Here is a 57,671-nt window from a genome sequence, read left to right on the forward strand (position 1 = left end):
CCGATGGTTGGCAGTTCATGTGGATCATCTTGGTCGTCTTCCTGATCGGCCTTGGCTTCTCCATCGAACGCGTTGTCTACATCATTGTTAAGAGCGGCAAGGGTCGTGCAAAGTTCCTCGCTGACTTCGGTAAGCTCATCTCTTCTCAGCAGTATGACCAGGCTCTGAGCCTCGCCAACGCTACCAAGCTCCCGGTTGCTCGCGTTCTCGCTGCAATCGTTGCTGCTAAGAACGGTGGTCGTGAAACCATGTCTGCTGCTTGCGACGCAGTGTTCCTGACCGAAGCTCCCCGTCTGACTCGTTACATTTCTATCATCCAGGTTATGGCTTCCATCTCTACCTTGCTCGGTCTGATGGGTACTATTTACGGTCTGATCTTCACCTTCGACGCTGTTGCTAACAAGCCGGCTGCTGAACGTGCTAAGGCTCTTTCCGATGGTATTGCTATCGCTATGGGTACTACCCTCCTCGGCCTTCTCTCTGCAGTGCCTCTTCTGGTCATCGTTGGCCTCCTCAACATGAACTCCGAACGCCTGATCCAGGAAATGGAAGAAAAGGGCCTCAAGATCATCAACTCCTTGGCATAATTGTTTAGGTAATTACAATTAAACTGGAGTTATAAAACATGTCAAGACAACTTAAGAAACCAGCAAAGCCTGAAGAACCGGATCTGTTGCCGGCAATGGGCTTGTTTACCATCCTGATTCCTATGCTGTTGTCTATGGCTGCCTTCTCTAAGCTCGCTATCGTAGAAGTCAACCTGCCTGAACGCAGTATGATGAATATGGATAACGATACTCCTCCGGAACCGGACCAGCAGGCTCTGAACTTGTCTCTGGCTATCACTGGCGATTACCTGGTTATTGGTGCTCGTGGTGGTTTCCAGCCTAACGTCTACTTCAAGGAAATGTGGACGTTCCGTTGCAAGTCTGATGCTCAGTTGGTGACCCATGCTCCGGAAGATGTGAAGTCTGCTGTAGAAAGTGGTCATGGTCCGAAGTGCAAAGATGGCAGCGAAATGGATAAAGAGAAGTATCTTTACGAAATCGAATCCATCGAACTTTGGGCAATTAACAAGGAATCTGAAGAAGATCCGGGCCGCATCCTGTGGGCCGTCTACTCTTCTCAGGCAGAAAACGTACCGGATAGCGCATTCGTTGACGGTAACAACAGCTTCTTGATGGCTCCGGGTGAAGGCGCACTTGGCCTGACTCCGCCGCCGGCTTTGAAGAAGCCTAGCGCAGGTGCTGTTCTCGCAACTCTCACTCCGAACTCCGCTCGTACGCTGAAGCCGGAAAATGCTGCAAAGAACATTATTTACCCGCTGTCTGCCTATGACCTGATTGCTAAGGATCTTATCCAGATCCACACTCAGTTCATTGACCTTGATGACGTTGACAATATCATCATCGTTGCAAACGATGATACTCAGTTCGACAAGATCATTCAACTTATGGACCGCGCAAAAGAAGCCGGTTTCAGCAAGATCAACCTTGCTAAGCTGGGAGGTTAATCATGGCTAGAAAAAGTCGTAAATACGGTGAAGACGTCCCGTTCTCGATTACGTCCATGATGGACATGATGACCATTATTCTGGTGTTCATGATTAAGAACATGGACGCAGAAGGTCAGCTTTTGACTCAGGCTGAAAACTTGATCCTGCCGGTGTCCACTTCTCGTGTACAGCCGAAGGAAGTTTCCCTGGTCGTGGTCGTTGATAATGGTTACGTCGTGGTTGACAACGCTAAGATCGTTCCGACTGAAGATGTTTTGAAGCAGGAAGACCTCCTTGTTGCTAAGGTTGACTCTGTGCTGAAGGAACGTCGCGCTGTTGAACAGGAACACGCCCTCAAGGCTGGTCTTCCTGCCGACGAAGCCGGTCATATCGTTGTCCAAATCGACAAAAACATCCCTTACGATGCAATGTATAAGGTAATGGCTACTTGTGGCTTTGCCGGTTACACCAATATTGCATTCGCCGTAATGGAAAAGAACGGCGGGGAGGACTAATATATGGCAAAGACTAAAAAGCAAGCTCCTGCTATTGATCCGTTAGTAGCGTCCCTTATGCCGGAATCCGACAAGAAGATGGGTGCTATTGCCGGTATCTCTCTTGTGGTTGCTTTGGCAATCTGCCTTTGGGCTTCCATGTACGAACAGGTTGTGGATGAAGTCGTGTTCGATGACTCCGCAGCTGCTGATCTGACTACTTCTATGTCCATCGAAGAAAAGAAGGAAGAGAAGAAGGAAGAAAAGAAGAAGGAAGAACCCAAGAAGCCTCGTAAGAAGGCTGGTGGCGGTGGTAAGCCCCGTGGTAAGGGTCAGCCCAACGCTCCCCAGACTCGCGGTGTGCTTAAGCTCTTGACCGCTCAGACCAAGAACGCCAGTGCCGGTGCATATGACCTTATGAAGAACCAGAAGTTCTCTAAGGACATCGACAAGGTGCTGAAGGACGTGGCTGGCCTCCAGACTACAGGTAAGACTGTTCTCGGTGGTCGTCGCGGTAAGGCTGACGGTGGCTTTAACGAAGGTTACGCAGAAGGCGGTTCCGGTGGTATCGGTGACGGTCTGGCTGGCCTCCTTGGCGGTGGTGGCGGTGGTATCGCTACTAAGGCTAAGGGTTCCATCAAGACTCCGTCTGAACGCGATATCGACATGGGTGCAGGTGGCGGCTCTCGTTCCGCTGCAGACATCATGAAGGTTGTGCGTCAGCGTACTCCGGGTCTGCGTCACATCTATAACAAGTTCCTGAAGAAGAAACCGGGATTCCAGGGTAAGGTTACCTTGAAGTTCACGATCGCTCCGGGTGGCGAAGTTATCAGCATTAGCATTGCTTCCTCTACCACTGGTTACGGCGAATTTGACGGTGAAGTCAAGACCGCTGTTAGCCGCTGGAAGTTCAGCAAGGTTAAGTCCGGTAACACTACTGTGACCATTCCGTTCACCTTCTCTGAATAATTTTTCGGAAAAAGTGTAAAAAAGACCTGACTGCGAAGTCGGGTCTTTTTTTTGTATCAAAAAACGGCGAAAAGTTTAAATTTTTATTGCGTTTTTCCTTTAATAAAGCTAACTTTAAAGCAGAATTTTCAAGAGGAGTTTTAAAATGAATTTAAGAACTGCTGCTGCAGTCGGTGCCGCCTTCGGTATTCTTGGTGTCGGTTCCGCATTTGCAACTTTTGCACGTGTTGAATCCATGGGTAAGAACACTACCTATATCATGGATGACGTGAGCATTTTCGACAACCCGGCAAACGCAAGCCTCTATTCCAACTACTTGATCGGTGGTTTCGGTGCCTATACCGATAACGATCTCCAGGCTGGTGGCAACCGTGATCCGCAGCACCCGACTTTCGGTGGTATCTTCTCTCTTGGCTTCGGTGACGAAAACAATCCGGATCCCAAGTTTACCATCGGTGGTTTGTTCGGCCGTATCAACGACGACTTGGCTATGTACCTTCCCCAGAAGGTTCAGACTGGCTCTAGCACCTACGCAAACGTTCCTGAAACCGTGACCAACTTCGACGGTTTCCTGGGCGGTACTTTCTCCAGCGGTGACGCATGGGGCTTGCACATTTACATCGCTCACCAGGATGGTGGCGATCTCGATGAAAGCGGTACTTACCAGGTCGATGACGACGCCTACGCTTCTATCGTGCAGGCAGACGGTGGTCTTAACTTCCAGGTTGGTAGCGGTACCTCTTACGAACTGTCCTTGGGCCTTGCCCGTATCCAGTATGGTCCGGACCACCACAGCTTCTTCGACGATGGTGACTTTACCTACTTGGCAAAGGCTCGCGCCTTCTTCACTCTCGACGCTATCGACGGTGAATTGGTTCCGGCAGCATCTATGAAGCTCGCTCAGGCTCCTGGCATCAACGACAAGCACGCTCAGGCTGGTGTTGGTATCAACGTGGCTATGGACCGTGGCTTCTTCTGGATGGGTCTCGACTTCATTTGGAATCAGATGAAGGCTCACGATTGGTTCTATGACAAGAACGTCGATGGCGGTGCATGGGTATATGACTCTCGCAACGACGACGAAGACCGTAACTGGGATAAGCGTTCCGACATCGGTGGCAAGATCAGCTTCGGTATCGAACGTAACATCTGGTGGGACTGGTTTGTTGTCCGCGTTGGTGGTCAGAAGTCCATTCTCTACACCAGCTGCGATGTGAACTCCAAGAACAGCTACAACAGCTCTCGCTACGGCATCTGCAAGGATGACGGCAACTTCTTTACCACCAATCCTCTTGCTAACGGCACCAACGACGACCACGTAGGCTTCGGCTTTGGCGTGAACATCGAAGAAAAGCTGAAGATCGATGTGACCGTTGCTGAAGACCTTCTGTTCCGCAACCCGTTCCAGGGTGAAGGCCGTATCTTCTCTCGCTTGGATGCAACCTATTCGTTCTAATTGAGAAGCTACAGGACAACGAAAAAGGACTCGCCTAAGGGCAGTCCTTTTTTTTATTTTATGATCTATGAAAAGAATGATGTCCCTTATCTTTAATGGCCGGTCCAGTGTCTGTGGTTCAATAGCTGTTGCTGCTATCGCTTTGTTACTTTGTCTGCAAGGCTGTTCCGAATCTACGGATCGTATTGAGGCTAAGCTTTCTCCATACCTTCAGGAGGATTTGAAGTTCATGGTGGCGGAGACTATGCGCGCTTCCCACGATAGGTCTGCCTTGCTTGACACACCCTACTATCGCGTGAAAGATTTCCGACTTTTTGATGGTGCGGAAGCTCGCATTTATGCTGCCTATGCAGAAGTGGATTTCTTCATTTACAAGGATATTGCCATGCACGAGAAAAGGAAATATCGTTACGATGTAAATGCAAGACAATGGGATCGATATTTGAAAGCCTTTAAATTCGGCCGTGATACAATCCAGTAGTCCCTAGGAATTTTTCTTTTTGTCTATATTTGGGTTGGTTAGTTTCATTTTTTAAAAAAGGACACCTCTTTTGTTTGGTCTTTTTTCTTGCGATATTGGTATTGATCTGGGCACGGCTAATACTTTGGTCCATGTCGCTGGTCAGGGCATTGTAATTAACGAACCGACTGTGATTGCTGTCGATAGCAAGAACAATCGCGTTTCTGCAATCGGTTTCGAAGCTAAGAAGATGCTTGGTAGAACTCCTGGCGAAAGCCGTGCAGTTCGCCCCATGCGTGACGGTGTGATTGCCGATTTTGAACTGGTTGAAAATCTCCTCCAGACCTTTATTAAGCGTGTTCAGAAGTATCCTCTTTGGATGGTTAAGCCCCGCGTTGTCGTGGGTGTTCCTTCTGGAATTACTGAAGTGGAAAAGCGCGCTGTGATTGACGCTGCTAAGCAGGCTGGTGCAAAGGAAGTCCATCTGGTCCATGAACCTATGGCTGCCGCCGTGGGTATGGGTATCCCTGTTGAAGATCCTGTAGGTAACATGATCGTGGATATCGGTGGTGGTACTTCTGATATTGCCGTAATTGCCTTGAATGGTACCGTATGTAACGCCTCTGTACGTGTGGGCGGCGACGAAATGGACGAAGCCATTGTTCGCTACCTCCGCACCATGTACAACCTCTGCGTTGGTGAAAGCACTGCAGAACAGATTAAGATGCAGATTGGTTCCGCTAGCCCCCTGGAAGAAGAACTGACCATGGAAGTGAAGGGTCACGACTTTATCGCAGGCATGCCTCGCACCATGACCATCAATAGCGCTGAAATTCGCGAAGCTTTGAATGAACCTGTGACAGCAATCGTAGAAGCTGTAAAGCAGGCTTTGAGCATTACTCCGCCGGAACTTTCCGCAGATATCTATGACAAGGGCATCATCATGACTGGTGGTGGTTCTCAGCTCCGTGGGTTTGACGAACGTATCCGCCAGGAAACCGGTCTTTCCGTGAACGTGATTGACGAAGCTCTTATTTGCGTATGTAAGGGCGCTGCACGTATCCTGGAAGACTTGGACAAGTATCGTCCTGTGTTGATCGCATCTTCTAACTAATTACAGATTTCAAATCGATGTTTAGGGCATTTCGCTTTATTGTCGAGTTGTTTTCCCAAAGGCATGGCATTGTTGCTTTTGCCTTTTTTCTGCTTTTGGGATTGCTGATGCGACAAGCTCCGAACACCGTTCGCGAGAGTGTTGTTTCTTCTGCTCTTGGTACTGTGTTCTATCCTGTGCAATTGATTGTCTCCTCAGTGAATGCGTACCGGGCTGTTGCTGATGAAAATGAACAGCTGAAGGAAGAAAACGCAAGACTGCGTCAGGAAACGTATCATGCCAGGGAAGGATTACAGGAACTGGCCCGACTTCACACCTTGGTTCGGTTTGATGACAAGTGGGATTTCCCTATTGTCACATCTCGAGTCGTAGGACATAATCCTGGACGATTCCTTACAACGTTGGTTGTCAATCGCGGTACCCATCACGGAGTCAAGGAAGACATGCCTGTATTTTCCATGAATGGGCTTGTTGGAAAGATTTCGAAGGCAACGCTTTCGCATTCCAGAGTTCAGCTTTTGGTGGATCCTAACCTTAAGTTGTCTGTAATGGAACGCCGTACTCGTGTGGTTGGGTTCCTGGAATCCATGGACGGCAGAACTTTGTCGGCAATGGTGCCGACGCATGCTGGCGTTCGTGTGGGAGACACTCTTGTGACTTCCGGCCTTGGGGGCATTTTCCCGAAGGGCATTCCTGTTGGAACCGTTAAGGATGTGCGAAAGGCCGACCTAGATGTAATGCGTTTGATGGACGTGGAACCCTTCCAGGATTTCGCCATGTTGGAGGAAGTCTTTGTGATGGAGAAGGAGCCGGACTGGATTGTAAAGGAGTTGCTGAATGAATAATTTTGGTTGGCTCAAGGTTTTGATCCTTTTTGTGATTTCCTTTGCCTTGCAGGTGACTGTGGCTGACTGGTTGCAGATCTTTGGTATTGGTCCTGACATTGTCGTTATTTTTATTGTAGCCGTAGCAATTAAGTACGGTCCTGCAGCAGGTTGCCTTTGGGGCTTTGTTGCTGGATTCTCCCAGGATGTGTACGCTCCTGTAGAGTGGCTTGGCGCAAATACCATTGCCATGACGGTACTTGGCTTTGCTGTTGGACAACTTGAAGAAAGATTCCTTACCTTGAATATGCCTGCAAAGGTTGGGGTGCTGGGGCTTGGCTTCTTTGTCTGCGATATGGTTTATTTTGGCGTTACAGGACTTTCCAAGGAAATTGTCACGAATCTGTTCCTGACCAAGAGTGTTCCCGAATGCATTTACACCATGTTTATTGGTGCCATCGTTTTTTATCTGGACTCGGGATCCGTAAAAAAGAAGAAGCATGTCTAAGGGATCTGTAGATAGCGAAATTTTGCAGAATCGAAATTGGAACATCCTCATCTACATGATGGGGGTTGTTGTCTTGTTCGGCATCCTTTTGTTTAGACTCTTTTCGCTGCAGTACACTCACTACGACGAAAACTTGCAACGTTCCGATAACAACCGTATCCGCAAGGTGGAACTGGTTGCGGAACGAGGCTACATCTATGATCGCAATGGTGAAGTCCTTGTTCGCAATAGGCCTTCTTACCAGATTGCAATCCGTTCTACCAGCTTGCCTCGAAAAAAGGAGCTGAGGGATTCCGTTTTCAATAGGCTTCTCGGCATCCGCAACAAGTCCGGTGAGCGAATGTTTGACTCGCTTTCGTTGGATACGGCCTTCCAGCGTTCCCGTTGGATCAAGACTCGTCCTATCCGATTGATGGAAGATGCTTCTGCAGAGCAGGTTGCCATTATTGAGGAACATTCGTCCGAACTCCCTGGTGTTGAGACCTTGATTGAATCTCGACGTGAATATCCCTATGGAACACTGGCGTCTCACGTTCTGGGCTACACCAGTGAAATTTCTGAAGAGCAATTGAAGTTGCCGGAATACGAAGGCTATTCCCAGGGCGACCGCATTGGTCAAAAGGGCTTGGAGCAAGGCTACGACAAGGAGTTCCGTGGTGTTAACGGAATGAAGCTTGTGGAAGTGAACGCCTCCGGCCGTGAAATGGGGCAGGTGGCTGGAGTGGAGGGTACGCCTCCGGTTCCGGGTCTTCATCTGGTTTCTACACTTGATCTTCGCCTGCAGAAAGTTGCTGAAGAGGCTATCCCTGATAGTGCCAAGGGCGCCCTCGTAGCTTTGGATCCTCGTACAGGTGAAATCCTGGCGATGGTAAGTTCTCCTAGACTGGACCCGAACATCTTCTCGCTGAAGCGTCGTGAACGAAATAAGGGCTGGGCGCATGTGGCCCTGGATTCCATGCGTCCTCTTACTAACCGCGCCATTTCTGGAACCTATCCGCCGGCATCCGTGTTCAAGCTGGTTACAGCAGGCGCAGGTTTGGAAAATGGAGTCCTGTCTGAAAGCAAGTACTATCCGAAGTCTTGTACAGGCGGCTACCAGTATGGTGCGCGCTATCAGAAATGCTGGGGTACCCATGGAAATTTGAATGTGGTTCATGCGATTCGACTTTCCTGCGATGTGTTTTTCTATCAGGCCGGTCTTGATATTGACATGGCTCGTATCAACGAATTTGGCCGTCGTTTTGGTCTTGGTGAGAAGCCTCTTGGTGTTGACATTCCTGGTGAAAAGGCCGGGTGGCTTCCCGATTCTGTTTCGTTCAATGAAAAGAATAAGCGCCTTGGCTGGCGCTGGGCTCGCGGTTTGATTCTGAACCTTTCCATTGGTCAGGGGCAGATTGTAACGCCTTTGCAGCAGGCGGTTCTGGTTGGCTCGCTGGCGACGAACGAAGGCGTGTATAGGCCCCACTTCATGAAGGAACTTCGCGATGACAGCGGTAAGGTTGTTCGCCGTTATGAACCGGAGATTGTCCGCTCTGGAAAGATGAAGCCTTACACCCACCGCATTATCTTGAGTGCAATGGATTCCGTGGTGAACCATCCGGGTGGAACCGGTAAGCGCGGGGCTCTTCCGAATATTCGTGTTGGTGCGAAGACAGGTTCCGGCGAATGGAAGAAGGGAGAGAAAACCCATGCATGGTATGCAGCTGTGGCTCCTCTGTATGACCCGCAGATTGCGGTGGCTGTGATTATGGAAGCCGCCGGTGGTGGCGGTGCTGTATCAGGACCTATCGCCAAGAAGGTGATGACTGCCTTCTTCGAGAACAAGGCCGCAGACGAGGAACGCATGAACGCCTCCAAGGAGGAAGAACGATGAATTCCGGGAAACTCCTGAATAATCCGTTGAAGTTTGACTGGTTCTTTATTGTGCTGGTACTCGCCTTGATGTCTTGTGGTATTGCCTTGGTATATTCTGCCACGGTGGCCGAGGATGTTGCCTTGACGGATAAGTTCTGGTTCAAGCAGATTTCCTATTTCCTGTTTGGATCGTTGCTTGCTGCAGCGCTTGTGTTTGTTCGAATTGATTGGTTGAAACGTATTGCGGTGCCGTTTTACGGATTGGCCTTGGTTCTTCTTTTCATTGTGCTGTTCCTGGCAGGAGATGTTGTAAAGGGCGCAGGAAGATGGATTGACCTTGGTGTTTTCAAGTTACAGCCGTCGGAGTTTGCGAAGATTGCGTACCTGCTTATTATTTCCTACTGGCTTTCGAAACATCCCGTGAGTCTTCATAAGGTCAAGACGTTCGTTGTACCGTTCTTGCTGTTCATTGTTCCCTTTGGCCTTGTTTTGAAACAGCCCGACTTGAGTACGGCTCTTGTGTTCATCGCTGTGACCATGGTAGGATTCTTTTTTGCTGGACTAACCTTGATGGACATGTTCCTGATTGTGAGTCCGGTTCTTTCGGTATTGCTGTCCCACTCCCAGGAAGTTGTATTCGAGGCGTTGTGGGGGCTCTTGATTTGTGCAGTTGTTTTTGTACTGATTCGTAGAAAATTACCGAAGATTCTTTCTGGAATTTTCCTCTTTGCCAACATCCTGGCTGGGTATGCTAGTTCCATGGTCTGGAATATGCTGGAACCTCACCAGCAGAAACGTGTGAATACGTTCCTCGATCCCATGAGCGATCCTCTTGGGGATGGATATCAGGTGCTGCAGTCCATGACGGCCATCGGCAGTGGCGGTCTTACAGGGAAGGGCTTTGGTAACGGTACTCAGACGAACCTGGCTTTCTTGCCTGAAGAACATACGGACTTTATTTTTAGTGTGCTGGGAGAACAGTTTGGCTTTGCCGGTTGTGCGGTGGTACTTGTTCTTTATGCCTTGTTCCTTTGGCGCGCGACTTCAATTTGCAAGCAGACTTCCGATCCCTTTGTGACAATCATGGTCATGGGGGCATCGACAATCTTCCTTTTCCATATATTGGTGAATGTGGCGATGACCATTGGGCTTATGCCTGTGACTGGCTTGCCTCTTCCGTTCCTTTCCTATGGTGGTTCCTTTGCACTAACTTGCATGGTGCTTGTTGGTTTGCTGCTTAGCCTTCGATTCCAGGCGAGCCGTCGATAGACGGTTCGCGGACGGTAAACGAAATATTTCAGAAAAAGTAACGACGTTTGTCATGAAAAAAACGTGTCTATAAGTAGGCGCGTTTTTTTTGTTGGAGAATTCTATGGAACGTCGAGAAGTTTATCGTGGGTTCACGAAGATGGTTGGACATGTTGGCGGCTTTGTGTTTGGATCTGAATGTCTTGGGTGCGGTGGTGCATCCGAGGTCCTGGATCCCTGGCTTTGCCCATCATGCGAAAAGGAATTGGGAAATTTGGCAAAGGCCTGTGTTTTTCCTAAGGATGACGTGATGAGCCTCTTTCCTATGCGCCCGTTGACACGGAGAATGATACATGCCCTTAAGTACGGGCGTATTCCCGGTATGGCGACCTATCTTGTAAAGCATTCCTCGGCGGGACCTCTAGGGATGGTTGGACGGGAATTGCAAATGCTGCCCGCGCCTCTCTTTTTTGTTCCTGTTCCTATTCACCGAGCCAGGTTTAGAGAACGAGGCTATAACCAAGCCGAGAAAATTGCCGCTGCGCTGGCGCTGGTATCTGGTGGGAAGGTGTGCCGATGGCTTAAGAGGAAAAAATTTGTTGTTTCTCAGACAAAATTGTCCAAGGAGGCCAGAGAGAGCAATGTGGCGGGAGCGTTTGAGGCTAGTCTTCCGAGAACGATGCCCAGTCGAGGAACGGTCATTGTGGTAGATGATGTCTACACCACCGGTGCGACCACGTCTGCTTGCCTTGGCGCCTTTGGCCGGGATTTTCCATTGGCTGTGAAGGTGTGCACCTTGCTTTATGATGAACCTGCTACCGCGGCCGCTGATTTTGCCGCAGATTTACAGGCGGACTGGGATTCCATAAGGTAGGTGAAATAAAAAAACTGCAGCCGGTGGGCTGCAGCCTTGCAAGCGGAGGAAGAGGGACTCGAACCCCCAAGCCTTACGGCGGCGGTTTTCAAGACCGCTGACTTACCAATTAGCCTATTCCTCCGGGAGGTTCAACAAGGATAGAAAAATTTGCCCTTTTTCGTCAACTTGAAGAACTGCGGGGATGTCTTTTAACTATAATTTTCAATGTATGATGGATAATAACACAACCACACAGTCTGAATCCCAAAGAATTCTCGAGCTTCTTTTCACGAAGATGCCGGAAATTGCAGCTGAACGTAATATGGACAGCTTGCTTATACTAATGGCAGACTTGGGACGCTCCATTGTGTCTGCTGACCGTTGCTCCCTTTGGCTATTGGATGAAGATGGCGGCGAACTTTGGACAAAAGTTGCCCATGGAGTCAAGGAACTCCGTGTTCCCTCCAATGCCGGGTTCGTCGGTTATTCTGCCAAGACCGGCGAGGATCTTCTGATTGAGGATGCGTACTTGGATGCTAGGTTTGACCGCCGAAGCGACGAGAAGACCAAGTATAGGACGGCCTCTGTAATGACAGTGCCTCTGATGAATTCCCAGGGCAAGGTGATGGGTGTGTACCAGGCAATCAACAAGGTCGGTGAAGAAAAGGTGTTCTCCAAGGTTGACTTGGAACGTCTGCACCTGACTGCAGTCTATTCTGCGAAGACGGTTGAGTCTGCCATGCTTACCTCTGAACTGGAGAAAACCCAGAAGGAAATTATTCACATTCTGGGTGAAGCTTCTGAATGCCGTAGTCCTGAGACTGGCGGACACATTCAGCGTGTGGCGGAGATTTCTGCGAAGCTGGCCGAGTTCCTTGGTCTTTCTCCTGAGGAAGTGGACAAGATTCGTCTTGCTGCTCCTATGCATGACCTGGGCAAGGTTGGTATTCCTGATTCTGTGTTGAACAAGCCGGGTAAGCTGACTGATGCGGAATATGCCCACATGAAGACCCATTCTGAACTTGGCTACAACATGCTGTGCAAGTCTAAGCGCGAACTTCTTCGTTTCGCTGCTAACGTGGCTCGATCCCACCATGAACGTTGGGATGGTCGTGGATATCCTCTAGGCTTGAAGGGCGCAGAGATTCCCTTGGCAGGCCGTATCTGCGCTGTGGCGGATGTGCTTGACGCTTTGTCCAGCCCTCGTTGCTATAAGGCTCCCTGGCCCGAGGAGAAGGTTCAGGAAGAGTTTAGGAAAGTTAGAGGAACCCAGTTCGATCCGACCATCGTGGATGTTCTGATTGAACATTGGGACGACATCTATGCCTGCTACAGGAATTCGCCTCACGAAGGTGACGATTCCACAGGCGAAAGCAGGCGATAGTTTGCCGATAGAATTGTTAGGAAGAGCGGGGTTCGAGCCTCGCTCTTTTTTTTGCTCAAAGTAAGTTGCCTTGTGAGTTTGTTCCAAACGTGTCGGATGAATTGCAAAACAAAAAACCTCCGATTTTACTCGGAGGTTTTTTCGTGGCACCGGTCAGAGTTGAACTGACGACACGCGGATTTTCAGTCCGCTGCTCTACCAACTGAGCTACAGCGCCGAAATGGTAGACCAAATATAGTATGCTATGTGAGGTTTGTCAAGGGTAAATAGAATATTACTGATGTTTTTTCCTTTTTCCCGAATAATCTTCTAAATTTAGGAGTAGGGTGATGAAATCGAATGCCGGAAGTGGGATGCTTTTGGCTTAATTGCATTTAGGAAAAAACATGGATTTTTCTAGGAATTGTGGTAAAATTGTAGCCCTTGGCTGTTTTGGTGTGGCTTTGGCCGGGCTTGTTGCATGTTCTGATGAGAGCACATCCTCTAACGAAAGTCGAGAACCGATTATAGTTATTGACCCTGAGACGGGTGATACCAGCACCGTGATTATCAATCCTGAGACTGGTGATTCCATGAAGGTTGAAAGCGCTGATACCATTCGCGTTATCGATCCTATTACTGGTGATACCATCCGCACAATTGATACCGTCTTCGTTCCGGCTGATACGACTATCCATTGGGTTGGTAATTCCTCCTTGATTATTACTGAAATCTCCCCGGTGAATTTGAACTGGATGGATGATCAGGGCAGCGACCCGGGTTGGGTTGAAATTTACAATGCTGGTAACGAATCAGCCAACCTTAACGGCTATGCCCTTGTTGAAAACTTGAATAGCGCCCGTAAGTGGGTCTTTGGAGATGTTCCTCTGCCGCCGAAGACTTTCACTACCGTATTCTGCGATAAGAAGAATTTGGTCAAGGCTCCTGCTGATACGGAACTTGGCAAGGGTCGTCCTCATACCAACTGGAAGTTGGAAAAGGATGGTGGTTCCGTTTATCTCGTGGACAAGTACTATGCCATCCGCGACTCGGTGCATTACCCGGAACTTTCCTCTGGCATGAGCTGGGGTATTCTTGACGGTGGCGTGTGGAAGTATTTTGATACACCTACTCCGGAAAAGCCCAATACTGATCAGCCGGCATACGATGGCCTGGTTCCTGAATTCAGTTTCAATGGTGCACAGGGCGGTTTCTATAACAGTGATGTAACCTTGAATCCTCCTCAACTGTCTGACGGTATGAAGATCCGTTGTACCCAGAATGGCTCTGCCCCTACCAAGGATTCTCAGGAATTCAACCAGCCTATCGTTATCAGCAACAATACTGTTCTTCGCTGCGCAGCCTACAAGGATGGACTGCTGACAAAGAAAGTCGTGACCAATACCTATTTCATTGGCGAACAGGTCAACATGCCTGTCGTAGCCGTGTCTGTTGACTCTGCTTTCTTCAAGAACAACTACTTGACTCACCTGAGCTGCCAGGATCCCAAGACCTGCCCGTCTGGCTTGATGGCCGATGTGGAATATCCTGTTCATGTGGAATACTTCGCTGAAGGTAGCAAGAGCAAGGAAAAAACTTGGGAAATCGATGCAGGTATTTCCTTGATGGGTAACTGGAGCCGTGTTCAGGATAAGAAGACTGTCGCTATCGTTATGCGCGAGGAATACGAAGATGGTTGGCTCCATTATTCCCTCTTCGAAACCCGCAAGAGTGAAAAGGACAAGTACAAGGCTTTCAACCTCCGCAACAATGGTAACCGCTTTGTGAGCGACTACATTGAAGATGCTGTGGGTGGCGCTATCCTTGAAGGCAGTGGCGTTGACTATCAGCGTAGCCGTCAGGTTGTGGTGTTCTATAACGGAAAGTACTACGGCATTCACGATATGCGTGAACGTTACAACAAGAGCTACGTGGAATCCAATTACGGTATTGACGCAAGCACTGTGAACTTCATCAAGCATCTTGGCCGCGAAGTGTCTGCAAGCAACGGTACCGTGGACAACTACCTGGGCACCTTGGAATTTATCAGCGGTGGCGACATGACCAATCCTGATAACTACGCCATGGCCAAGACTCTTATCGACATGGGCAATTATGCTGACTACATGGCTACAGAAATCTTTAGCCACAATGGTGACTGGCCTGCTAATAACGTCCGTGCCTGGAGAACTCCGGAACAGCCGTGGAAGTTCATGGTCTACGACCTTGACCATGGTTATGGCTGGCAGTGGGGCACCGAAGGCTTTAGCGACCATACCAACATGTTTACCTGGATTAAGCAGGGTGGTACAAGCACCGCAAAGTGCCACAACAACAAGGATGTTCTTTGCTTCCACAACCTGTACGTAAGTTTGAGCAAGAACAAGGACTTCCAGCGTCTCTTTGTGAACCGTTCTGCAGTGATGCTTCAGAACTACCTGAATGGTTCCATGGTAGAAAAGGTTGTTGACGCCATGGTTGCCACCATGGATCCTGCGGAAATGGAACGAGATACTGAAAAGTTCCATCAGCCGGATAAGTACTATCCGGATGGCTTCAGCAAGACCGGTTCTGTGATCAAGGCTTGGGCTAAGGATCGTGATGCTGTGGTGAAGAGCGAATATATCAAGGAATTCGGCCTTTCTGGCGAAATCACCGTTTCTATCGGATCCTCTGGTAAAGGCGCTGTCTTGATGGAAGGTATGAAGCTTCCTGGCAATCCGTACCAGGGTAAGTTCTTCGGCGGTGTTCAGATGGAATTGACTGCTGTTCCTGATGCAGGGTCTGTATTTGCCGGTTGGTCTGACGGCGCTACCGAAAATCCCCATATCATTACTCCTGCGGATGGCATGACCATTACCGCAAGCTTCAAGTAATAGAGCTTGAATGTGTTTTAAGAAGCGCGGGCGTAAATGCCCGCGCTTTTTTCTTTGATGGTGGGACTTGCGTGGGCTTAATTTCTAACTTTGATGGTATGGTAAGTTCTCGAAAGAATCCCGAAGATAAAAGCTATGTCCGAGCCATGTTCGATGAAATTTCCGGCCGGTACGACTTTTTGAATCACACCCTCAGCTGTTTTCAGGATATTCGCTGGAGACGGGCCTGCTGCCGCGAGCTGAAGCGCTTGAAACCGGGAAGGCGACTGCTGGACCTGTGTGGCGGTACGGGAGATTTTGCTGTAACTTACGAGAAGTTTAATGGCGTCCAGGATGTAGCCGTACTGGGAGATTTTTCCTTCGGTATGCTGAAAGGTGCCGAGGGAAAGAAAACTTCTGCGGTTCCCGTTCAGTTGGATGCTATGAAGATGCCCTTTGGCGATGCCGCCTTTGACGTGGTGCTGAATGGCTTTGGCATGAGGAACTTGCCCAACGTCGAAGCTGGCCTTAAGGAATCTGCCAGGGTGTTGAGTAACGGTGGCTACCTGCAGGTGCTGGAATTTTTCTCCCCGAGAAACGTCTTCAATAAATTTTTCTACAAGGTGTTGGCTCCGATGTTTATTCCTGTAATGGGAGCCTTGTTCAGCAAGCATGATGCCTACGAATACCTTGTGAATTCCGTACTGCATTTCTTGCCTGTAGACGAATTTGTGAAGCTTGCCGAGAAGAATGGCTTTGAACTGGTGCATGTAAAGCCTTGCTTTTGGGGCGTAGCTTATCGTGTGCTTTTAAGGAAGGTGGGCTAGTGGGTCGCTATATCCTGGGAGTGACGGGTGCCAGTGGGGCAGTGTACGCCACACGCACGGCAATGTACCTGAAGCGCATGGGACATGGTGTTACCGCTGTTGTTTCTGGGCCCGGTCGCGAGGTTGTCGCCTACGAAGGTCAGGAATCCTTTTACGATTATTGCGATGACCTTCCTAACGTAGAAGACTTCTTTGCTGAATGTGCTAGCGGAAGTGCCGACTATGCGGGGATGGCCGTAGTGCCCTGTTCCATGGGAACTCTTGGCAGAATGGCTGCCGGCACGGCGGACAATCTGTTGATTCGTTCTGCTGATGTGTGTCTTAAGGAACGCCGCCCCCTGGTAATTGTTCCTAGGGAGATGCCATACAATTTGATTCATCTTGAAAACATGGAACGTTTGACCCGGGCTGGAGCCGTGGTGATTCCTGCGTCGCCTCAGTTCTACAGCAAGCCGGCAACTATCGAAGCGCTTGTGGATACCGTAGTGGTAAAAGTCCTGAAGCACTTGGGAGTGCCTGCTGAAAAGTTGAGTGATATAATTAAACCTTGGGGCAAGTGAACAATTAACAGTTAACAATGAAGAATGAAGAATGAAGAATGAAGAATGAAGAATGTTCGTATTTCATCTTTCATCTTTCATCTTTCATCTTTCATCTTTCATATTCCATTTTACAAGTTATGCTTAAGAAGATTTTAGAATTTGGTCACTTGGTGCGATTGAGTCATTCTCTATTCGCCATGCCTTTTGCTTTGGGTTCCATGTGGGTGGCCGCCAACGGATTCCGTGATATGAGCTGGCAGGAAACGGCCCGCATTGTGGTGCTGATTGTCCTTTGCATGGTGACTGCCCGCAATAGCGCGATGAGCTTTAACCGCATTGCTGACGCGGACATTGACGCCAAGAACCCTCGTACCGCGAAAAGGCATTTGCCTGATGGTCGCCTTGACAAGAAATCAGTTGTTGCTTTTCTTGCTGTTAACGGAATTCTCTTTGTCTTGTTTGCGGCGTTGCTTCAGCCGTTGGCAGGTTTGCTCGCCTTACCTGTGTGGCTTTTGCTTCTGTCTTATTCCTACTGGAAACGCTTTAGCTGGCTTTGCCACTGGTTCCTGGGTTTTGCCATCGGGATGAGCCCTCTTGGCGCTTGGATTGCCATTCGCGGGGAATTCGCCTTGTTCCCGATTTTCCTGTTGGTGATTCTGATGCTCTGGATGGGTGGCTTTGACATTATCTACGCTACCCAGGATGAAGAAATTGACCGCCAGCTAGGGCTCTATTCAGTTCCTGCCCGCTTTGGTCGTAAGCGTTCTCTGCAGATCGCCTTCTGGAGTCATGTGGCAATGATTGCCTTGTGTGTTGCCTTTGGCCTTGTGTGGTCCATGGGCGTTGCCTGGTGGGCTGTTACCGCCTTGATGACGGCGGCAATCAGCTATATACACTTGTTTAGAAAGTCCGATGATCTAGATGCCATGAACAGGGATTTCTTCTTGGCCAATGTGGCTATCAGTGTCCTTGTCATGGTTGGACTTGTGGTTTGGATTCTCATGGGAGGTGATGTCAATGTCCTCTACTAACGGCCCTAAGAAATTTGATAACGAAGATAAGATCAAGATGTTTGAACGTCTTGGATCCATAGGCGCCATCTTTGCCCTGATTATCATCATGATGATTGAAAGTGGAAAGTTCCCTGCCTACCAGAGCCTGCTTGACATGGGACTTACCGCCATGATTGTTGTGCTGGCTGTAGCTCTTACAGGAAGTGTATTCTTCAAGACAAAGAGGAAGTAGGATTTTTTAGTTGCAGTTGATACTGCGCGAAATCTAGATTTCAAGGTCGGCGGAGTAGACGGTTTGAACGTCGCCGTCGTCGGTCTCGAAAAGAAGGCTTCCGTCGGGTTGCATGTCTAGGATGCGGCCCGATTTTTTTTGCACTCCTTCTCCGCCGTCGCGGTTCTGGTCGGTGCATTTTTTGCTGACGATGATGGTGCCGCGGGCGCCGATGAACTGATCCATCTTGCGCCAGGCCTGGACCCAGGGGGAGATGCCGAAAGCCTTGAACTGCCCGAGGGCTCGTTCTAGATTTCCGACGATGGCCTGCATCAGTCTTTCGCGATTGATTGGCTTGCCCGCGATGGCCTTCAGGGTAGTGACGGCGCGCCCGATGGAACTGTAGTCCGACGGGTCGCTGTTGACGTTGATTCCTATGCCGAGATTGAGTGCTGGCCTTGCGCCCGGCATGTACACGATTTCGGCCAATATGCCGCAGAACTTGCTTTTCCCGCAGAGGATGTCGTTGGGCCACTTGACGGTAACGCGGTCCTGCTGTGGAGTTGTATCGCCCTGCAGGTCCTTGAAGGTTTCGGCAAGAGTTAGGGCAACAACTTGGGTAATCTGGGGGGTGGTTGCCAGAGGGATACCTTCAAGCGGAACCAGGATGTTGAAGTAGAGGTTCCTGCCGGCAGGGGATGTCCAGGTTCGTTCATGACGGCCACGTCCGGCAAGCTGCTTGTCTGCAATGAAGAGGGCGCCCGGGGCGATTTCGCCTGCGGCTGCCATAAGTTTCATTTGGGTGTGGGTGCTTTCTATGGTCTCGAACAAGTGGGCGGGAGTGCCATTGAAATCCAGGATGTTCCACTGGCTGAAATTCTTTTCGGCGGAAAACATCATTCGTCTTTCTTCTGGTCTTCAATCATCTTCAGGGCTTCTTCCGGGAAGATGTTGAAGTATTCACGCTTGCGGTCTTCGAATAGCTGCAGAAGACGTTCCTGTTCGAACTGTTCGCGGTCGATGTTTTGCATGAAGAACTCGTCGCGGGCAAAGTCGCGGGTGGTCATGAGCTTCTTCATTTCTTCGGAAAGATCGACCTGGTCCCATAGAATGTAATAGGAGCCCACTATACCGTCGGCAAAGATGTCCACGTTCAAGGTGACTGCGTTGCTCTTGGAAGAGTCTGCCAGTTCCACTTTTGTTTCGCGCTTCTCAGGGCGGAATACGTCCACGTCGTTGACGGGCTTCGTCAAGTCCTGAGCCGTGGCGCTTATCGCAAGGGCGAAAATAGCGGATGTTAAACAGATTCTAGTCACCATAGGGATAATATAGTTTCAAATGGGAGCAAAAACAAATAGACGCAAAACTAAGTGAAAAATCCTACTACAAATTGCAATAGCCTGGGTTAGACATCCAGGGGCATCCAGGGCTTGACTACTTCAACAGAGGTAAGCTTGTTCTGCCTTGCCCTGCGGATGGCCGCTGCAGCAATCATGGCGCCGTTGTCGGTACTAAGACTGCGTTCTGGAATGCAGAATCGAATGCCGTGTTTACCGCAGTAGTCTTGCAGACGGGTGCGGAGCCAAGCGTTGGCGCTGACGCCACCACCGACCACCAGGGTTTTCATCTTTGTTTTTTTCAGGGCGTTGATTGTCTTTGTGACTAGACTGTCTACAATGGCGTCTTCAAGGGACGCACAGATGTCGCCCAGATTCTTTTGGATAAATTCAGGATCGTGGGTTTCCGTGTAGCGGAGTACAGCGGTCTTTAAGCCGCTGAAGGAAAACTCGCAATTGTCGTGGGAACGAAGCGCTCTGGGAAATTCTACGAATTTACGGTTGCCGTTGGCGCCAAGCTTGCTGATGGTTGCGCCTGCGGGGTATTTGAGCCCCAGAAGTTTACCACACTTGTCGAAGGCTTCGCCTGCGGCGTCGTCGCGGGTGCGTCCGATGCTTGTGTACTTGAAGCCGGGTTCTTCCAGAACCAGTTCCGTGTGGCCGCCGGAGACGGTAAGGGTCAGGAACGGCGGTTCGATGTCGGGATTGCTGAGCCAGGCCGCAGCAAGGTGCCCTTCCAGATGGTTCATTCCGTAGGCGGGAATTTGCAGATCTCGGGCCAGCCCCTTTGCAAAGCTTGCGCCAACAAGGAGCGGCCCCATTAGGCCAGGGCCTGTTGTATAGGCGATGGCGTCGATGTCTTCCATCTTGATGCCCGCTTCCTTGACGGCAGCCTCGGCGATGGGTGCGATTTTCTGCAGGTGCGCACGGGCGGCGATTTCAGGAACTACGCCGCCATAGAGGGCGTGTTCATCAATCTGACTATACAGCGGATTGGATAAAACCTTGAGAGGGTCGTCCTGCAGTACGGCGCAGGCGGTTTCGTCGCAGCTGGATTCAATGCCGAGCCAAATCATTCTTCTGTTTCCTCATTAGGAGCTTCGGGTTTTGTGACCTTCTGCTGCAATCTTACCTTTTCGGGCTTGACCTGGATTGCCTTGATTGCTTTCTCGCGGTTGATGCTTGCCGGTAGGCTCAGTTTCACTGTGGGCGGGAGGCTGTCTACGTCTTCGATGGCGAATCGGTTGTACTCAAGGACAAGATCGAGATCTGTTCTTTCTATGGAATCCAAGGTGGTTTCACCGCCGGTAATTTCGACAGAAACTGTGTTGGGAACAAGCGAGTATTTTTCCTTGTCGAACATGCCGATGAGGCTAACAGGAATGTTCTTGAATTCCTTGGTGCTCATCTTCTGGATGTTAACAGAAATCTTGATGGTGGAATCGCTTGGGGTTACGAAGGGCGGAAGAGTTGAGAAGTCCAGGGGGACATTGAATTCTTCGCTCTTGTAAAGAGAGTCAAAATATACAGAGTCTGTATGGATGTCGATGATTCTTGCCAATGCGTTTCGGGCTCCGGATACATTTAGTTCCTCCGGAGAAATCCTGGGCTCATCTGCAAGGAGGTATCCCTGGACTGCGTTAAACTGGGCGTTGGACTTTAAGGGAATGTTTCTGGTGATTCGAGTGTCAACGTCAATGTCAACAAAGAGCAACTGGTTTTCGGGCTCTACAAAGTTAATGTCGGGAAAACCTTGGGCAACAAAGTTCTTGCTGTCAAGATGGATTCTGGAAGAACCGAGCTCGATTTTTTGCAGATCGACAATCATGGAAATGATTCCAGGATTTTTATTGATCTGCTGCTGCATACGGATCAAGTCCCAGGAATGTCCTTCGACGGTAACCTGTATGGAGTGAGGAGGCTTGTTGGCGATGGCCATGTTTTCGGGTAGCTTGACATAGCTCAGGGGAACTTCCATTGTCAATTGGAAGTCTTTTTGTGAAATGACAAGAAACCAAAGGGCTATGCCAAAGATCAGTGCTGTTATCTTTAATAAGATGTTTCCCATAGTCGTCCCTTAAAGAACACTCTATAATTTAGTTATATTCTGCTTGTGTTCGGACAACTAGGCTATTTAATATCAGAATCTTTTAGAGGAATGAAGCAGCACCGTACGGTGATTCTGCCATCCCTTGTGACTATTTTCCTTTGTTCCCTTTTGCTGTCGGCATCTGTTTCCATTTTTGGAGGCGTGACCAAGGTACTTTCCGCAGAGAAGAACCTTTATGTGGTCGAAGCCTTTTTGCCGGAGACGGTAAGCTCAGACTCCCTTTCGGTAATCCACAAGCGCCTGGTTCATTTTAAGCACATCGAGTCGGTTTCCTTTGTTAGTGCGGATTCTGCCTTGGCAGACTTCAGGAACCATTTTTCTGGGGAAATGCTGGATCTTGTAGAGGGAAACCCTATTCCCCCGTTTTTTAGACTGACCCTGGATGAAACGAGCAGGAACCCGGCAGACCTGGTTGATGTAAAGAACGCCCTTGCCCGGGAACCTTTTTTTGAAGAAGTTCAGGCGCCGGTGGAATGGGTTGAAAAGATTGCCGCCTGGAAGTTCAAGATGCTTTTCTGGCCGATTTGTGTCAGCGTACTTTTGCTTGTGACCTTGTCACTGATTATCTGCAATTCTGTCAGGCTTTCTCTGATGTCTCGAAAGCTTCTGGTGGAGAACATGAAGTATGCCGGCGGAAGCCACTTCTTTATCCAGTTCCCCTTTGTGATGCAGGGCGTTATCCAGGGCCTTGTCGGCAGTGGTCTTGCTGTGGTTCTCATGTTCACCATTGTAAGGTCTGTGGCGGAGATGTTCCCTATTGTGGACGCCAATCTTGCTGGATTGGGGCTGATTCTTTTGTCCGTGGTCCTTCTGGTTACGGCTTTGTCTGCTTACTTTAGTTTCCGTACCGTTCGTGGATTCTTGACCATTAAGCGTAATGAGCAGGATTAGTTGATGCGCCTGTTTGTCTTGATTGTCTGCCTATTGGTTGGTATTGGTTTTGCTGCTCCCGCAAAAAACCAGGGGAAGGCTGCGGCAAAGCCCGTGGCTAAGGCAAGTACATCCAAGGCTAGTACAAACAAGTCGGCTACCAAGAAGACCGACGCACAGATTAACGAACAGAAAAACGCGCTTAAGAAACTGGAGTCAGATCTTGCGAAGAAAAGGCAAGAACTGGCCTTGCTGGAAAGCGAAGAAAAGGGCGTGCTGAACACATTGTCCCTTTTGGATCAGAATCTGAACCAGACTCGCACTTACATTCATGAGTTGGCCAAAAGTGAAGCGATGCTTGAAAGGGTCATAAATCAGTTGACCATGGATATAGACTCTTTGGACAATAAGATTGAACTCCGCAAGGAGGCCATGAAAAAGCGAATTAGAACTTTGTATGTAAATGGCCGTGCCAGTGAAGCCAAGGTTCTTTACAGCTTGCTAACCCAGAAGGGAAATCCGGAACGTCAGGTATACTGGGTTCATCACATCTTGTACAAGGATCAGGAAGAAATCGAAACCTTGCAGGCCTTGATCCAGGAACGTGACGAAAAGAAGCTGCAGGAAGAATCCCATCTTGAAGACTTGAAGGGCATGCGCTCGAAGAAGGCTGCCGAAGAGAAGGGACTGGTCTCCCAGATGTCGGGCCAGGAAAAGATGCTTAAGTCCCTGAAGAACGACCAGAACATGCAGCGTAGGGCTTTGCAGGAGTTTGAACAAAACCAGAAGACCATGCTTGCCTTGATCAAGAAGCTGGAAGAACGTCGCAAGAAAGAAATCGAGGCCGCCAAGAAGGCTGAAGCCGAACGCAAGGCTCGCGAAAAGGCGCAAAAGAGTAAGAAGGATTCCAAGAAGGAACCGCCGGCAAAGACAGTAACCAAGCCGAAGATTACCGTGGCAGAGTCGGTAAAGGGCCCCAAGTGTACTCCGCTCAAAGGTGAAATCATCAGTCAGTACGGTTTGCAGGAACATCCTGTGCTGCATATCATGACACGAAACTTGGGTGTGGAAATTAGAGGAAAACGTGGAGAAAAGATTCTTGCCGCTTCCGCAGGAACTGTGGTGATGGTATCCGAAATTGACGGCCGTGGCCCATCGGTGATTATCGAACATGCCGGTGGAACCTACTCCGTATATGGCCATATGAAGTCAATTAAGGTCCAGGAAGGCAATGAAGTGCGAAATTGCGAAGAAATTGGTGAGGTGGGTGACGTAGGCTCCTTAAATGGAATTAAATTGTATTTCCAAGTGAGTGAAGGAACACAGACCGTGGATCCTTTACAGTGGTTAAAGCAAAAATGATCGAATATACTTTAAATGGCCCAGTCTCCCAGGAACGTGCCCGCATCCGTTTGATGTCGGCGCTCCGCGAGAATCGATTCCCTCAGTCTATTTTGATTGACGGGCCTGCAGGTATTGGCAAGAAGGCTTTGGCCATGGAAATTTCCAAGGCGTTGCAGTGCACCAATCCCAATATGCGCCCCTGCGGTCATTGCTTTGGCTGCAAGATGGCTATGGATTCCGGTTCGACGACCGACTGGGTGATTCCTCTGGAAGCCAAGGAGGCCGATGCCAAGAGCGCCGACGAGGTGGCCGCCGGAAGTACAGCCAAGACCGTTGAAGACATCAAGCAGGAATACATCAAGAAGATCCAGGCGAATCCTTACAGCGTCGATCTTTTCAGCGTAGGATCCTTTATCTCTGTCGATTTGATCCGTAGCATGACAAATGGATTTGTCATGAAGGGCGACCGCGTTCGCGTTGTAATTATCGCCGAGGCGGACCGGATGAACGAAGCCGCCTCCAACGCCTTTCTCAAGACTCTTGAGGATGTTCCGCCCGATACCTACTTCATCTTGACCACCTCTTCCCGCGAAAAGATGTTGCAGACCATTCGCTCCCGCTGTTTGGCTTTGCACCTGCTGCCCCTGACAGACAAGGAAGTTCGTTCCGAGTGCCTTAGGGTGGGTGGCGAAGACTTTGATGAAAACTCCCTGACAGACGATGTGATTGGTCTTGCGGTAGGTTCTCCTGGTAAGGCCCTGTATTATGCCGATCATAGTGCGGAATGGACCCGTCTTGCTGTGGAGTTTGTGCGTCTTTCTCTGTTGCAGAACTACACCGAGTTGTTCTTCAAGTTAGACGAGGCTGCCCTGGACAAGGCATACGAAGCCAACCGATTCCTGGAAGTACTGTCCTACCTGATTGCGGACCTGCTTCGCCTGTATGGTGGTGCACCTCTGCGTCTTCCGGAATCCACTGCCAACGTTGGCATTGAGAATTTCCCCCGCGTAAATGCAACTGCGCTGGAACTGGCGCTTGTTACTGTTGAGGAGACGATAACCCGCATTGAAAGTCGTCGAATCGGCGCGATTATGGGTCTCCAGTCTCTGTCGCTTAAACTCTTTGACGGATTCAAGTAATGGTATTAAGCGAGCTGGATGAACGATTGGCAACCGCCATAGCGCAGAACCTCAAGGTCCCGCACCTTGTGGCCAGGTTCCTTGTATCCCGAGGAATCCGTACGGTTGCTGACGCCAGTCGCCTGCTTTGCTGTTCCAAGGAAGATATCCTGGATCCGTTCCTGATTATGGGCATGGAAGATGCCGTCAAGTGGATTCTCGATGTTCGTGAGAAGGGCGAGAAGGTCTTTATCTTTGGAGACTACGACCTTGACGGCATGACCGCCGTAACCCTTTTGACCAAGGCCTTCGAGGAAATTGGAATTCCCTCTGACTGGCGCCTGCCGAACCGATTTGGTGACGGGTACGGTCTGTCTATGTCCGCTGTTGATGAAATGTACGAAGCGGGTGCGCGCTACGTAGTTACGGTGGATACAGGCATTACCGCCAATGAAGAAATTGCACATGCCAAGGAACTGGGCATGGCTGTAATGGTGATTGACCATCATCAGCCTTCGGGTGTTGGACTGCCTGTGTGCGATGTCCTGCTTGACCCGCACCAGGAAGGGGATACCTATCCGAATCCGGAATTGTGCGGCTGTGGTGTCTCCTACAAGTTCCTGTGTGCACTGTATTCCCGCCTTGGACTTCCCGTGCCCGAGAAGTTCCTGGACCTTGTGGCCCTTGGTACCTTGGCTGATCTAGTGCAGATGACTCCGGAGAACCGAGTGTTTACCCGCACCGGATTGAAACTGCTTGAAAATAGTTGCTGGCCGGGCCTGCAGGAAATGTACTCCTCTTTGATGAAACCCCACAGTAGTGTTGGTGGCATTGATGTGATGTACAAGATTGCGCCGCTGCTGAACGCACCAGGAAGAATGGAACGTCCTGACCCGGCGTTAAAGGTTTTGCTTTGCCAGAACAAGGCGGAGGCGACTGCGCTTCTTTCTGAACTTAAGGACTGGAATACCCGCCGTAAGGAGAAGGAAGCTGAGATTACCAAGATGGCCATGGAACAGGTTGACATTGTCTATGGCGACAAGCTACCCAAGGTGATTGTGGTGGCTGGTGACGGTTGGCATGTAGGCGTTATCGGCATTGTCGCGGCAAAGCTTGCCCAGGAATTCCATCGCCCCTCGGCTGTACTTTCTGTCTGTGATGGTGTGGCCCACGCTAGCGCCCGTGCAGTGCCTGGCTTTAACTGGCACAAGGCCTTGTTTGAATCTCGCGATCTGTTTGACCGCTGGGGTGGACACGCCAATGCGGCGGGCTTCTCCCTGTTGGCCGACAAGGTTGACTTGTTGCGTGAACGCCTTGAAGCTTCCGCGGTAGAACAGAATTATACCGGCGAGGAAGAACTTGTCTCGGAAGCGTATCCCTACGATATCCAGGTTGCTCTCCATGAACTTGTTGTGGAGGCAAATCAGTATATGCCTGCCACTTCGCACCCGGAGGGTGCAAACGTTCCGCAGTTTGCGGCAGTGCTAGATTATCTGGATTTGCTGGAACCCTTTGGCGGAAACTTCCCCTACCCGGTATTCCGTGCAGATAACATCCGAGTTCATCGCTTGAGAGAACTGAAGGGCGGACATCTGCAGATGGATATTTCCCAGGCGGGAAGCCGTATCTTCCCTGCAATCGCGTTCGGCCTCCGAAAGAGCAAGGCTCTACTGGGAAAGTCCAAGCCTATATCGGTCGTATTTGAACCGACCTGGAATTATTTCAATGATCGCAAGTCGCTGCAACTTTGCATCAAGGCTATTGAGTAGTTGTCGTTTCCATGCTTAAGCGTAATTTCCTGCTGATCCTTTTGGTGGGTTCTTTTGTTGCCCTGCTGGCGATTCCCTTTTCCGTCAAGACCTCGAAGGTGCTTCCGCCTTCCATAGAGCCTGTGTCCGAGGAAAACGTCCAGTCTTTTACGGGGCGAATGGTGATGCCTTCGCTAGATGATTTTTACGTGTTGGAAAACTCCGCAGGCCGCGATCTTGCTCAGCTTGAAAAATATCTCCAGGGTCGTGCGGCCGGTCTCCACTGGCTTGCCTCGGAACATTTCAAGAAACAGAAAAAGAGCAAGAACAAGTCTGACGTGTATATGGGCTTGAAACTCACCCTGGACTCTCTGGGTCGTTTCGTCAATCCGGAGGTCTTGTTCAGCAATTCCGATAGCCAGGAACTAAAAAGCCTGGTGTGCGAACACATCCAGGCTTATTGGCGTTACCCCCGCAGTGCAAAGGGTAAGCTCGAAGTTTTTGTTCCGATTATTTGGACTTCAAAATATTAAGGAGCATTTCGGAGCGCTTCTCGATAAGGATGAAGGCTTCGAACATGCGGGCTTCGCGCCACTTGATTAGGTACTTGGCGCGCCATTCGTCTGCAACTTCCTCAGCCTCTTCGTGCTTCTCTTCGTTGCGGTACCATTCTTCCTTTTTGATTTCCTTGATCATGTCGCCCATTTCAGCGGCAGGCTGCAAGGAACCCTTGCAAAGGAGCAGGGCGCGGAGATTGTCAAGCAAAATTTCGTCTGTGGGGTTTTCTGCGTCGTCGCGTGCACAGTCCCAGATTTCGCCACGGTGGCGTTCGGTCCAGCCAATGAGGTGCTTTTCCGTTTTCTGCAGCTCGCCCTTGGCCAGCTTGTCTTCGACGGCTTCACGAGGGTAGTAAATGCTGTTCGGATAGAATTCGATCATAGGATACCTGACTTTTGCCTGAGTAGCCGTTAGTGCCCGGGGCGGGACTTGAACCCGCACGAAGTTGCCTTCAAGGGATTTTAAGTCCCCAGTGTCTACCATTCCACCACCCGGGCATCGGGCGTGGCCATAATATACAAAAAACCATAGGTTGTTTAAATCCATTTACCCTTTATTTTTATATATTCTTCACGTATTTTAAGGAACATTAATACACGGGGTTTTACCCCATAGGATGACACATGAAAAAGATCAAATTCCAGGATACCTCCTTCCGTGATGGTTTCCAGTCTATTTTCGGTGCCCGCGTGTTCGCTAAGGACTTTATGCCGGCTGTTGAAGCAGCTTGCCACGCAGGTATCACCCACTTTGAAGCAGGTGGCGGCGCCCGTTTCCAGGCCCTCTACCAGAACTGCGGCGAAGACGCATTCGACATGATGGACGAATTCCGCCGCGTTGTTGGCCCCAAGGCTCGTCTGCAGACCCTGGCCCGCGGTATTAACGTGGTGGCTCTGGCTCCCCAGCCCCGCGACATGATCAAGCTCCACGCTGACATGTTCAAGAAGCACGGCATGACCCGTATCCGTAACTTCGACGCTCTGAACGACGTGAACAACCTGATCTACTCCGGTAAGTGCATTACCGACGCCGGTCTGGAACACGAAGTCGTCGTTACCATGATGGAACTTCCTCCGGGATGCTCTGGTGCACACGACCCCGAATTCTACGAACGCATCCTCAAGAACATTCTTGACGCAGGTGTTCCCTTCGCATCCGTTTGCTTCAAGGACGCATCCGGTACCGCAAATCCCCGCAAGGTTTTCGAAACCTTCAAGCGCGCTCGTAAGCTTCTCGGCGACGACGTTGAACTGCGCATCCACAGCCATGATACCTGCGGTACTGGTGTGGCTCAGTACACCGCCGCTATCGAAGGTGGCGCTGATGGCGTTGACCTGGCTCGCAAGCCCCTTTCTGGTGGTACTTCCCAGCCGGACCTCTTCTCCATGTTCCACGCTCTCAAGGGCACCGACTACAAGCTGGCTCTCGGCGAAGACGGTATCGTAGACGATCACATCAAGGAATTGATGGACGCCAACAACGTTGCAGTTGAATGCCTCAAGGACTACAACTTCCCGCCCGAAGCTCGTCAGATCTCTCCGGACGTGATCTTCAGCCCCATGCCGGGTGGCGCACTTACCGCCAACACCCTCATGATGCGCGAAACCAAGACCTTCCACCTGTACGACAAGGTGATCAAGAACATGAGCGAATGCGTGGCTCGCGGTGGCTTTGCCTCTTCCGTGACCCCGGTTTCCCAGTTCTACTTCCAGCAGGCCTACATGAACACCATCAACGAAAACGCTGGTCGTGATCGTTGGTTCAAGATGACCGAAGGCTACGGCAAGATGCTCCTGGGCTACCAGGGCAAGACCCCGTGCGAACCGGATCCTGAACTGGTGAAGATCGCAGCAGACCAGTTCAAGATGGAACCGTTCTCTGTGGCTCATCCGGGCGTTCAGTGCGCAGAAGAAATTCTGGAACCGGGTATTCCGGCTGCAAAGAAGCAGCTTGAAGAAAACGGTCTTCCGGTTAACGATGAAAACATCTTCATCGTCGGCTGCTTGCAGACCAAGGCTGGCAACAAGGGTATCGAATTCCTCAAGGGTAACCGTCACATTGGCGTTCCCAAGAAGGACCCGAATGCAGCTCCTGCAGTAGACACCAAGAACATGAAGGCTGGTCAGGCTTCTACTTACCGTATCGCCCTCGGCAACCAGAGCTGGGACGTTCAGGTAAGCACCCTGAAGTAATGTCATCCTGGAGTGCCGTAGGCACGATAGGAACCATGAACAAAGAAACCCTGTGGATCAAACCGCAGGGTTTCTTTTTTGTAGAAAAAGGAAGTGCCACGGATTAACCGCGGCACTGTTTAAATTAATGAGGGAATGTCCGCAGACTAGAATACGAACTGTTTTCCGACAAAAGCCGTGAAGGACATTAGGTTGCCTTCAGATACACCGCCAAAGAACCCAGTAGGATGCGTGTAGGTGTATTTCATGGAGTGTGTCCAGTCATCGGCGGCGCCCTTGAATAACAGGCTGTATTCCACAACAAACTGGCCGTATTCACCGTGGCGACCGAAATGGCTGCCGATCCATGCGGATGCGGTAGGCGCGTATCCGCTGGACCCGTCGACGTCATTCACGATGTTCTGCTGATCCAGTTCGTCGCGCATGTCGTCGTAATCACCGCCGCCCTGGTAAAGCTGGATGCCACCGGCGGCGCCGACAATCAAGAAGGGGCCGGCATTGAAATCCAGTCCTGCCAGAATGCGTTCCTGCAGATTCCAGAATCCGTAATCGTCCTTGCCTTCCTCGGTCTTGAGCCAATTGGAGTAATCGGATTTTTCACGGGAAGATTCGCAATTGCTGTCGGTGCAAGCAAAGTTTAGCTTGCCGCCAAATGCACCTGCGGATCCGTTGATAAACAGGGGCGAGGCAAAGCCACCTAGACGATAGGTGACAGATAAGTTTCCGCCCCCTGCGTCTACGGATTTTACGTTGTCGGATTTTTGGGTATGCCCCCAGAAACCGCTTGCTGCAAGGTCGATTTGCTGATCGTTATTGCTGGCGTCAGCTCGGTGCTGCAAAGGAGCAGGCATTAGAGTTGCTCCCATGGAATGGGCGGTTGGCTGCAAACAGCCGGTAAGCGCTGCAGATATTCCCAGGAGAGGAATCACGTATTTGATTTTCTTGGACATTCCTTGTCCTCCTAATATGCAGCAGAAAACTCCCATAATCTTGACTGCATACTAAAGTTAAATTATCCTGATATTTTTTACAATGTCTATTCAAGCATTATGTCATGAATAATGCACCGTTCATCGGGTTTTTGACCTTGTATGGATAAACGGCTTGTAAGCATTGCATTTCCTTGAATGAAGTTGGGGCTGACAATGTCGGCAATAGGAATCGTCTTGCTAAGGAAGTTTCCCTTTGCGGTTCCGTTTCTCAACAGGGCGATTCCTCTGCTATAGCTGCCAAAATAGATGCCCGTGTTTTCACAGGTGCCTGGCCAGAAGGTTACCTTGAGATTCTTGTAGGAACCTGCGTTTGCGAATTCACCAAAGTCTATGAAACCACCGGCTCCGTAGTTGGCAAACTTGATGCTTAAACCTCTTCCCAATGCGTCCGAGTAATTGCTGAAAATCGCAGACTGTGTCCAGGTGACAAAATCGTAGCGGCTGCTTGGATATAGATTGCTTTCCACTTTATTGTACTGTTCTTTAGCGAAAGCCTTCTTGACAAGTCGCGGCTTGGACAAGGTTACGTTGGCTCCGTCGGAATTCATTACAAGTCGGAACCATCGGTAGAATCGCAGCATGTCATCTGTGCTAGGCATGCTCCATTGGATGGTGTGCTTCTTTCCGTCAACAGGTACGTCAATTTCCTTCATCTGGAATTGGCCGGATTCGGACTTTGATTTAAAGAGGAGTAATTCTGCCTTGAACCAGCTGCCCTTGGAATTATTGACGGTAATGTCTATTTCAAAGTCGCTGTTTGCAGGGATTTGCGTTCCGTTATCATAGGTGGCAACCTTGTGCCATCCCGCGGGAACATCAAAAGTGACACTGCTTGTTTTTTCTGTTGCCTTCTTGTTGTAATCGTAGCGGGCATAGGCCAGGTTCCTTGTATTTTTCAGCCCGCTATTTTTGATGACGTCTGGCATGCTGCCTATATCCATGCAGTTCACATTGGGTGCAAAGACTCCGTTAAGGTACTCGTTGCGGAAAGCCTTCGCAGAAGCGTTGTAATCGTAGTGCGAGACTTCGCAAAGAACTCTCCACATGTCTACCTGCATTCCTCGAAGAACAGTTGTGTCTATATGTCCCTTTTCGTCGACAGGCATTTCGATGTGACGGCCACTGATGGACTCGCTATAGCGGGGATGCGTCGGGTCCACGGCGTAAACGGCGTTGGCGGAACTACGTGTTCCCGGGCTGGCGAATGGAAACCCTGAGGCGGATTGAGTAAATGCACAATTATCCTTGATGGAAAGGGCTCCATTGCATTTAAGATCCATGGCGCTAGTGGTGGGAATAAAGGTACTGCTCTTCTGGTATAGGGAATCCTTATCCCAGCTGGTTGAGATGGAAATGTCCGCTGTCATGCCCAGTGCGGAGAAGAGTTCAATCTTCATGTTGTTGGGCATTTCTTCGTAGAAGCCTTCCTTGAGACTTTCGTACAAAGTCTGCGCGAAGGGATAGGTGCTACCTTGTACGAAATCAAAAGGTGTAGAGTTGCTGAGCTGCTCACGAACATCGTCTTTGATTTTCTGGTACATTCTATTGTAGACGAATTCATCCTTGTCGCTATTGGAATTGCTGAGGTAGCTTTCGGCTCGACCCATCACCATGCCAAACTTTGTTGCCTTGCGGTTTAGCTCAAAGTACTTGCGTGAATGGGAGGGCGACTTGCCCTTGAATTGTCCCTGGGAAATCAGGACGGAGGGAAATCCCTTGTACTCGGCAGCTTTTCGATACTCCCCGAACAGGAACCTGCTTTCATCTGTATTAATCACGTACTTGTGAGCGCAACGGGACTGACCGCAGCTGGGATTCACATTGTGCAAAAGAAGACCGCTGGCGCCTGGGGCGTGGATCATGTCTCGGAATGCCTCTGCCGCAGCGGATCCACCTGCAGTTGCCCAAAAGTTGATTGTGTAAAGAAGGCTTTGGGGCATAACGGCTCCCTGGTGTGGGGAATCCATTGAGGCGTAGAGTCGAACCGGCGCATCGGAGGAATTTCTGCTGGTGTCATAAAGATAGGCTCCGTAACGTCCAAGAATTCCTCCTTGACTGATGCCAAGGATGATCATGCCGTCTTCAGATTTGTCCTTGAATTCAAAGAACTTGTTCTTGTTGAAGAATTTTAGCAGCTGCGCAAAGTAGCTTGCGTTCACGTCGAGGGATTGCCTTACGGTGGCATCGAACTGGACCAGAATGGGCGTGTATCCAAGTTCCAGAAGGACGTCTGAAATACCGAATTGAATGACTTCAGACTCGAATTCGTTTAGCGTCCTTACTCCATCGGTGCTTAGGTAAATTCCATCCAGTATAAAGAACGGTCTCTTAACGTCGAATCCCCAAGGTGAGCGGGAACTTTTGGGCGGATCGATGAGACGGGTCCTAATGTGGTTGGTTAACATGGACGGACATCGGAATCCGTTTGCGTCGGTCTTGCCCCTTACCAAGTTCTGACTGGCGCAAAGATATTCGCCGATCTTTGTAAAGTATACGTCGTAGTTGTTTGCAAAAGCCGCTGTCGCCAAAGAAATAAGGCACAGTAATTTTTTTAGCAATTTCATTACTTAACCTCCACAAAAAGATTTTGGTTGACTGTTAATCCGCCTTCTGTTAATCGTATCTGTAATTTTTGAATGCCTGCAGATTCAAACTCGATATCGAGTTTTGTGTTAGGCTCGAGAACCTTCCAGGTTCGGTCTGTAAATATTTCCACAACGGGAAGATTTTTTCTGTTGGTAGAAACAAAATAAGGGTCGTAATGGATTGTGATGATGGAGCCGCTTACAGATGCGGTCGGAAGACTCGCCTGCAGCAGCCTGGAATTCTGAATGCTCGTACTGGAACAGGAACTGTCCCTGCATGCTCTGTAACCATAGTCAACGTTTCCGATAAGAATCGGCATGGCCTGGTTTCCTGTTGCTGCCGCATATGTTTCGGCCTCATAGAAAAGCCCCTTGGGATTTGCGATAACGCTGTCGCGGAGGCGGTTTCGATCCATGAAGTACATGTTTCTAAACCATCTGTCTCTAGACTGTTTGGGCGTTACAGATGTTGCCTTGGCATGACGGATGATCTGCTGATGTTCCTGTTCGCTGACAACGATTTGCTGACTAGTGGAATCTGCGATTCTTCTTCGTTCCTCCTGTGTATAGGCAGGAGACGTTTCCGGTGCGGGTTCATCTAGGAATTTTCCTGGACGTTTGGGATTAGATGGCTGCAAATTGTCGTAGATATACTCGGGGGAGGTTTCAGTTACGGCATCGGTTGCGGCCAGTTCATTATTGCGGTTGCTTGCGCAGCTAAGGGCAATGTCGTCCAGGAACAAGGTCGTGTACTGGTAGGAGGGAACGTCGAAAATCCCGAAGCCAATCTTGTTTACTAGAACGTTCTTGTTGCCGATCAAGTTTGCGATGGATACATTGATGGCTGTTGTCGTATTTGCTTCTACGTTTTGGAACGAGATGGGACTAGTTCCAAAATCTCCGTAGAGCCAAACGCCAAATTTTCCTTTTTGCGTGGAACGAACTTTCAAAGAGAGTGTTCCGCCTTGAATGCTTGTCGGCAGAGTCTGAAAGGATAGAGTTCCTGTCCAGTCGCCTTGAGTCTGCTTCATGCCGGAAAGTCTGATGTAAGGCGGCTGCATACCGTCCATCTCGCCCCAGTTGGCGCTCCATTCCGGCGGTTCCGGGAATGTGTTGCCTGCGGTTTCCATTTTTCCAGATTCGCTGCCGTTCTTATACAGCGAAAGTTCTTGACAATCCTGTGCAAAACTTGAAAGAGACAATACGGTCCCTATCAAGGCTGCGCACCTTGACATCCTATTGTTCATAGGACCTCCAATTAGAATGATGTTGATGTATCAAAAACGCTAACGTTCGTTAGCAAAGTCGCATATAAAAACAGGGACTAAATAAAAATGCACTTCCGCTATTCACGGCAAGTGCATCTAAAAACTTAATCTCTGCGAACAAAGTTATATAAAGGTATTTCCTTTGTAAAGGGATTGAACAGAAATTTGAGAAAATTTTTGAAAGAAAAAAGGATTAGAAGCCTGCAAAAAAGGATGCCTCAGTGGCATCCTTTTTGGATTCTATCGGATGCAGCGCATCCTCCAGAATGACGAATGTCGTTACTTGACGATCAACATAGAATCATCCCAGGCTTCGTGCTTTTCAAAGCCCATGAGGTTAGCAGTGGTTGCTGCCAAGTTGGACAGACCCCAGTTGCCTTCCTTAAGACCAAGCTTGCCGCCGGTAACGTTATCGTACAGGATGCAGGGAACCTTGTTCAAGGTGTGGCTGGTCTTTGCCTTGAAGGAACCATCCTTGTTCACCTTGGGCATGCCGGTCTTCTTGTCGATTTCGTACATTTCGTCGGCGTTACCGTGGTCAGCGGTAATGAGAGCAACACCGCCGGCTGCGTCAATCACCGGGAGGAGACGGGCGAGGCCGATGTCCACAGCTTCGATAGCCATGGTAGCAGCACGGAAGGAACCAGTGTGGCCCACCATGTCGCCGTTGGGGTAGTTGCAGCGCAGCGTCTGGTACTTGCCGCTCTTGATTGCTTCGATCATAGCGTCGGTCACTTCTGCAGCCTTCATCCAGGGGCGCTGTTCGAACGGAACGACGTCGGATTCGATTTCGAGATAAGTTTCGCCGTCGAACTTGCTGGAACGGTTACCATTCCAGAAGTAAGTCACGTGACCGTACTTCTGAGTTTCAGAGCAAGCGAACTGCTTAACGCCAGTTTCTGCGAACCATTCGCCAGAGGTTTCCTTGATTGCCGGAGGAGGAACCAGGAAGCGGTTGGGGAGCTTCAGGTCGCCATCGTACTGGAGCATGCCGGCGTAGCAAACCTTGGGGAAGCGGACGCGGTCAAATTCATTGAAGGATTCTTCTTCGAAGGCGCGGGTGATTTCGATAGCGCGGTCGCCACGGAAGTTGAAGAACACCACGGAGTCGCCGTCGTTGATGGTGCCAACAGGCTGGCCGTTAGCAGCGATTACGAACGGAGGAAGATCCTGGTCGATTGCCTTGGTTTCGCCGCGGAGGGTCTCGATAGCTTCGGTAGCAGAAGCGAACATGCGGCCTTCGCCCAGAACGTGGGTCTTCCAGCCAAGTTCAACCATCTTCCAGTTGGCGTTGTAACGGTCCATGGTGATCTGCATACGGCCACCGCCAGAAGCGATGCAAACGTCGAATTCCGGAGAGCGGAGTTCTGCGAGGAACTGTTCGAACGGGCCGACATAATCGAGAGCGGAGGTTTCAGGAACGTCACGGCCATCCAGGAGGATGTGAACGCGAACGGTCTTTACGGATTCCTTCTTGGCCTGGGCCACCATGGCCTTCAGGTGAGAAATGTTAGAGTGAACGTTACCGTCGGAGAAGAGGCCGATGAAGTGAAGAACGGAGTTCTTTTCACGAACGTTGGCGGAGATTTCCTTCCATGCGTCGCGGCCGAAGATGTCGCCGGAAACGATAGCGTCCTGAACGAGGGCTGCACCCTGGTTGTAAACCTGGCCAGCACCGATAGCGTTATGACCGACTTCGGAGTTACCCATGTCTTCGTTGGTGGGCATACCCACGGCGCGGCCGTGAGCGTTCAGAAGAACGTTGGGGTACTTGGCGAACAAGGCGTCCAGAGTGGGCTTACGAGCAGCGGCAATAGCGTTGCCCTGTTCGTTGGGGTTGAAACCATAACCGTCCATCACGATAGTGACAACGGGACCCTTGATACCAGGGAAGTTGGAAAGCTTCTTAAGCATAGTTTACTCCAGTTATGCCCGGACCTTCCGGGCGTGTTAAATTACGGATTAAAAATAGAAAATTGTATGTATAAAAAAGGCCTCCCGCCTAAGCGAGAAGCCTTTTAAAAGGTTAATTCAGCTAGGAATTACTTGGCCTTGTAGACCTTGAGGACCAGGGTGTAGTCCTTGTTGTTGCCTTCCTGGTAGCTGTCAACACCGAATGCGTAGAAACCTGCACCGGTGGTGGCGTCAAAGGCTGCAGTCTTTGCAACATAGATCTGAGAGCTGTTGGAGATGATGTTTTCGAGGGTGGTACCTTCGATTGCCTTGTAAAGGAAGTCGCTCATGTAGGCGGTACGCTGTTCCACTTCTTCGGGCCAAATGCCAACTTCGTAGAAGCTGTTGGCGAGAATGGGGGAGAACAAGGTTCCGTTACCGCTGGAAATGGTGATTTCGCCACCGGCAGCCTTGGAAACGATAAGGTCGCTAGTCAGGTCAGCACTTGCAACGCCAGTAGCAAAGTTCAGGCCCGGAGCCAGGTTGGTAGAAACGGTTGCGGTGTAGGGAACCATTTCCACTTCTGCCTTGACAACAGGTTCGGTCGGGGTCGGATCAACGGTCTTGCAATAAGAATCCGGACGGCTGAAAGCAATCTGGTCGGAAGAAACGAAATCCTTGGTGCCGTCATTTGCCTTTACGGTTACGACCAGGTTGAAGTCACCACATTCAGTGAAGTTGGGGTCGGTCAGGCTGACGGAAACGCCCATTTCGTTCAGGTTCATGCGGGTGACGTTGCTGGTTTCGAAAGAAGGCGGAATGGTGATTGCAACGTTTGCAGTAGACGGCTTAAGAGAGCCTGCTTCAACACGACCAACCTGGAAGGTGATCTCGGTGAACTTGACGTTATCCAGGTTCTGCTGGGTGGTGGTATCATAAAGATCCAGGGCGACAGAGCCAAGGAACTTCACCATGGAGCCGGCGTCAACCTTGCTCATGTTGGTAAAGATGATGTTTGCGTCCTTCTGGGTCGGGACAACGATTTCACCCGGATTATCTTGATTGCTGGGACCGCTGCTGGAGTCGTCACCGCATGCAACGAGGCCGAATGCGCCCATGGAGATTACAGAGCCCATCAAAAGGGTCTTTGCGAACTTGAAATTCATAGTGTAGTCCTCTCTAAATGTTTTTGCCAAATGAAAATAAACAAAAAAGGGGCAAAAAGGACGCCTAGGTATGGTAAAAATCAATAAATAGTGATGAAAATAGGGAAAAACACGCAAAAAAGCCACTTTGGGGCTGATTTTGGGCTATTTTCCCATGTCCCTGATGAGGTCGCGGAGTCGTGCGGCCTCTTCGAAGTCCAACTTGGCGGCGGCGGCCTTCATCTGGGCCTCCAGTTCCTCGATGGAAAGCTTTGCGGACTTGGCAGAACTCTTTCGGCCAGGAGTCTTCTTGGGCTTGCCCAGGGGGGCACCCTTGAACAGGGGAACATCCCCATTTTCGTCGTTGTCGGCGAAACCGTAATCGGCGTCGAAATCCGGGTCCTCGGCGGCCTTGGGAGTCCTGTCGCCGCGCCACAGGTCCATCAGCGGATCGTTGATGACCAGGTCCCCTTCCAGCTTGCGGCTGACGGACTTTGGCGTAATGCCATGTTCCTTGTTGAATTCCTCCTGCAGGGTGCGGCGACGGACGGTTTCATCGATGGCCTTCTGGAGGCTGTCGGTCATGTTGTCGGCGAACAGCAATACGGTGCCGTTTACGTTTCGGCTTGCGCGGCCCATGGTCTGGATCAGGCTGCGGTAGTTGCGGAGGAAGCCTTCCTTGTCGGCGTCCAAAATGGCCACCATGCTGACTTCCGGCAAATCCAGGCCTTCGCGCAAGAGGTTGATGCCCACCAGCACGTCGAACTCTCCGGTGCGCAGTCCTTTAATGAGGTCGTGACGTTCCAAGGTCTTAATGTCACTGTGTAAATACTTGGCCTTGATACCTGCTTCCACAAAATAGTCCGTAAGGTCCTGGGCCATCTTCTTGGTAAGGGTGGTGACCAGCACACGGTCGCCATTCTTGATGGTCTCCTCGATGCGGTAGAGCAGTACGTCCATCTGTCCCTGGATGGGGAACATCTCGATCTTCGGGTCCAGAAGGCCGGTGGGGCGGTTAATCTGTTCTGCTACCACACCGCCGGTCTTTTCAAGTTCGTATTCGCCGGGAGTGGCGCTGACGAACAGTACCTGCTTGGGATACATGAACTCGAATTCCTTGAAGTTCATGGGGCGGTTGTCCAGGGCGCAGGGCAAGCGGAAACCGTAGTTTACAAGTGTAGTCTTTCGGCTCTTGTCCCCTTCGGCCATGCCGCCTACCTGGGGAATGCTCACGTGGGATTCGTCCACCATCAGGAGCCAGTCGTCACCGAAGTAGTCGATGAGGGTAAAGGGTCGGGTACCGGGGCCGCGGTTTTCGATAAGGGCGGAATAGTTTTCGATGCCGGAACACATGCCGGTCTCGCGGATCATTTCCATGTCGTAGCGGGTGCGGCTGGAGAGTCGGGCGGATTCCAGGACCTTGCCTTCCTTGTCCAGTTCGGCAAGGCGGTCCGTCAATTGCAACTGCATACGCTGCAGGATTCCGGCTCGGCCTTCTTCTTTCGTGACGAAGTGCTTGGCGGGAGCGATGGTCATTTCTTCCAGCTCCTGGATGACCTCGCCGGTAATGATGTTGAAGCGCACCAGACGATCCACCTCGTCGCCGAACAGCTCGATGCGCATGCCGTCTTCGTCGTAGCTGGGGTGGATTTCGATGACGTCGCCGTGGCAGCGGAAGGTGCCGCGTTCCAGGCTGAAGTCGTTACGGGTGTACTGGATGCGGACCAGTTCATGAAGCAAGTCGTCGCGGTCCTTGATGTCGCCTTTTTTCACGCGGACCATCAGGTCGAAGTATTCCGCGGGGCTTCCCAAACCGTAAATGCAGCTGACGGAAGCGATGATGATGACATCGCGACGGGTCAGCAGGTTAGCCGTTGCACGCAGACGCAGCTTGTCGATTTCGTCGTTGATGCTGGCGTCTTTTTCGATAAAGGTATCGGTGTGGGGAATGTAGGCTTCGGGCTGGAAATAGTCGTAATAGCTGACAAAATATTCCACCGCATTCTTGGGGAAGAATGCCTTGAATTCCTGGTAGAGCTGGGCGGCCAAGGTCTTGTTGTGGGTGAGGATGAGGGTTGGCTTACCCACGTTCTTGATGACGTTTGCCATGGTGAACGTCTTGCCGGAACCGGTTACGCCAAGGAGCGTCTGGAATTGATCGCCCTGCTTGAAACCCTCGGTAATCTGCTCGATGGCCTTGGGCTGGTCGCCGGCGGCGCCATACTGGCTTACCAGTTCGAAGTTGGCGCGGGTTGGCGCCTGGAACTGACGCAATCTTCCCGGAAGGCTCTGCTCGGGGGAGAGAACCTTTGCTATCGGTTTTGCATACGGATCCGGGGTAATTGTCTTGCGCGCTCTAGCCATGAGGAAGTGATTAGTAGTTAGTGGTTTGTAAGCAGAGGGGGTGATGGAATGATTTGAATTGGTATGTTGGATTCTAGTCTTTTACGCAACGGATGGACAGATAATCATTTTTGTAATATCTAATTATTGCTGCGGAGTTTTTTTGTGTTTCGAAAAATACACCGTATGTGGAATTATCATCTTCTAAAGGTTTACCTGTCCACACTAAGGCAATGTAGCCATCAATTGCTTTGTCTGGTGTATATTTGAAATTGTTTACACCTATGCCTGTTGTAGGGATTGGGTACAGGGCGAAGCCGCAATCGTCCGTTCCGTTTGAGGTTTGCCCTGGGTTCAATGGAGTCCACCCCTCGGTTGCCTTTAAACGGGCTGCTGCGGTATCTATCCCACCAACGTTATCAAAAAGCAGTCTCCATTCAGTTTCTGTCGGCAGATGCCAGCCGTTGGGACATGCGTTTTGTGCGTCCACCGAGCTATATTCTCGACCTTTTTCTGAACAGGATTCCTTGGCGCAGGGAGAACCATTGTCAAAATTAAGGTTCTCGGCCATCCACACTTGGTTGCCGATGGTGGTGTACTTGTACACCTGTCCATCACGTTCATCAGTGAATGAACCTCGGTTCGGTTCGCCATATGCGTTCATCCCGTCGGCGGGGCAGACGACGCTTGCGTCAAAAGAGTCTTTAGGCTCCGAAGGGCTATCTTCGGAACATGCGCAAAGCAAGGAAACAAAAGCGGTAAAAAGAATGAACTTTGATTTCATGTGAACAAATATAGGTGATGCAGAATAGAATTTTTGCAGATAAAGTGAAAAAACGGGTGCTTTCGGAATCATTCGTGAAAATGTAAGAAAAAACACAAAAACGTAAGATTTGCAATTTCTAAATTTTTATGGGTGTTTTTCTCGGAGAAAAAATGAACAAAGTAATATCCCTCCTGTTGTTCTTTGCGGCGTTTGCCTTAGGTGCCGTAGTTAATCCATCTCAATCCACTTTGGCTATTTTGTTGGATGCTTCAGGCCTGTGTGATTCCTCTTCTTCTACATCTTGGAAGAATATGCAAATGACCAGCTTCCTGAAGGATTTCGCCTTCTATGGGGAGTCTGGTTCTATTTATTGCCATTCTTATGATGGTTCCTTGGACCCTTCCGAAGCGGTAGATGTGCTTTTTAAGGGGGCAAATTCTGTTTTTAGTAAGGCCCTGAATCAGTGGTCCCAGAATAGGAAAAATTCAACTTCTAAGAAAGTTCCCAATAAATTTGTAATCATTGCCGAAGGTGTTGCGGGTCTTGCTGCACGCGAGTATATCCAAAGTAAGGAATATCAAGGAGAAATCGATAACGTATTGTTCTTCAATACTCCACATGAGGGGTCCGGGTTTGCGGACCAAACTTTATTGAATGGCTCTAGTGTCTTGAATAAGGCAAAGTCTGTATCCGATTATAGTGATGTTATTCCGCTTGCGTTGGCTGTGTATCTGGTTGGCGGCAGTGATGCTCTAGAAAATTTGATGATGTCGCTTTTAAAGGAAGCTGTTCTTGGAATGGCCCAGAATGCAGGTGATATAAAGAAAAACTTTTTAAGTTATTTTGAAGATGCCGACAAAACCTACAAGTCCATGCTTTATTTGGCTCAGGATTTGGACCTGAATGATGATGCCTATAATGAGGTGAAACAGAAGGCTCAGGAAAAGAGACTTGAGTTGAAAAATTATGTTGGCAGTACTCAGTTATTGAATTCCTATTCTAAAATGAATGTTTTTGATCACCCCGCATATAACAATATTTATTCCTATGGCCTTCCTACAATTGGAAATGGACGACGTACTTTAGCGGATTTTGCTGATCAGGCAAAGAATCACGTAAGCAAAGAGAAAATACAGAAAGTCTTGACGGAAGCTGTGGCTGCTAAGGTGGACAATATTAAGGACGAGGCTAAAGCAGAAATTGAAAATATAATCTCCGAAGCCATGAAAAGTGACCTTGCTGCAAGTGCATTGCAGACTGCGAGTGATATAGCAAACAAGTATAAAGTACCTGCTGGTGAAATAGCGGAATGTATTCAGGATGTTTCAACCTTGAGTAAGTTGAAGTTCAATAAAGAAAACTTGTCAAGTTCTGTAATGAAGGTTATTAGCATTGCTAATAAATATTTGCCCGAAAAATACAAGTCAGAGCTGTTCTCTACCTTTATTGATGAATATTCGGAAAAAATAGCGGAACTTAATGACAAACTTAAGTCTGTAAAAGAAGATATGAAGAAGGGCATGGAGGTTGTTTCAAATAATCTTTCCAATTATGCAATAAATTTTTTCGAAGAAGGGACATTTGATGTCTCTGCCATAAGTGCTATTGGAAAAAATGTTCAGGCTTTTAAGGAATCTAGTGTATCGCGTATAGGATATTCCCTGAGTGATTTTGTTCAATCCAATAAAAGCAAATTCACGGATTTAAATAGTTATATGGACCGTGTTTCGGAAGTCGGTAAGTTAGAAGAACTTAGGGGAAATATTGACGATGGCTTGAAAATTGCTTGTGTAATTGCAGAAACGGCTAATCCTGGAGCGGGAAAGGCTTGCCGTGCCGGACAGTTTATGGCGAATGTAGCTCTTATAGCGAAGGTTTCCTCGGATATTGAGAATGCTATGAAGATGATTGGTTCGTTAAAAAATGCCAAGTATATTGCCGTAGAACAGTCTATAAACCGAAAAAATAAATATAGCTCCTGGCGTGATCATAATGGAACGTCAAAAGATATAGAATCTTCTGATATGGAAAGTATGCTGTTTGGAACGCCCATTGTTTCTTTGCAAACGGTTCGCAAAAGCAGTGGCTCTGCTGATTCTATTGTCCCTCTTGCTTTGTATAAAACTTTTGGTGATGTTAGTAATTACTTAGACATTTCGAAGGATGGATCTTCTTATGATTACCTGTTCCCGGCATCGGAATTTTCTGAAATAAGCCGAAATTCTTTGACTAATAGTAATGCCGTGATGATAAAGGATGCGGAAAGGTATGCTGCGTTAGATGGGTTTATTGTTAGAGATTTTATTCAGGAATATCGTTTTATAGTAGACGATTTTCAGCCGGATGAATTGCGCTTGATTAAGTTTGACTTTAATGCGAGAATGCAGATTGCTTATGAATGAGATGGTAATTTGTGGAATATTTACCGTGGAGTCGACAATAAATGGGAAACGAAGCCTATAGGGACGTTGTCCAAATCCCCAGTAACAAAAGATGGCTTTTTTGTATTTCGCCCGAAGGAGATTTTAAATAAGGACAAGACTACGGGGAAAGATAGTATATTGCTTAGTGCAATTCAAGAAGATGGCGCTAATAACATTAGCATTTATGTTGTGAACAAGGTTGGTTACGCCAATAATCAACGCATTACGTTCCTTTTCCAAGCAGTTGATTATTTATTGGAGGAGGGGTGGCCAAAATCCTTTGAAAAGGTGTCTAGAATGGATACCGTTGATTTTTATGCTAATGATTTGGGATATGGAGCAGATACGCGGGAACATCGGATAACGGTCGTTGGCCCTGATTTTGTTGATTCTACAATTAATGTCCAAGTAGATCGTGTGCCTGGTTCGGGGCACCGTTACAGATATTGGGCGGATTTGACCTCGATATGGAAACAACATCCCTTGCAAAATAGTACATACACGCTTAAGTGGAATCTTGCGTATAGCGTAAAGACTTTGAAGGCGGATAATTCCATAGGAAGCCAAGAGGTGAAATACACGCCGCAAACTATTGTGTGGGGAGATACCTCTAAGCCTATTTTGGAATTTGATCCCACTCTTTCTCCGTATGTGGTTTCTTCGAAAAAGGAAAATAGCATAGCTTATGTAGTTGCAAAAGATTCTGTTGATGAACGCGCTCTTCGTAACATTCGTGGATTTATCGTGCGAAAAAATGCAAAAGATGCGATAATGCTATTGCAAAAAGAGAATGTAAATGAACGATTCTATGAAATTGGATGGAACGGAAAGAACGTTTCTTGGAGTGGCATTGCTGATTTATATGTGCAGGCGTATGATTTTTCGAATCCAAGCAAAGCGATGAAGAATGCTATTGCAAAAATTTCCGGTGATTCCGCCTGGCGGGAGGTTCTGACGGGTGATTCTTTTGTGGATGGAATTAATGGCACTGTAATACATAAACAAATTCTTGTGGATAACGCTGCTCCGCAGATTTTAAATGATTCTGTTTCGGTATTGAGCTTTCACGATGCGGCTCTTCCGGCTTTCACAAAACAAAATGACGGTGCGGATTATGTTCTGAACGCCTTGGATACGCTAAGAATTTTGTTTGATGTAGATGAGATTTTATTTGGCAGGACCTCTGAAAATATTGTAGCGGAATTGACTTTTGCGGATTCTATTGACAATGGCAATGTTAAAAAGATTCGTTATTTGTTAAATGATTCAATGACGCAAAATAATAGACGCTTTGTATTTGTAGAACCTGAAGTTAATAGATTAGGGAATGGTGTTTATAGCTTGACAGTGGCCGTTACCGATGAAGCCGGCAATAGTTCTTCTAAAAAGTTGATTTCAAAATTACGCGTAGATCGTAGCGCTCCGCAAATTCGTGGAGTTACATTAGGCGATGTCGCTTATGGAAGTGTTGCTGAATTAAAGAAAGGTACAGGCTATTTGAGTCAATCCCTGGATGATGCTAGAAATCGTTCTGACTTAAGTTGCTTTGTAAAAGTGAATACGGATAAAGCGGAAGGGCCGTGGACTGGACCATTCGCCGAAACGAATACAAAGGTTAAAGCGGACGTGAATTTCATTTTTGACATCAAGTCTGCTGTTATTGATACAAGTCATGGTTTTTGGTATGTCTATTTGGGTTGTTATGACCATGCGGGTAATTTTGGCAAGAATATGAATTTTATGGGCGTCGGAAATCGCTATCCAGAAATAACTTTACCAGATAGTACTCCTACACCCCATAGTGGACGAATTTTGGTTAGGGGCATTGCACCAAATCCAGATGTGAATGGAAATGATAATGTAGGTGAATTCCGTTTATCTTGGCGAAATAAAAAAGACTCCATGTGGTATGAAGATGGATTGAGTTATCTTGTTTTTGACAAAAGTCTTTCTGTTTCTGAACGAGATTTGGCTGTATGGAATACTGCAGATGCTAAACTTTCTAAAGATGACTATGTGTTGAAACTCTCTGTAAGAAGTTGCGATACATGCGCATGGATTTCGAATGAGCGAAATGTAATTGTAGACGATTATGTTGTTCCTAGTTCAATTGGTGAGCCGAAGTTGGTGGTAAATTTACCTACCCAGAAACACGTTGCGGGCAATGAGCAGAGCGTGTCTATAGAACTTATGAATGTTGCTGATACCTCAAAATGGTTTGTTTATGCAACCATAGAGGCTCCCTCGCCAAGAGATTCCTCTGTTTATATAAAAGCAGTGGAGAAGTCTTTTGATTCCATGATTTTGTCTCCGTTTAGAACGCCTGCCGTAGCGTCAGATACGGGACTTTCTATATGGCAGGAAAGTGATGACAGTACCTGGCACGTAAGATACGCAGGAAATGCAAGTGGCATTATGAATAGGGGCGATTCAACAAGTATGAATCCTTTTTTGGTTGTTCGATTTGTTGATGGGAAAATAGATTTTGGAACTTCGCCAAACGCAGATTCTACAGAGACTCTTGGCTTTGTGATGGATAGTATAAAGGTTCATGTTGATAGTGTTCCCGATTTTACGGTTCCTGCTTACAATACGACCAAGAAGTGGCTTCTTGGAAAAGATAGTGTTCATCTGGTATTCAAAACGGCATCGTCCTTTACTGTTGATGTTTCTTCTGTGGATGGGGCCTTGTATAAGGATTCCCTGTCGCCAGTGGTTTATGTTCATCCAGAAGAATACAAAGCCCATGTAGTGTGGAATGGCTTGGTGAACAAGATGTATTCTAGCGGATCTCTTGTAAAAATGCATGTGCTTGCGTACGAAAAAGGCAATGAACAGAATATTATTAGTGAAGATGCGAAATGGTATTTGGAATATCAAGAACCCAAAATTGAAATTTCTAGCAATAACCTTGAAAAGTATTACATAGACTTTTTAAAGAATATGAAAGATTCTTCTAAAGTAAAAACGGCTGATTTTGGATTCCAGTTTAAGTTGACGGGTCGCTCAGCGTACGTAACTGCTGATATTATAGATTCTGATAAAAAATCTGTCTATTCCCTATTGGATAGTGAACTTGTCTTGGCGACAAATTCAAATCAATGGAATACACTACAATGGAATGGTGTGAAAGATGATAAGCTTATGAAACCCGGCTCGTACAATGTACGCCTTGTTGTTACGGATGCGAAAGGAAAAGTGATTGATTCGCTGTACTATCCGTTTAGTTTGAGCTTGGGAGCGAATTTGGTTGAGGCTCCAAAGGATTCTTCAAAGGGAATTGTGGCTGACTTGAAAATGGAAGAAGCTTTCTTGGATGAATTCGGTGATTATCGTTATGTGGGCAAGGCTGATTATTTGCTTCGTTCTGACCTTGTTGCTACGGTTTTACCCGAGAAGGAACGTACTTTTTATTATACATGGGATGTTTATGGTGGAACTCAGAGGCCTACCATGTATAAGAAAACAAGGCCCAGTCTTGGTATTCGAAGATCCCGTGACGAATTTGAGGCGACTGTCGTGACGCTTGTGATGACGGAATCCCGAGTGTATGAGATACAGGATAGTAAAGATTGGTATGAATTTGACTTAAATGGCTGTTATGAAGCGAAACATTCAAAAAGCCGCCATTATTACTATAGAATGAATGTGCAGAGAGAAACTTTCAAGAAGAATGAAACTGCTAAGGAAATTTTGTTAGACCTTGATTCTTTGAGGCATTTAGGTGAGAGTACAGCCTATGGATATAAGTCAAATACAAAAGAAGTTTTGCATAACTTGGCTGCCATAAAAATTTTGCCTGCGAGTTCATTTTATGAAGTTTTTACCCGATTAGGAAACAGTACAACATATTTTGGAGATGCTGTTGCGGATGTCGGTAAAACATCTGCGGATGAATTTAAGTGGGAGAATGTGTATAAGAATGAAACGTACACAGGAGATGTTTTGCGTGAAACAAAGATGGCGTATTGGTTTGGCAATTGGGGTGGTCAAGCTCTGTATTACGAAGCGGTAAATACGGATTTTGCCATCATGACGAATTCGGACAATTTGACGAATGCTTTTGGTTTATCGTCAAGGACTGAAACTGTTTGCAAAGCAGATGATATTGCTGCATCCGTTTTAGCGAATGTCGATGACTCTTTTGTTTGTGGAGCGAGAAATGCAAAGGAAGAAGTTGATAAGGACGTTGTTGCGAAGTTTAATCCTCATGCTTATATGATGGATGTGAAATTGAAGCCTTTTACGGGTGAAGAGTCTTTTGTCATAAAAAAATTTGACAAGCACGATTGTGTTGAAATGGATGGATCAGGTTCTGATATAAAAGTCAAATTTGTTCTTGAAATGAATCCTGAGTATTGGGATCCTAAGCCAGAAAATTGGGGCACGAACAACTTGGCGAACCGCTATGTTCGCTTTGACCCGATAAACAAAACGCTTTATGGGGGTGATGGCTATGTTACAAAACTTGCTAATCAGAGGGACTCAAATTTTTACAATTTCTATAATGGCAATCAGTGGGTCTCGGATGGTACTTTTGATAATGGCCCGACTGTATTTGAAGCCCAACGCTTGCCAATGAAATTGGAACCGGAAAATCCGCTGTTGTTCAATGATGAAATTAACGGCGCGATCAATTCTTCGAATCTGAGTTGGCGATTCTATTTGGGTAGCGGAGACGTCGCTTATAAAGCAGAGGCCAAAGGCCCCAATGATTCGCAGTTGGCAGTATTTACAAGTAATGATGAGGATGCCGTGAATGGACATGACAAGGATATCGGCAGTGTGGCGAATATCTTGAATTGTAAATTTGATGTGGCTCCCATGATGACAACGATGTCTGCTAAATCGGCGGGAATTGTCTATACGGATAATTCTTTTGCTGTGGCTTATCCCTATGATAACGGAACATGCGCTTTACCAAGTGACAAGAATAAGGATTATCGTTTTTATGGTTGTGACAAATGGGTTTCTAGAGTCCATTATAAACAAAATGACTGGACTGAACAAGAATGGAATGCAAAGTATCTAGAAAATGATTACTATCGTAATCCCTTGACCGATGCCAGCGTAAATAAATATTTCCTGGTAAACTCCACTTCTCCGACAAATGCTGGTGTGGCACAAAAGATTGATTCGGTAAAGGTTGATTCTGTTACTTGGAGTGCTGAACTACAAGAACCCAATTTTGACATAGATAATTTATTGAGCGGAAAATACGTTCTTAAATCTAATAGTCGGAATTCGGACAATTGGGATACTGTTTCTTCAAAATCAGGTAATGGTATACGTTATACTATATCTAATAAGGGACAGTCCTATTTGGCTAAGTTGGATTTCTACCGATCAAAGGATTCGATTTTTGTTGCTGATACAAGTTTGAACAATAGTATTTCTTTGAAAAGTGTTGTTAATCAAAATCAAAAGGATTCCATACTTTCTACAAATTGGGCGAAAAATATCTCTGTAGGCAATGTTGCTGTATATAAGAGAAATATGGAGGGCGATACAAACCTCATCGAACATCCTTACTTTAAAGCGTCCTATGATTCCCTAGGTAAACAATTTAATGTGAATCGAACTTCTTTGGACGTTTATGCATCAAGAGAAGATGAAATCATTTCATTGCTTGGCCGAGTTCCTTACGCAGTATGTGATTGGAATGTCTCGTATATTCAAGATGGTATGCGATTCAACGTGACTGGGAAAAATTCGGATACTTTGGACACAACTGTACCTTATCCGATTAAGGTGTCAAAGAATGTTAATGAACTTCAGGGGAACACCTCGTTTTTCTTGACTTATAGTGGTCTTAACAATATAACCTATTATCGTCAATTGGATGTCCGCATAGGAAAACTTGTAAAACCTGAAGACTCTATAACGGTATATTCTTCATATCACAATGTGTCTGTACATTTTAATAAAGGTTCCTGGGAAAAAAATACAGATGTGACTGTGCGTACCATGGATCCGAGCGAGTGCTACGATTGTGAACTGTTTAGGAATATGGTACCGGTAGGCCCTGTAATAGAGGTTCTCCCTTCTCACAAATTTGCTGCAGGTAAAGAGCCTCTTGTTACGATGGATATTTCTAGAACTTCATTGGAAAAAGATAATGTTGATCCGCGTAACTTGAAAATTTACAAGCCCGATGTTCAAAATAAGAAACTTGTTCCTTTGGAAACGTTTGGCCTTGTCTATCTTGATTCCAATCTTGTCGTTTGTAAAGATACGAGTGCGTCTGCCTGGTCTTTTGTAAGAATAACTGCAAAAACATCAACATTCTCCAAGTTTGTAGCACTTGATTCTTTGATGGCCGATAGTGTTGAAATTGCAGATTCTATTCCAGAGGAAATAGGGATATTCTCCTGCAGTCAAATGGACTCTTTGTGGGGAGATACACTATGGATGGGAACGGCCAACGGTTGGCTAGAGTATCCTTATTTGTGCGATGGAAAGAGTAATTATCTTCTTCAGTTGAAGAATTCAAGCAATGTGGCAGCAGAGCATCATGGTGCTTCTGAACGTCCGATTATTTGGCGTGCAAAAAATACAGATTTGAATCAAATTGATTCCCTGTATCAATCGTTTATCGTGTTCTATGGGCTTGATGGTAATACAGAGCAAAAGCTGGGTCCTGTTGTGAAATTGGATTCTACAGCTCCGGTGATTGAAAATGTTGACATCTCGGTTTCCGATAATGGCGATGGACGTATTGTTCATGTGGCTGCAGATGTCTATGAAGCCGAAAGTAAATTGAAAGGGACTACAATGGAACTTTTCCTTGGTGGTAGTCTTGTGGAAAGCATTACCATTCCCGAAAATGGTATTTTGCAACATGACTTTAATCTAAAGAAAAAAGACCTTTATGAATGTATCGCCTGTATGGCGACCATTACGGTTATTGCAGAGGATTACGGTCATAATACGGATAAAGTTGTAAAACAAACGGAAAAACTGTATCCATATCCGTCTTCTTTGATTTTGTGGTATCCGCTTGCAGAGGGGGCTGGAAATATTGCGTATGAAATCATGACGAAAGATAAATCTAGGCGATTGCACATGGATCTTTCTTCCGTTAACAAGCCATGGGGTGCTAAATATGGTGTTAATCTAACAGCGAAAGATTCCGCAAGTAGCAGATATATATTACCTGCTTTAGATACCCTTCGTCCCTTCTCTTTTGAATTTAATTTTAATTCCAATAATACTCAAAGGGAAGATTGGTCTATTCTAAGTTTTGTCGGGAAAAATGAGTGGACATTTGGCCTTGGAACGTACAATCGTTATTTCTTGAAGGTTGGCTCTGAACAATTCTACTTCAATACAAAACGTGAAGCGAATATCCCTACGCACCTTGTGGTTGTGGTGGATGGAACGAAGGCTAGCCTTTATAAGAATGGCAAATATGAGGAAACCATAAAATTGAGTAAAGAACTGCTTTATGGAGGTTATGGAAAGCTTTCTATTGGCGCTCGTAATGGTGTGCGTAGTGCTGGCGGTAGCATTTCTAACTTGCGGTTCTATTCTTCGGCACTTACCGAAGAACAGATCCAAAGTATATTCGAAGGGGTCCTAAGTGTGGATGAGGTGAATTTTGCCGCAGTTCGCGCAGTAGATTTGGAGGATAGGGACGGCCTTGTGGTTGATCAGTCCTGTTCAGCTCCGGGCAAGGCTTATCTACGTCAAAAGTCTATTGGCAATGACGGTGTGATGACTTGGAATGTTGACTTGAATGCCGATAATTATTCCCTCTATCTTCTTCATAGGAATTATGTTTCTGAGGACTCCAGGGTCGAGATTCTTGTTAATGGAAATAGCGTAGGAATATTTAAGTTGACTTCTACGGGTCTGTGGAAGAGCGAGAAAATTGTAAATCTTGGACTTAGTCTAAACTCCGGTGTCAACGAGATTGGCGTTCGTCCATTGGGAAGCCTTGGTGTGGCTGCAATAGCTTTAGCAAGCAGTAGCGCCAATATTGAAGATAATCAAATCAGTTATAATGAATCTTCTTGGGTTGACCCAGATCCAAAGGTGAGGGTGCTTATGAAGTACGAAGCCATGGACGATAAAAAATGGACTCAGGTTCGCTTTGATTTGCGCAACATGACTGACGAGTCCCTTGAAAATGCAAGAATTCGCTACTATTACAAGGGAGAAGGCGAAAATGTAAGTGCAACATCGTTCTTCCCTGATGCTCCAATGAGTGTTGTTAATGATGCCGGTTCTGTTTTCTATGCTGAATTTGCGTTGACTGAGGCGATTGCTGCCTATGGTACGGCTTACTTTGGTCAGGGACCATTAATTGGCCTGCATCGAATCACTTCTCCAACCAATTATTTCCCATATTGGGACAAAACCGATGACCCAAGTTATCTTAAGGACGCTGAATTTGGCTATGCCAATGCAACGGGTGTAGCCCTGCTAGATGGAGACGGAAACTTGCTTAACGAGTTTGCTTGCTACGATGAAGATGGACCTGTGCAAAAGGCCAAAATCAAGGTTCGCGCAATGGCAATGGATTATGAATACGGTTCCGCAAGTGCTAGCAATCTTGCTGTGTATGTTGAAAATACTGGCAGTGCTCCTATTGATGGTTTTGAAATGCGTTACTATTTCAGGGATTCTGCAAAAACGGAATTCGATGTGAACTGGAGTGCCTTTGCGACTAGCCAAATGGTTAATGCCGGTGGAGATTTGTACTATATTTCGTTTGTGTACGATGTTCTTTTAAATCCGGGAGATAAGTCTGATTATGGTAGCGGCGTGCAGTTCGCGGTGCATCATCCAAATAGGACAATCGATTTTAACGCGAAGGATGACCCCTCCCATTATAATTTGAATAATTACGGAATGGTTGAGGCCGATTCTGTCGTGGTGCTGGATAAATTGGGTAATTTGCTCTGGGGTAATGCTCCTCAGCCAAAATTTAGTGAAGGTTATGTTCCCAATGAAAAATATGCAGACCTTGTGCATAGGGAAGGTGACGTAATTTACGTGAATATTGAGGAAAACGGTTATTACATCCTTGAAATGGTGAATGCCATGGGTGCCCCGTTGAAAACGCTTTATAAGGGTTCGTGGGACATTGGTGAACATTCGGTGGCAATTGACGTTAAGTCTATTCAGCCTTCGAGTTATATTGTACTCCGAAGAGGAACAGATATATTGTCGTGGAGTCTTCTGAATTAAGGAAATGTTTGTATGAGGAATTATAAAATGAGGTATCAAAAACTACTAGGTGTTAGCTTTAGCTTGATTGTTTCCTTGCTTTGCGCGTGTTCCGAAGATAGCCCTTCGGAGCCAAAGGATACTTTTGACGCAAGCGTCGTCTGCCCGGAAAATCAAAGGGGGACGTTCACCGACGAACGCGACGGACAGGTGTACAAGTACACCACAATAGGCAACCAAGTGTGGATGGCCGAGAACTTGAAATTCGACGCACCGTTCAGCCTGTGCTATGACAAAATCGAAGGCTTCTGCGATACGTTCGGCAGGTTCTATTCGCTACATATTGATGGTGAGGATTTGGGACTCTTTGACCGGGCTTTGCTAGACACCATTTGCCCTGCCGGGTGGCATGTGCCCTCTGTGGACGAATGGAATGTATTAGCTGAAAATATGGGGGGGGCGGAGTTTGCAGGTCCTAGGTTGATGAGCTCCTCTGATTTTGGGGAACGGTATACTCCAGGAACTGATGATTGCGGATTTGATTCTAAACCAGCAGGAGAATGGCTGTTAGACGGGACCATATCTGGCAACTATGCTGTATATTGGACATCAACCGCTAAAGACTTTGATTTGTCGTATGTGGTGGCTATGGGAGTTGGTTTTACAATAGGACAAAACTATCCCAAGCATTCATTACGTTGCATAAAGGATTAAGCTATGAAAAAAACAACATTTCTTCTTTTTTTGTTTTTGGTTTCTCAATCATTTGCCCTCTCGTTAGAGCAGGTAAAGGCGGCGCTCAAGGAAAAAACAATTCCTCGAGATTCCATTGAAATGAACCTTCGTACGTCTGTTCGCGCTGCGGGTGTGTATCAGCAAACTGATGTTTACTTTGTGAGCAAAGGAGAAAACAAAAGCTACACTGAAATAAAAAGTAATTTTTTAAACCAGCGAAGCATTGTGAATGGAAATAAAATGAAGGTTGTGGATTTAAAGACGAATAAGTCGCAAATCCTAGATTACAATGCCGAAGCATTGAAATCGTCATCCTATGGAAATTTCAATCCGTTAGATTCGGGTGAATGGAAAGAGCCGAAGTTTTTTTCAGATGATACATATATTATACAGGGATCCGCTGGAACGTTGTATTACAATAGTAAATTGAAGCGTATCGAAAAATTGGAGTCTGTGAAGGACAATGCCGATGTTCTTACCACGTTCACTTATGATGCGAACAACAATATGAAAAAAATGGTTGTGTCGGTGTTGGTCAAAGGTGTGGAAAGTATTGTGACAACCGAGATCCTTCGTATGCAGAAATCAGATAAGGTTCCAGACAGAATGTTTGAATTCTGATGCAAATTCCAACCCATTCAAGGATTGTGGTGCAAAAATTCATAGAGCTGGGCGGCCAAGGTCTTGTTGTGGGTGAGGATGAGGGTAGGCTTACCCACGTTCTTGATGACGTTTGCCATGGTGAACGTCTTGCCGGAACCGGTTACGCCAAGGAGCGTCTGGAATTGATCGCCCTGCTTGAAACCCTCGGTAATCTGCTCGATGGCCTTGGGCTGGTCGCCGGCGGCGGCGTACTGGGAAACCAGTTCGAAGTTGGCGCGGGTGGGCGCCTGGAACTGACGCAATCTGCCCGGAAGGCTCTGCTCGGGGGAGAGAACCTTTGCTATTGGTTTTGCATACGGATCCGGGGTAATTGTCTTGCGCGCTCTAGCCATGTATCAAAGATACATTTATAGAACTAGAAGGGCTCGCGACTGTCCCAGATTTCCTTAATAGTTTCGCAAATATCTTTTTTAGATTCAACGGATCTGCCGGTTAACATGTAAATGGAACCATTTACAATGGAAGCCATTACGCAGCGTTGGTACTGGTCGTTTGTGGATTTGATGTAACCGAATTTCTGTTCGTTGTTGTAGACAGGTCCGGTGGTTTCTGCCTGGCTGATGACCTCATGGCGGGAAGTGGCGTAGTCAAAGTCCCACTTGAGATAATACTTCACGAACTCCTCATCGCTAGCATTTTCTTCGATGGTGAAGGTGGAATCCTTGTAGAGAAAATTCTTTTTCCCGCCTCTTAGAGAGACTTCCTCGTTGCCTTTTACGAAGGTAAATGCCATGAGCTTTTCTTCAAGTGAAAAAGCATCTTGTCTGAACTTCCAATCAGTTATTATGAAGGTATATGCTTCAGGGACAGGAATGTTAAGTTTCCATCCGGAGCTTATTCCAAAAACAGAAAATTTCGATACGGACGGTGCAACTTTGCTTGGCCCAGAACAGGCGCAAAAAATGAGTCCGAGGAAGAGCGTGAAAAATTTTTTCATAGATAATCTCCTTGTCCTAAATCCAGAATTGAATATAAAAAAAACGATACATCTGTAAAGGGAAGGGAGACCATGTACGAGGTTACTTTATACTCAGGCTTTCTTTGGCAGAAATTTTTTCCTTGCCGATAAGCTTGTACAGCTTGTTTCGGAAAAGAGGAATGGTGGCGACAACGCCTGCGACGACGACTAAAACGCTTAGGTAGGCGATACCCGGTTTATCCAGTTCCGCCTTGAACACGATTCGCAGCACCAGCAGAATCCACCAGTGAACAGCAAGAATGATAAGGGCGTTTCGTGAAATGTTCCGCAGGATTCCCTTGAAGATTGCGATGGGCGCGACGTTAGGCAATTTGGATAAAAGCTGAAAAATTCCAATGAGGCCTGCAATTCCCAAAATGGAACTTCCCACAAATCGGAAAATGTTTTTCCCAAGGGTGTTGTTCATGATGCTGAACCAGGGCGTGGCTTCGTCGATGATGGCGTATAGCACGAATGCTACGATGGTTCCAATTAGCAGAGTTACGTTCCCGACCCTGGAATTGATGTTGCCCAGTTTTTTGATGGGCTCCTTGCAAAGCCAGCCCAGCGCAAAAAAGGCTAGGCAAGTGCAATCGCGCTCGATGCCCAGAGGCAAGCGGATGTGGCTTTTAAAAAGCAGCCAACCGGCGATTAAACTGCTTGCGGCAATCACCGCTATAATTATTTTCTGCAGGACTGGATTCTTCGCGTTGCTCAGAATGGCGCTGGTTTTTTGCACTCCAAAGAACATCAGGCTGATGGAATACAGCGTGAATACGAACCAAAGCGGGCCCGACCCGATGCTGGATTTTCCAGCTACGAAAATTTTTGCGAAATTCCAACCGATATACTGACTGACATTCTCGATATTCGGCACCGTATTCATGATTGTCATTTTGGGGGCTCGGGGGAACCACTCAAAATTCCATACTACAGGATCCAAGGCTAGGAATAGCAGTGAAAGCCAAATGTAGGGGAGGAGCAGAACCTTGGTCTTATGCAGAGCGTAGCTCTTGAAATCAGCGAATCGTCGGGTGCTGAAAAGTACGCCCGAGATAAAGAAGAATGTGGACATGCGCATGGCGCTGAGCGCTTCCATTCCCAGGCTCACATTCTTGAAGGATTGCTCCACATGGAAAAGGCAGACCAGCAAAAGGACGAATCCCTTGTATTCGTCTATCCACTGGATGCGATTTTGCGAAGCCCCTCCCATTGAAATCCTGCTCACTGGAATTTTTAGAAGTTGGAACGTTCATCACCGATGGTGGTGAAGGGACCATGACCGGGCAGAACAATGGTGTCTTCGGGCAATGTAAGCAATCGAGTCTTTATGCCGCTTACCAGCATGTCGTCGTCACCGCCGAATAAATCGGAACGTCCACGGCCGCCAGCAAAAAGAATGTCTCCTGCAAAAAGCAGTGGCGGAACTTTTCCTGCTGCAGTTCCGTTGAAGACGACTTCACCTGGATTTTCGCAGTAAAAGGCAATGCCTCCGGGAGAATGGCCTGCCACATGGATAACCTTCAGTTTTATACCGGGGACATCTACAATGTCGTCGTGGGCCAGATAGTCGCCAAGTGCGGGTGCGGCCTGTTCGAAGGGCATGCCGTACATGGAACTTTGTTCTTCCTGGAGGTCCAACAAAAATGCGTCTTCTTCGTGGGCTTCTGCCTTTACGTTATAGGTGTTTTCTATAAAGGCGTTGCCAAGAATGTGGTCCAGGTGAAGGTGTGTATTTAGTAGTCTTTTGATTGTTAATTTGTTTGTAGATATGTAGTCTGCCAGGACCTTTCTTTCCTGGATGTTTGAAACGCTTGGGTCTATTAAAATGGCGTCTCCGGCATCGTTGTTTAGAATAAATGCGTTTACGCCATAGGAGTTGACTACATATTGCTGAATTTTCATGCTTACGAATATAAAAATTATTGCTTTTTTAAACTTACAACGGGCGTCTCCTCAGTGAAATTTCTATGTTATGGAGTGTCAATAAACAAGTCAAAAAAGTGGTAATATTATGGAAATCAATAAGGATATTGCTGACATTCAAGCTGCCGAGGCAAGCCAGCGCAAGAAGAAGAAATTCATCCTGTGCTACCATAATTTTAACGTAAAGAATTACAAGCGAGCTGCTGCTGAAATTCGCAAGATTTCCGAAGAAGCAGGTTCTCCCATTTCTATCGCCGTGGTTCCTTCCATTGGCGGTGCTCCTGAATCCGAAGCAGAAGAATTCCGCGAGGAAATTGGCAAGTTCATGGATGAAGGTTACGAAATCATCCTTCATGGCGCACGTCACCGTGCAGATCTTTTTGTTAAGCGTTCCTTCCAGGGTAAGATTGGACTTTGGCTTTCCAGCAATGGTGCAGAATTTGCCGGCTTGGGCAAGAACCTGTCCCAGTCTCTTTTGACCCGCGCTCTCGCCCTGTGGAAGGCCCATGGCTTTGGTTTGCCGTCTGGATTTGTTGCTCCGGTATGGTTCGGCAACAAGTTCCTCAAGAAGCAGGTTCTTAGCCTGTTCGATAACTACGAAGACTTGTTCCATATCTACAAGAAGACCAGCAGGGGCTCCAGGGCAATCAAGTCCCCGCTGTTCACCTTCTCTATTTTCCCCAAGCCTCTCGCAGGCCTTGCCCAGACAATCGCACTTCTGGGCCTTACGATTAACTCTGGCACTCCCCGTTTGGTTTTCCACGCAGGCGACTTCCAGAACATGGGCGAAGATCGCGTACTTGGTTTGGTGCGCTACGCTAAGGTTCAGCGTGAAAAGGTTATGTATCGCGACCTCTAATGGTTTTCGCAATCAGAGGATACTATGATTTTAAACAAGTTTCTGTCTCGCGTAGATTACGAATCCTACGAAGACCTGCACCAGAATTTCAAGCTGTCCATTCCGGACAACTTCAACTTCGCTTATGACGTCGTGGATGAATATGCCAAGAACGAGCCTAAGCGCGAAGCCTTGGTCTGGTGTGATGACAACGACGAAAGTCACATCTTCACCTTTAAGGATTTGTCCATCGCTTCCCAGCGTACGGCCAACTTCCTGGTAGATCAGGGAATCAAGAAGGGCGACCGCGTTATGCTTATCCTGCGTCGCCATTATGAATTCTGGTTCTTTATTCTTGCCTTGCACCGTATTGGCGCCATTGTTATTCCTGCGACCAATATGCTTTCTGCCCACGATCTGGAATACCGTTTCGATGCTGCAGAAATCAAGATGGTGGTTTCCTACGACGATCCTGCCTTGCAGAAGGAAGTTGAAACTGCTGTTTCTAGAACCGATTCTGTGAAGAAGCTGGTGACTATCGGTCAGCCCCGTCAGGGCTGGATCAGTTTCTACGACGATTACGAAATTATGCCTAC

Annotated in this window: 46 protein-coding genes, 3 tRNA genes and 1 pseudogene (1 of these 50 running past the window's edge); 31 read left to right on the top strand and 19 right to left on the bottom strand. The window is 47.8% G+C overall.

Features of this window, described 5'->3' with window-relative positions:
* From MJZ26_05310 to MJZ26_05365, 12 genes are all read left to right on the top strand, one after another.
* The coding region (locus MJZ26_05310; protein MCQ2105193.1) for a MotA/TolQ/ExbB proton channel family protein at nucleotides 1-587 on the top strand (587 nt) is incomplete at its 5' end.
* Nucleotides 588-625: 38 nt separating this feature from the next.
* Nucleotides 626-1,513 (top strand): biopolymer transporter ExbD, encoded by an 888-nt coding sequence (locus MJZ26_05315; GenBank protein MCQ2105194.1) that lies wholly within the window; start codon nucleotides 626-628, stop codon nucleotides 1,511-1,513.
* 2 nt (nucleotides 1,514-1,515) lie between these two features.
* The gene (locus tag MJZ26_05320) at nucleotides 1,516-2,010 is read left to right on the top strand and encodes a biopolymer transporter ExbD (GenBank protein ID MCQ2105195.1); all 495 of its coding nucleotides are present in this window, start codon (nucleotides 1,516-1,518) and stop codon (nucleotides 2,008-2,010) included.
* A 3-nt stretch (nucleotides 2,011-2,013) separates the two neighbouring features.
* Nucleotides 2,014-2,958, top strand: a complete 945-nt coding sequence (locus tag MJZ26_05325) for a TonB family protein (protein ID MCQ2105196.1) — start codon at nucleotides 2,014-2,016, stop codon at nucleotides 2,956-2,958.
* Between the two features lie 145 nt (nucleotides 2,959-3,103).
* A complete protein-coding gene (locus tag MJZ26_05330) occupies nucleotides 3,104-4,414 on the top strand; it encodes a hypothetical protein (GenBank protein ID MCQ2105197.1) in 1,311 nt (436 codons plus the stop codon).
* A gap of 67 nt (nucleotides 4,415-4,481) precedes the next feature.
* Nucleotides 4,482-4,895, top strand: a complete 414-nt coding sequence (locus MJZ26_05335; GenBank protein MCQ2105198.1) for a hypothetical protein — start codon at nucleotides 4,482-4,484, stop codon at nucleotides 4,893-4,895.
* Between the two features lie 70 nt (nucleotides 4,896-4,965).
* A complete protein-coding gene (locus tag MJZ26_05340) occupies nucleotides 4,966-5,988 on the top strand; it encodes a rod shape-determining protein (protein ID MCQ2105199.1) in 1,023 nt (340 codons plus the stop codon).
* A gap of 107 nt (nucleotides 5,989-6,095) precedes the next feature.
* Nucleotides 6,096-6,833, top strand: a complete 738-nt coding sequence (mreC, locus tag MJZ26_05345; protein MCQ2105200.1) for a rod shape-determining protein MreC — start codon at nucleotides 6,096-6,098, stop codon at nucleotides 6,831-6,833.
* Complete coding sequence (gene mreD / locus MJZ26_05350) at nucleotides 6,826-7,320, top strand: rod shape-determining protein MreD (GenBank protein MCQ2105201.1); 495 nt, start codon at nucleotides 6,826-6,828, stop codon at nucleotides 7,318-7,320. The genes mreC and mreD overlap by 8 nt, the downstream gene beginning before the upstream one ends.
* Entirely contained in the window at nucleotides 7,313-9,193 is a 1,881-nt protein-coding gene (gene mrdA / locus MJZ26_05355) for a penicillin-binding protein 2 (protein MCQ2105202.1), read from the top strand. The genes mreD and mrdA overlap by 8 nt, the downstream gene beginning before the upstream one ends.
* Nucleotides 9,190-10,443 (top strand): rod shape-determining protein RodA, encoded by a 1,254-nt coding sequence (rodA, locus tag MJZ26_05360; GenBank protein MCQ2105203.1) that lies wholly within the window; start codon nucleotides 9,190-9,192, stop codon nucleotides 10,441-10,443. Before mrdA ends, rodA begins: the two co-directional genes overlap by 4 nt.
* Before the next feature lie 103 nt (nucleotides 10,444-10,546).
* Nucleotides 10,547-11,296 (top strand): ComF family protein, encoded by a 750-nt coding sequence (locus MJZ26_05365; GenBank protein MCQ2105204.1) that lies wholly within the window; start codon nucleotides 10,547-10,549, stop codon nucleotides 11,294-11,296.
* A gap of 43 nt (nucleotides 11,297-11,339) precedes the next feature.
* On the opposite strand, the gene MJZ26_05370 is transcribed toward MJZ26_05365, so the two are convergent.
* Nucleotides 11,340-11,420: transfer RNA gene (locus MJZ26_05370), tRNA-Ser, on the bottom strand.
* Nucleotides 11,421-11,573: 153 nt separating this feature from the next.
* On the opposite strand from MJZ26_05370, the gene MJZ26_05375 reads away from it, so the two are divergent.
* On the top strand, nucleotides 11,574-12,662 hold the full coding sequence (locus tag MJZ26_05375) for an HD domain-containing protein (protein ID MCQ2105205.1): 1,089 nt from the start codon (nucleotides 11,574-11,576) through the stop codon (nucleotides 12,660-12,662).
* 144 nt (nucleotides 12,663-12,806) lie between these two features.
* Here the strand turns inward: MJZ26_05375 and MJZ26_05380 are convergent.
* Nucleotides 12,807-12,879: transfer RNA gene (locus MJZ26_05380), tRNA-Phe, on the bottom strand.
* Between the two features lie 169 nt (nucleotides 12,880-13,048).
* Between MJZ26_05380 and MJZ26_05385 the strand changes: the two genes are divergently transcribed.
* From MJZ26_05385 to MJZ26_05405, 5 genes are all read left to right on the top strand, one after another.
* A complete protein-coding gene (locus MJZ26_05385) occupies nucleotides 13,049-15,517 on the top strand; it encodes a CotH kinase family protein (protein MCQ2105206.1) in 2,469 nt (822 codons plus the stop codon).
* 71 nt (nucleotides 15,518-15,588) lie between these two features.
* The gene (locus MJZ26_05390; protein ID MCQ2105207.1) at nucleotides 15,589-16,323 is read left to right on the top strand and encodes a ubiquinone/menaquinone biosynthesis methyltransferase; all 735 of its coding nucleotides are present in this window, start codon (nucleotides 15,589-15,591) and stop codon (nucleotides 16,321-16,323) included.
* Nucleotides 16,323-16,883 (top strand): UbiX family flavin prenyltransferase, encoded by a 561-nt coding sequence (locus MJZ26_05395; protein MCQ2105208.1) that lies wholly within the window; start codon nucleotides 16,323-16,325, stop codon nucleotides 16,881-16,883. Before MJZ26_05390 ends, MJZ26_05395 begins: the two co-directional genes overlap by 1 nt.
* 119 nt (nucleotides 16,884-17,002) lie before the next feature.
* The gene (gene ubiA, locus MJZ26_05400) at nucleotides 17,003-17,896 is read left to right on the top strand and encodes a putative 4-hydroxybenzoate polyprenyltransferase (GenBank protein MCQ2105209.1); all 894 of its coding nucleotides are present in this window, start codon (nucleotides 17,003-17,005) and stop codon (nucleotides 17,894-17,896) included.
* Nucleotides 17,883-18,110, top strand: coding sequence for a hypothetical protein (locus MJZ26_05405; GenBank protein MCQ2105210.1), 228 nt, complete (start codon nucleotides 17,883-17,885; stop codon nucleotides 18,108-18,110). Before ubiA ends, MJZ26_05405 begins: the two co-directional genes overlap by 14 nt.
* A gap of 33 nt (nucleotides 18,111-18,143) precedes the next feature.
* Here the strand turns inward: MJZ26_05405 and MJZ26_05410 are convergent, their stop codons facing one another.
* The 4 genes from MJZ26_05410 to MJZ26_05425 all read right to left on the bottom strand — a co-directional run bounded on the left by MJZ26_05410 (nucleotide 18,144) and on the right by MJZ26_05425 (nucleotide 21,494).
* On the bottom strand, nucleotides 18,144-18,989 hold the full coding sequence (locus MJZ26_05410) for a biotin--[acetyl-CoA-carboxylase] ligase (protein ID MCQ2105211.1): 846 nt from the start codon (nucleotides 18,987-18,989) through the stop codon (nucleotides 18,144-18,146).
* Entirely contained in the window at nucleotides 18,986-19,408 is a 423-nt protein-coding gene (locus MJZ26_05415) for a hypothetical protein (GenBank protein ID MCQ2105212.1), read from the bottom strand. The genes MJZ26_05410 and MJZ26_05415 overlap by 4 nt, the downstream gene beginning before the upstream one ends.
* A gap of 86 nt (nucleotides 19,409-19,494) precedes the next feature.
* Complete coding sequence (gene tsaD / locus MJZ26_05420; GenBank protein ID MCQ2105213.1) at nucleotides 19,495-20,502, bottom strand: tRNA (adenosine(37)-N6)-threonylcarbamoyltransferase complex transferase subunit TsaD; 1,008 nt, start codon at nucleotides 20,500-20,502, stop codon at nucleotides 19,495-19,497.
* Entirely contained in the window at nucleotides 20,499-21,494 is a 996-nt protein-coding gene (locus MJZ26_05425; protein ID MCQ2105214.1) for a hypothetical protein, read from the bottom strand. Before MJZ26_05425 ends, tsaD begins: the two co-directional genes overlap by 4 nt.
* Before the next feature lie 90 nt (nucleotides 21,495-21,584).
* On the opposite strand from MJZ26_05425, the gene MJZ26_05430 reads away from it, so the two are divergent.
* The 5 genes from MJZ26_05430 to MJZ26_05450 are packed head-to-tail and all read left to right on the top strand — an operon-like array spanning nucleotide 21,585 to nucleotide 27,149.
* The gene (locus MJZ26_05430) at nucleotides 21,585-22,427 is read left to right on the top strand and encodes a permease-like cell division protein FtsX (GenBank protein MCQ2105215.1); all 843 of its coding nucleotides are present in this window, start codon (nucleotides 21,585-21,587) and stop codon (nucleotides 22,425-22,427) included.
* A gap of 3 nt (nucleotides 22,428-22,430) precedes the next feature.
* Nucleotides 22,431-23,768 (top strand): peptidoglycan DD-metalloendopeptidase family protein, encoded by a 1,338-nt coding sequence (locus MJZ26_05435; GenBank protein MCQ2105216.1) that lies wholly within the window; start codon nucleotides 22,431-22,433, stop codon nucleotides 23,766-23,768.
* Nucleotides 23,765-24,889: an AAA family ATPase gene (locus tag MJZ26_05440; GenBank protein MCQ2105217.1), complete on the top strand. Its 1,125-nt coding sequence runs from the start codon at nucleotides 23,765-23,767 to the stop codon at nucleotides 24,887-24,889. Before MJZ26_05435 ends, MJZ26_05440 begins: the two co-directional genes overlap by 4 nt.
* Nucleotides 24,889-26,637, top strand: a complete 1,749-nt coding sequence (recJ, locus tag MJZ26_05445; protein MCQ2105218.1) for a single-stranded-DNA-specific exonuclease RecJ — start codon at nucleotides 24,889-24,891, stop codon at nucleotides 26,635-26,637. Before MJZ26_05440 ends, recJ begins: the two co-directional genes overlap by 1 nt.
* An 11-nt stretch (nucleotides 26,638-26,648) precedes the next feature.
* Nucleotides 26,649-27,149 carry a hypothetical protein gene (locus tag MJZ26_05450; protein ID MCQ2105219.1) on the top strand — a complete coding sequence of 167 codons (501 nt, stop codon included), beginning with the start codon at nucleotides 26,649-26,651 and terminating at the stop codon, nucleotides 27,147-27,149.
* On the opposite strand, the gene MJZ26_05455 is transcribed toward MJZ26_05450, so the two are convergent.
* Nucleotides 27,127-27,555 (bottom strand): hypothetical protein, encoded by a 429-nt coding sequence (locus tag MJZ26_05455; GenBank protein ID MCQ2105220.1) that lies wholly within the window; start codon nucleotides 27,553-27,555, stop codon nucleotides 27,127-27,129. The genes MJZ26_05450 and MJZ26_05455 overlap by 23 nt on opposite strands.
* Nucleotides 27,556-27,588: 33 nt before the next feature.
* Nucleotides 27,589-27,671 (bottom strand) — tRNA-Leu (locus tag MJZ26_05460).
* Between the two features lie 126 nt (nucleotides 27,672-27,797).
* On the opposite strand from MJZ26_05460, the gene MJZ26_05465 reads away from it, so the two are divergent.
* Complete coding sequence (locus MJZ26_05465) at nucleotides 27,798-29,366, top strand: biotin attachment protein (protein MCQ2105221.1); 1,569 nt, start codon at nucleotides 27,798-27,800, stop codon at nucleotides 29,364-29,366.
* A gap of 146 nt (nucleotides 29,367-29,512) precedes the next feature.
* On the opposite strand, the gene MJZ26_05470 is transcribed toward MJZ26_05465, so the two are convergent.
* From MJZ26_05470 to MJZ26_05500, 7 genes are all read right to left on the bottom strand, one after another.
* The gene (locus tag MJZ26_05470) at nucleotides 29,513-30,316 is read right to left on the bottom strand and encodes a hypothetical protein (GenBank protein MCQ2105222.1); all 804 of its coding nucleotides are present in this window, start codon (nucleotides 30,314-30,316) and stop codon (nucleotides 29,513-29,515) included.
* 86 nt (nucleotides 30,317-30,402) lie between these two features.
* Complete coding sequence (locus tag MJZ26_05475; GenBank protein ID MCQ2105223.1) at nucleotides 30,403-32,922, bottom strand: hypothetical protein; 2,520 nt, start codon at nucleotides 32,920-32,922, stop codon at nucleotides 30,403-30,405.
* The gene (locus tag MJZ26_05480) at nucleotides 32,922-34,190 is read right to left on the bottom strand and encodes a hypothetical protein (protein ID MCQ2105224.1); all 1,269 of its coding nucleotides are present in this window, start codon (nucleotides 34,188-34,190) and stop codon (nucleotides 32,922-32,924) included. Before MJZ26_05480 ends, MJZ26_05475 begins: the two co-directional genes overlap by 1 nt.
* 300 nt (nucleotides 34,191-34,490) lie before the next feature.
* Complete coding sequence (gene gpmI / locus MJZ26_05485) at nucleotides 34,491-36,125, bottom strand: 2,3-bisphosphoglycerate-independent phosphoglycerate mutase (protein MCQ2105225.1); 1,635 nt, start codon at nucleotides 36,123-36,125, stop codon at nucleotides 34,491-34,493.
* 128 nt (nucleotides 36,126-36,253) lie between these two features.
* Nucleotides 36,254-37,270, bottom strand: a complete 1,017-nt coding sequence (locus MJZ26_05490) for a hypothetical protein (GenBank protein ID MCQ2105226.1) — start codon at nucleotides 37,268-37,270, stop codon at nucleotides 36,254-36,256.
* Nucleotides 37,271-37,414: 144 nt separating this feature from the next.
* On the bottom strand, nucleotides 37,415-39,613 hold the full coding sequence (gene uvrB / locus MJZ26_05495; GenBank protein ID MCQ2105227.1) for an excinuclease ABC subunit UvrB: 2,199 nt from the start codon (nucleotides 39,611-39,613) through the stop codon (nucleotides 37,415-37,417).
* A gap of 73 nt (nucleotides 39,614-39,686) precedes the next feature.
* The gene (locus MJZ26_05500) at nucleotides 39,687-40,448 is read right to left on the bottom strand and encodes a hypothetical protein (GenBank protein ID MCQ2105228.1); all 762 of its coding nucleotides are present in this window, start codon (nucleotides 40,446-40,448) and stop codon (nucleotides 39,687-39,689) included.
* Nucleotides 40,449-40,528: 80 nt separating this feature from the next.
* Between MJZ26_05500 and MJZ26_05505 the strand changes: the two genes are divergently transcribed.
* Genes MJZ26_05505 through MJZ26_05520 form a run of 4 tightly spaced genes read left to right on the top strand, consistent with a single transcriptional unit; the run spans nucleotide 40,529 to nucleotide 53,311 of the window.
* Nucleotides 40,529-42,760: a hypothetical protein gene (locus tag MJZ26_05505; GenBank protein ID MCQ2105229.1), complete on the top strand. Its 2,232-nt coding sequence runs from the start codon at nucleotides 40,529-40,531 to the stop codon at nucleotides 42,758-42,760.
* A 9-nt stretch (nucleotides 42,761-42,769) separates the two neighbouring features.
* Nucleotides 42,770-51,976, top strand: coding sequence for a hypothetical protein (locus tag MJZ26_05510; GenBank protein ID MCQ2105230.1), 9,207 nt, complete (start codon nucleotides 42,770-42,772; stop codon nucleotides 51,974-51,976).
* 27 nt (nucleotides 51,977-52,003) lie between these two features.
* On the top strand, nucleotides 52,004-52,669 hold the full coding sequence (locus MJZ26_05515) for a hypothetical protein (protein ID MCQ2105231.1): 666 nt from the start codon (nucleotides 52,004-52,006) through the stop codon (nucleotides 52,667-52,669).
* A 3-nt stretch (nucleotides 52,670-52,672) separates the two neighbouring features.
* The gene (locus tag MJZ26_05520; GenBank protein ID MCQ2105232.1) at nucleotides 52,673-53,311 is read left to right on the top strand and encodes a hypothetical protein; all 639 of its coding nucleotides are present in this window, start codon (nucleotides 52,673-52,675) and stop codon (nucleotides 53,309-53,311) included.
* A gap of 41 nt (nucleotides 53,312-53,352) precedes the next feature.
* Here the strand turns inward: MJZ26_05520 and MJZ26_05525 are convergent.
* Nucleotides 53,353-53,685: pseudogene (locus tag MJZ26_05525) on the bottom strand (DEAD/DEAH box helicase family protein).
* A gap of 23 nt (nucleotides 53,686-53,708) precedes the next feature.
* On the bottom strand, nucleotides 53,709-54,086 hold the full coding sequence (locus MJZ26_05530) for a hypothetical protein (GenBank protein ID MCQ2105233.1): 378 nt from the start codon (nucleotides 54,084-54,086) through the stop codon (nucleotides 53,709-53,711).
* Here MJZ26_05530 and MJZ26_05535 point away from each other — a divergent pair.
* Entirely contained in the window at nucleotides 54,085-54,348 is a 264-nt protein-coding gene (locus MJZ26_05535) for a hypothetical protein (protein ID MCQ2105234.1), read from the top strand. The two genes, MJZ26_05530 and MJZ26_05535, sit on opposite strands and share 2 nt — an antisense overlap.
* 24 nt (nucleotides 54,349-54,372) lie before the next feature.
* On the opposite strand, the gene MJZ26_05540 is transcribed toward MJZ26_05535, so the two are convergent.
* Complete coding sequence (locus MJZ26_05540) at nucleotides 54,373-55,524, bottom strand: acyltransferase (protein ID MCQ2105235.1); 1,152 nt, start codon at nucleotides 55,522-55,524, stop codon at nucleotides 54,373-54,375.
* A gap of 23 nt (nucleotides 55,525-55,547) precedes the next feature.
* On the bottom strand, nucleotides 55,548-56,216 hold the full coding sequence (locus MJZ26_05545) for an MBL fold metallo-hydrolase (protein MCQ2105236.1): 669 nt from the start codon (nucleotides 56,214-56,216) through the stop codon (nucleotides 55,548-55,550).
* Between the two features lie 109 nt (nucleotides 56,217-56,325).
* On the opposite strand from MJZ26_05545, the gene MJZ26_05550 reads away from it, so the two are divergent.
* Nucleotides 56,326-57,096: a DUF2334 domain-containing protein gene (locus tag MJZ26_05550; GenBank protein ID MCQ2105237.1), complete on the top strand. Its 771-nt coding sequence runs from the start codon at nucleotides 56,326-56,328 to the stop codon at nucleotides 57,094-57,096.
* 24 nt (nucleotides 57,097-57,120) lie between these two features.
* Nucleotides 57,121-57,671, top strand: the 5' end (the start) of a protein-coding gene (locus MJZ26_05555; protein ID MCQ2105238.1) for an AMP-binding protein. Its footprint extends 1,192 nt past the window's final position; 551 of the gene's 1,743 nt are visible here — the first part of the coding sequence; it begins with the start codon at nucleotides 57,121-57,123; its stop codon lies off the right edge, out of view.

The organism is Fibrobacter sp. (genome assembly GCA_024398965.1).
In the GTDB taxonomy this organism is placed as follows: Bacteria; Fibrobacterota; Fibrobacteria; order Fibrobacterales; family Fibrobacteraceae; genus Fibrobacter.

Excerpts from the sequence above, each read along its gene's own strand:
- MJZ26_05320 (MCQ2105195.1), top strand. The coding sequence starts at position 1,516 with ATGGCTAGAAAAAGTCGTAAATACGGTGAAGACGTCCCGTTCTCGATT.
- MJZ26_05540 (MCQ2105235.1), bottom strand. The coding sequence starts at position 55,524 with ATGGGAGGGGCTTCGCAAAATCGCATCCAGTGGATAGACGAATACAAG.
- mrdA (MCQ2105202.1), top strand. The coding sequence starts at position 7,313 with ATGTCTAAGGGATCTGTAGATAGCGAAATTTTGCAGAATCGAAATTGG.
- MJZ26_05505 (MCQ2105229.1), top strand. The coding sequence starts at position 40,529 with ATGAACAAAGTAATATCCCTCCTGTTGTTCTTTGCGGCGTTTGCCTTA.
- MJZ26_05535 (MCQ2105234.1), top strand. The coding sequence starts at position 54,085 with ATGAGCTTTTCTTCAAGTGAAAAAGCATCTTGTCTGAACTTCCAATCA.
- MJZ26_05430 (MCQ2105215.1), top strand. The coding sequence starts at position 21,585 with ATGAAGCAGCACCGTACGGTGATTCTGCCATCCCTTGTGACTATTTTC.
- MJZ26_05515 (MCQ2105231.1), top strand. The coding sequence starts at position 52,004 with ATGAGGTATCAAAAACTACTAGGTGTTAGCTTTAGCTTGATTGTTTCC.
- MJZ26_05405 (MCQ2105210.1), top strand. The coding sequence starts at position 17,883 with ATGTCCTCTACTAACGGCCCTAAGAAATTTGATAACGAAGATAAGATC.
- MJZ26_05550 (MCQ2105237.1), top strand. The coding sequence starts at position 56,326 with ATGGAAATCAATAAGGATATTGCTGACATTCAAGCTGCCGAGGCAAGC.
- MJZ26_05330 (MCQ2105197.1), top strand. The coding sequence starts at position 3,104 with ATGAATTTAAGAACTGCTGCTGCAGTCGGTGCCGCCTTCGGTATTCTT.
- MJZ26_05425 (MCQ2105214.1), bottom strand. The coding sequence starts at position 21,494 with ATGGGAAACATCTTATTAAAGATAACAGCACTGATCTTTGGCATAGCC.
- MJZ26_05450 (MCQ2105219.1), top strand. The coding sequence starts at position 26,649 with ATGCTTAAGCGTAATTTCCTGCTGATCCTTTTGGTGGGTTCTTTTGTT.
- rodA (MCQ2105203.1), top strand. The coding sequence starts at position 9,190 with ATGAATTCCGGGAAACTCCTGAATAATCCGTTGAAGTTTGACTGGTTC.
- uvrB (MCQ2105227.1), bottom strand. The coding sequence starts at position 39,613 with ATGGCTAGAGCGCGCAAGACAATTACCCCGGATCCGTATGCAAAACCG.
- MJZ26_05410 (MCQ2105211.1), bottom strand. The coding sequence starts at position 18,989 with ATGATGTTTTCCGCCGAAAAGAATTTCAGCCAGTGGAACATCCTGGAT.
- MJZ26_05435 (MCQ2105216.1), top strand. The coding sequence starts at position 22,431 with ATGCGCCTGTTTGTCTTGATTGTCTGCCTATTGGTTGGTATTGGTTTT.
- MJZ26_05470 (MCQ2105222.1), bottom strand. The coding sequence starts at position 30,316 with ATGTCCAAGAAAATCAAATACGTGATTCCTCTCCTGGGAATATCTGCA.
- MJZ26_05440 (MCQ2105217.1), top strand. The coding sequence starts at position 23,765 with ATGATCGAATATACTTTAAATGGCCCAGTCTCCCAGGAACGTGCCCGC.
- MJZ26_05375 (MCQ2105205.1), top strand. The coding sequence starts at position 11,574 with ATGCCGGAAATTGCAGCTGAACGTAATATGGACAGCTTGCTTATACTA.
- MJZ26_05365 (MCQ2105204.1), top strand. The coding sequence starts at position 10,547 with ATGGAACGTCGAGAAGTTTATCGTGGGTTCACGAAGATGGTTGGACAT.
- MJZ26_05335 (MCQ2105198.1), top strand. The coding sequence starts at position 4,482 with ATGAAAAGAATGATGTCCCTTATCTTTAATGGCCGGTCCAGTGTCTGT.
- MJZ26_05500 (MCQ2105228.1), bottom strand. The coding sequence starts at position 40,448 with ATGATTCCGAAAGCACCCGTTTTTTCACTTTATCTGCAAAAATTCTAT.
- MJZ26_05480 (MCQ2105224.1), bottom strand. The coding sequence starts at position 34,190 with ATGAACAATAGGATGTCAAGGTGCGCAGCCTTGATAGGGACCGTATTG.
- MJZ26_05520 (MCQ2105232.1), top strand. The coding sequence starts at position 52,673 with ATGAAAAAAACAACATTTCTTCTTTTTTTGTTTTTGGTTTCTCAATCA.
- MJZ26_05455 (MCQ2105220.1), bottom strand. The coding sequence starts at position 27,555 with ATGATCGAATTCTATCCGAACAGCATTTACTACCCTCGTGAAGCCGTC.
- MJZ26_05475 (MCQ2105223.1), bottom strand. The coding sequence starts at position 32,922 with ATGAAATTGCTAAAAAAATTACTGTGCCTTATTTCTTTGGCGACAGCG.
- MJZ26_05385 (MCQ2105206.1), top strand. The coding sequence starts at position 13,049 with ATGGATTTTTCTAGGAATTGTGGTAAAATTGTAGCCCTTGGCTGTTTT.
- MJZ26_05325 (MCQ2105196.1), top strand. The coding sequence starts at position 2,014 with ATGGCAAAGACTAAAAAGCAAGCTCCTGCTATTGATCCGTTAGTAGCG.
- MJZ26_05415 (MCQ2105212.1), bottom strand. The coding sequence starts at position 19,408 with ATGGTGACTAGAATCTGTTTAACATCCGCTATTTTCGCCCTTGCGATA.
- mreD (MCQ2105201.1), top strand. The coding sequence starts at position 6,826 with ATGAATAATTTTGGTTGGCTCAAGGTTTTGATCCTTTTTGTGATTTCC.
- recJ (MCQ2105218.1), top strand. The coding sequence starts at position 24,889 with ATGGTATTAAGCGAGCTGGATGAACGATTGGCAACCGCCATAGCGCAG.
- mreC (MCQ2105200.1), top strand. The coding sequence starts at position 6,096 with ATGCGACAAGCTCCGAACACCGTTCGCGAGAGTGTTGTTTCTTCTGCT.
- MJZ26_05490 (MCQ2105226.1), bottom strand. The coding sequence starts at position 37,270 with ATGAATTTCAAGTTCGCAAAGACCCTTTTGATGGGCTCTGTAATCTCC.
- gpmI (MCQ2105225.1), bottom strand. The coding sequence starts at position 36,125 with ATGCTTAAGAAGCTTTCCAACTTCCCTGGTATCAAGGGTCCCGTTGTC.
- ubiA (MCQ2105209.1), top strand. The coding sequence starts at position 17,003 with ATGCTTAAGAAGATTTTAGAATTTGGTCACTTGGTGCGATTGAGTCAT.
- MJZ26_05465 (MCQ2105221.1), top strand. The coding sequence starts at position 27,798 with ATGAAAAAGATCAAATTCCAGGATACCTCCTTCCGTGATGGTTTCCAG.
- tsaD (MCQ2105213.1), bottom strand. The coding sequence starts at position 20,502 with ATGATTTGGCTCGGCATTGAATCCAGCTGCGACGAAACCGCCTGCGCC.
- MJZ26_05315 (MCQ2105194.1), top strand. The coding sequence starts at position 626 with ATGTCAAGACAACTTAAGAAACCAGCAAAGCCTGAAGAACCGGATCTG.
- MJZ26_05530 (MCQ2105233.1), bottom strand. The coding sequence starts at position 54,086 with ATGGCATTTACCTTCGTAAAAGGCAACGAGGAAGTCTCTCTAAGAGGC.
- MJZ26_05545 (MCQ2105236.1), bottom strand. The coding sequence starts at position 56,216 with ATGAAAATTCAGCAATATGTAGTCAACTCCTATGGCGTAAACGCATTT.